This window comes from Paenibacillus intestini (assembly GCF_030803945.1).
Lineage (GTDB): Bacteria > Bacillota > Bacilli > Paenibacillales > Paenibacillaceae > Paenibacillus > Paenibacillus polysaccharolyticus.
Map to the genome: position 1 here is coordinate 1 of NZ_JAURUN010000001.1, position 57,460 is coordinate 57,460.

66 protein-coding genes and 1 other annotated feature (1 of these 67 cut by a window edge) are annotated in these 57,460 nt (G+C 45.9%); of the genes, 62 read left to right on the forward strand and 4 right to left on the reverse strand.

What is annotated here, in order from left to right:
- On the forward strand, positions 1-996 hold a 996-nt coding region (locus J2T16_RS00005), incomplete at its 5' end, for a BclA C-terminal domain-containing protein (RefSeq protein ID WP_499017367.1).
- Positions 997-1,073: 77 nt separating this feature from the next.
- Here J2T16_RS00005 and serA read toward each other — a convergent pair.
- The gene (gene serA, locus J2T16_RS00010; RefSeq protein WP_090917287.1) at positions 1,074-2,669 is read right to left on the reverse strand and encodes a phosphoglycerate dehydrogenase; all 1,596 of its coding nucleotides are present in this window, start codon (positions 2,667-2,669) and stop codon (positions 1,074-1,076) included.
- Positions 2,670-2,872: 203 nt separating this feature from the next.
- Positions 2,873-3,103 (reverse strand) — a binding site (T-box leader).
- A gap of 329 nt (positions 3,104-3,432) precedes the next feature.
- Between serA and J2T16_RS00015 the strand changes: the two genes are divergently transcribed.
- Genes J2T16_RS00015 through J2T16_RS00025 form a run of 3 tightly spaced genes read left to right on the forward strand, consistent with a single transcriptional unit; the run spans position 3,433 to position 5,293 of the window.
- Entirely contained in the window at positions 3,433-4,026 is a 594-nt protein-coding gene (locus tag J2T16_RS00015; RefSeq protein ID WP_090917285.1) for a type II CAAX endopeptidase family protein, read from the forward strand.
- Entirely contained in the window at positions 4,023-4,475 is a 453-nt protein-coding gene (locus J2T16_RS00020; protein ID WP_336120238.1) for a hypothetical protein, read from the forward strand. The genes J2T16_RS00015 and J2T16_RS00020 overlap by 4 nt, the downstream gene beginning before the upstream one ends.
- Before the next feature lie 56 nt (positions 4,476-4,531).
- Positions 4,532-5,293: a metallophosphoesterase gene (locus J2T16_RS00025; RefSeq protein WP_499017884.1), complete on the forward strand. Its 762-nt coding sequence runs from the start codon at positions 4,532-4,534 to the stop codon at positions 5,291-5,293.
- 68 nt (positions 5,294-5,361) lie between these two features.
- Here the strand turns inward: J2T16_RS00025 and J2T16_RS00030 are convergent, their stop codons facing one another.
- Positions 5,362-6,180 (reverse strand): polysaccharide deacetylase family protein, encoded by an 819-nt coding sequence (locus J2T16_RS00030; protein WP_499017372.1) that lies wholly within the window; start codon positions 6,178-6,180, stop codon positions 5,362-5,364.
- 187 nt (positions 6,181-6,367) lie between these two features.
- On the opposite strand from J2T16_RS00030, the gene J2T16_RS00035 reads away from it, so the two are divergent.
- The 23 genes from J2T16_RS00035 to J2T16_RS00145 all read left to right on the forward strand — a co-directional run bounded on the left by J2T16_RS00035 (position 6,368) and on the right by J2T16_RS00145 (position 26,250).
- Positions 6,368-6,718: a hypothetical protein gene (locus tag J2T16_RS00035; RefSeq protein ID WP_499017375.1), complete on the forward strand. Its 351-nt coding sequence runs from the start codon at positions 6,368-6,370 to the stop codon at positions 6,716-6,718.
- 188 nt (positions 6,719-6,906) lie between these two features.
- The gene (locus J2T16_RS00040) at positions 6,907-7,521 is read left to right on the forward strand and encodes a genetic competence negative regulator (protein WP_090917274.1); all 615 of its coding nucleotides are present in this window, start codon (positions 6,907-6,909) and stop codon (positions 7,519-7,521) included.
- Between the two features lie 42 nt (positions 7,522-7,563).
- Complete coding sequence (gene prsW / locus J2T16_RS00045) at positions 7,564-8,250, forward strand: glutamic-type intramembrane protease PrsW (RefSeq protein ID WP_090917272.1); 687 nt, start codon at positions 7,564-7,566, stop codon at positions 8,248-8,250.
- A gap of 120 nt (positions 8,251-8,370) precedes the next feature.
- Complete coding sequence (locus J2T16_RS00050; protein WP_222128618.1) at positions 8,371-8,544, forward strand: hypothetical protein; 174 nt, start codon at positions 8,371-8,373, stop codon at positions 8,542-8,544.
- Between the two features lie 324 nt (positions 8,545-8,868).
- Positions 8,869-10,215, forward strand: coding sequence for a germination protein YpeB (gene ypeB, locus J2T16_RS00055; RefSeq protein WP_090917268.1), 1,347 nt, complete (start codon positions 8,869-8,871; stop codon positions 10,213-10,215).
- 149 nt (positions 10,216-10,364) lie between these two features.
- Positions 10,365-11,018, forward strand: coding sequence for a flagellar brake protein (locus tag J2T16_RS00060; protein ID WP_339831192.1), 654 nt, complete (start codon positions 10,365-10,367; stop codon positions 11,016-11,018).
- A gap of 111 nt (positions 11,019-11,129) precedes the next feature.
- The gene (locus J2T16_RS00065; RefSeq protein WP_499017380.1) at positions 11,130-11,306 is read left to right on the forward strand and encodes a hypothetical protein; all 177 of its coding nucleotides are present in this window, start codon (positions 11,130-11,132) and stop codon (positions 11,304-11,306) included.
- A gap of 103 nt (positions 11,307-11,409) precedes the next feature.
- On the forward strand, positions 11,410-12,114 hold the full coding sequence (gene cmk, locus J2T16_RS00070; RefSeq protein WP_090917262.1) for a (d)CMP kinase: 705 nt from the start codon (positions 11,410-11,412) through the stop codon (positions 12,112-12,114).
- Positions 12,111-12,698 carry a lysophospholipid acyltransferase family protein gene (locus J2T16_RS00075; RefSeq protein WP_145331754.1) on the forward strand — a complete coding sequence of 196 codons (588 nt, stop codon included), beginning with the start codon at positions 12,111-12,113 and terminating at the stop codon, positions 12,696-12,698. Before cmk ends, J2T16_RS00075 begins: the two co-directional genes overlap by 4 nt.
- Positions 12,699-12,834: 136 nt before the next feature.
- Positions 12,835-14,049, forward strand: coding sequence for a 30S ribosomal protein S1 (gene rpsA, locus J2T16_RS00080; protein WP_090917258.1), 1,215 nt, complete (start codon positions 12,835-12,837; stop codon positions 14,047-14,049).
- 194 nt (positions 14,050-14,243) lie between these two features.
- Complete coding sequence (der, locus tag J2T16_RS00085) at positions 14,244-15,566, forward strand: ribosome biogenesis GTPase Der (RefSeq protein ID WP_090917256.1); 1,323 nt, start codon at positions 14,244-14,246, stop codon at positions 15,564-15,566.
- An 11-nt stretch (positions 15,567-15,577) separates the two neighbouring features.
- On the forward strand, positions 15,578-16,201 hold the full coding sequence (gene plsY, locus J2T16_RS00090; protein ID WP_090917254.1) for a glycerol-3-phosphate 1-O-acyltransferase PlsY: 624 nt from the start codon (positions 15,578-15,580) through the stop codon (positions 16,199-16,201).
- Positions 16,194-17,234, forward strand: coding sequence for an NAD(P)H-dependent glycerol-3-phosphate dehydrogenase (locus J2T16_RS00095; RefSeq protein WP_090917252.1), 1,041 nt, complete (start codon positions 16,194-16,196; stop codon positions 17,232-17,234). The genes plsY and J2T16_RS00095 overlap by 8 nt, the downstream gene beginning before the upstream one ends.
- A 114-nt stretch (positions 17,235-17,348) precedes the next feature.
- The gene (locus J2T16_RS00100) at positions 17,349-17,624 is read left to right on the forward strand and encodes a stage VI sporulation protein F (protein WP_090917250.1); all 276 of its coding nucleotides are present in this window, start codon (positions 17,349-17,351) and stop codon (positions 17,622-17,624) included.
- A gap of 170 nt (positions 17,625-17,794) precedes the next feature.
- Positions 17,795-17,974: a DUF2768 family protein gene (locus J2T16_RS00105; protein WP_090917248.1), complete on the forward strand. Its 180-nt coding sequence runs from the start codon at positions 17,795-17,797 to the stop codon at positions 17,972-17,974.
- An 85-nt stretch (positions 17,975-18,059) separates the two neighbouring features.
- Positions 18,060-18,695 carry a hypothetical protein gene (locus J2T16_RS00110; protein ID WP_499017389.1) on the forward strand — a complete coding sequence of 212 codons (636 nt, stop codon included), beginning with the start codon at positions 18,060-18,062 and terminating at the stop codon, positions 18,693-18,695.
- Complete coding sequence (locus J2T16_RS00115; RefSeq protein WP_499017392.1) at positions 18,695-19,048, forward strand: 2Fe-2S iron-sulfur cluster-binding protein; 354 nt, start codon at positions 18,695-18,697, stop codon at positions 19,046-19,048. The genes J2T16_RS00110 and J2T16_RS00115 overlap by 1 nt, the downstream gene beginning before the upstream one ends.
- Before the next feature lie 58 nt (positions 19,049-19,106).
- Entirely contained in the window at positions 19,107-19,916 is an 810-nt protein-coding gene (locus J2T16_RS00120) for a YphF family lipoprotein (protein ID WP_499017395.1), read from the forward strand.
- A 470-nt stretch (positions 19,917-20,386) separates the two neighbouring features.
- On the forward strand, positions 20,387-21,865 hold the full coding sequence (gene spoIVA / locus J2T16_RS00125; protein WP_090917242.1) for a stage IV sporulation protein A: 1,479 nt from the start codon (positions 20,387-20,389) through the stop codon (positions 21,863-21,865).
- Positions 21,866-22,084: 219 nt separating this feature from the next.
- Positions 22,085-23,182, forward strand: coding sequence for a substrate-binding domain-containing protein (locus J2T16_RS00130; RefSeq protein ID WP_154890625.1), 1,098 nt, complete (start codon positions 22,085-22,087; stop codon positions 23,180-23,182).
- A 78-nt stretch (positions 23,183-23,260) separates the two neighbouring features.
- On the forward strand, positions 23,261-24,778 hold the full coding sequence (locus tag J2T16_RS00135; RefSeq protein ID WP_336120229.1) for a sugar ABC transporter ATP-binding protein: 1,518 nt from the start codon (positions 23,261-23,263) through the stop codon (positions 24,776-24,778).
- Positions 24,775-25,761, forward strand: a complete 987-nt coding sequence (locus J2T16_RS00140; RefSeq protein WP_090917234.1) for an ABC transporter permease — start codon at positions 24,775-24,777, stop codon at positions 25,759-25,761. The genes J2T16_RS00135 and J2T16_RS00140 overlap by 4 nt, the downstream gene beginning before the upstream one ends.
- 216 nt (positions 25,762-25,977) lie before the next feature.
- Positions 25,978-26,250: a non-specific DNA-binding protein Hbs gene (locus J2T16_RS00145; RefSeq protein ID WP_090917341.1), complete on the forward strand. Its 273-nt coding sequence runs from the start codon at positions 25,978-25,980 to the stop codon at positions 26,248-26,250.
- Positions 26,251-26,342: 92 nt separating this feature from the next.
- Here J2T16_RS00145 and J2T16_RS00150 read toward each other — a convergent pair whose 3' ends face one another.
- A complete protein-coding gene (locus J2T16_RS00150; RefSeq protein WP_167375654.1) occupies positions 26,343-26,495 on the reverse strand; it encodes a hypothetical protein in 153 nt (50 codons plus the stop codon).
- Between the two features lie 144 nt (positions 26,496-26,639).
- Here J2T16_RS00150 and mtrB point away from each other — a divergent pair, with 144 nt between their 5' ends.
- The 32 genes from mtrB to J2T16_RS00310 all read left to right on the forward strand — a co-directional run bounded on the left by mtrB (position 26,640) and on the right by J2T16_RS00310 (position 54,544).
- Positions 26,640-26,861, forward strand: a complete 222-nt coding sequence (gene mtrB / locus J2T16_RS00155) for a trp RNA-binding attenuation protein MtrB (RefSeq protein ID WP_090917232.1) — start codon at positions 26,640-26,642, stop codon at positions 26,859-26,861.
- 142 nt (positions 26,862-27,003) lie between these two features.
- The gene (locus J2T16_RS00160; protein WP_336120228.1) at positions 27,004-27,549 is read left to right on the forward strand and encodes a hypothetical protein; all 546 of its coding nucleotides are present in this window, start codon (positions 27,004-27,006) and stop codon (positions 27,547-27,549) included.
- Between the two features lie 107 nt (positions 27,550-27,656).
- Complete coding sequence (locus tag J2T16_RS00165; RefSeq protein WP_221788181.1) at positions 27,657-28,520, forward strand: heptaprenyl diphosphate synthase component 1; 864 nt, start codon at positions 27,657-27,659, stop codon at positions 28,518-28,520.
- 15 nt (positions 28,521-28,535) lie between these two features.
- Positions 28,536-29,264 carry a demethylmenaquinone methyltransferase gene (locus tag J2T16_RS00170; RefSeq protein ID WP_221788182.1) on the forward strand — a complete coding sequence of 243 codons (729 nt, stop codon included), beginning with the start codon at positions 28,536-28,538 and terminating at the stop codon, positions 29,262-29,264.
- Positions 29,257-30,123, forward strand: a complete 867-nt coding sequence (locus J2T16_RS00175; RefSeq protein ID WP_090917224.1) for a UbiA-like polyprenyltransferase — start codon at positions 29,257-29,259, stop codon at positions 30,121-30,123. The genes J2T16_RS00170 and J2T16_RS00175 overlap by 8 nt, the downstream gene beginning before the upstream one ends.
- A complete protein-coding gene (locus J2T16_RS00180) occupies positions 30,123-30,743 on the forward strand; it encodes a UbiX family flavin prenyltransferase (RefSeq protein ID WP_186809731.1) in 621 nt (206 codons plus the stop codon). The genes J2T16_RS00175 and J2T16_RS00180 overlap by 1 nt, the downstream gene beginning before the upstream one ends.
- 351 nt (positions 30,744-31,094) lie before the next feature.
- Entirely contained in the window at positions 31,095-32,069 is a 975-nt protein-coding gene (locus tag J2T16_RS00185; RefSeq protein WP_090917219.1) for a polyprenyl synthetase family protein, read from the forward strand.
- A gap of 136 nt (positions 32,070-32,205) precedes the next feature.
- A complete protein-coding gene (gene ndk / locus J2T16_RS00190) occupies positions 32,206-32,649 on the forward strand; it encodes a nucleoside-diphosphate kinase (protein ID WP_154890621.1) in 444 nt (147 codons plus the stop codon).
- Between the two features lie 24 nt (positions 32,650-32,673).
- Entirely contained in the window at positions 32,674-33,465 is a 792-nt protein-coding gene (locus tag J2T16_RS00195) for a CheR family methyltransferase (RefSeq protein ID WP_090917215.1), read from the forward strand.
- A 168-nt stretch (positions 33,466-33,633) separates the two neighbouring features.
- A complete protein-coding gene (aroC, locus tag J2T16_RS00200) occupies positions 33,634-34,803 on the forward strand; it encodes a chorismate synthase (RefSeq protein ID WP_308723390.1) in 1,170 nt (389 codons plus the stop codon).
- Between the two features lies 1 nt (position 34,804).
- A complete protein-coding gene (gene aroB, locus J2T16_RS00205; protein WP_221788185.1) occupies positions 34,805-35,899 on the forward strand; it encodes a 3-dehydroquinate synthase in 1,095 nt (364 codons plus the stop codon).
- Between the two features lie 4 nt (positions 35,900-35,903).
- Positions 35,904-36,272: a chorismate mutase gene (gene aroH, locus J2T16_RS00210; RefSeq protein ID WP_221788187.1), complete on the forward strand. Its 369-nt coding sequence runs from the start codon at positions 35,904-35,906 to the stop codon at positions 36,270-36,272.
- Positions 36,273-36,788: 516 nt separating this feature from the next.
- Entirely contained in the window at positions 36,789-38,357 is a 1,569-nt protein-coding gene (gene trpE / locus J2T16_RS00215) for an anthranilate synthase component I (RefSeq protein ID WP_090917209.1), read from the forward strand.
- Between the two features lie 68 nt (positions 38,358-38,425).
- Positions 38,426-39,466, forward strand: coding sequence for an anthranilate phosphoribosyltransferase (gene trpD, locus J2T16_RS00220; protein WP_154958041.1), 1,041 nt, complete (start codon positions 38,426-38,428; stop codon positions 39,464-39,466).
- Positions 39,456-40,244 carry an indole-3-glycerol phosphate synthase TrpC gene (trpC, locus tag J2T16_RS00225; protein WP_221788189.1) on the forward strand — a complete coding sequence of 263 codons (789 nt, stop codon included), beginning with the start codon at positions 39,456-39,458 and terminating at the stop codon, positions 40,242-40,244. The genes trpD and trpC overlap by 11 nt, the downstream gene beginning before the upstream one ends.
- Before the next feature lie 53 nt (positions 40,245-40,297).
- Complete coding sequence (locus J2T16_RS00230) at positions 40,298-40,981, forward strand: phosphoribosylanthranilate isomerase (RefSeq protein ID WP_423246128.1); 684 nt, start codon at positions 40,298-40,300, stop codon at positions 40,979-40,981.
- Positions 40,978-42,174, forward strand: coding sequence for a tryptophan synthase subunit beta (gene trpB, locus J2T16_RS00235; RefSeq protein WP_499017409.1), 1,197 nt, complete (start codon positions 40,978-40,980; stop codon positions 42,172-42,174). Before J2T16_RS00230 ends, trpB begins: the two co-directional genes overlap by 4 nt.
- Positions 42,174-42,980, forward strand: coding sequence for a tryptophan synthase subunit alpha (trpA, locus tag J2T16_RS00240; RefSeq protein WP_154957576.1), 807 nt, complete (start codon positions 42,174-42,176; stop codon positions 42,978-42,980). The genes trpB and trpA overlap by 1 nt, the downstream gene beginning before the upstream one ends.
- Positions 42,981-43,043: 63 nt before the next feature.
- Positions 43,044-44,144: a histidinol-phosphate transaminase gene (hisC, locus tag J2T16_RS00245; protein ID WP_221788191.1), complete on the forward strand. Its 1,101-nt coding sequence runs from the start codon at positions 43,044-43,046 to the stop codon at positions 44,142-44,144.
- A 26-nt stretch (positions 44,145-44,170) separates the two neighbouring features.
- Positions 44,171-45,265 carry a prephenate dehydrogenase gene (locus J2T16_RS00250; RefSeq protein WP_154890613.1) on the forward strand — a complete coding sequence of 365 codons (1,095 nt, stop codon included), beginning with the start codon at positions 44,171-44,173 and terminating at the stop codon, positions 45,263-45,265.
- Between the two features lie 677 nt (positions 45,266-45,942).
- Positions 45,943-46,536: an RNA polymerase sigma factor gene (locus J2T16_RS00255; RefSeq protein WP_090917194.1), complete on the forward strand. Its 594-nt coding sequence runs from the start codon at positions 45,943-45,945 to the stop codon at positions 46,534-46,536.
- Positions 46,533-47,168, forward strand: coding sequence for an anti-sigma factor family protein (locus tag J2T16_RS00260; RefSeq protein WP_090917192.1), 636 nt, complete (start codon positions 46,533-46,535; stop codon positions 47,166-47,168). The genes J2T16_RS00255 and J2T16_RS00260 overlap by 4 nt, the downstream gene beginning before the upstream one ends.
- Positions 47,169-47,212: 44 nt before the next feature.
- Positions 47,213-47,815 carry a histidine phosphatase family protein gene (locus tag J2T16_RS00265; RefSeq protein ID WP_308723398.1) on the forward strand — a complete coding sequence of 201 codons (603 nt, stop codon included), beginning with the start codon at positions 47,213-47,215 and terminating at the stop codon, positions 47,813-47,815.
- Positions 47,816-48,050: 235 nt separating this feature from the next.
- Positions 48,051-49,169: a hypothetical protein gene (locus J2T16_RS00270; RefSeq protein WP_336120225.1), complete on the forward strand. Its 1,119-nt coding sequence runs from the start codon at positions 48,051-48,053 to the stop codon at positions 49,167-49,169.
- Between the two features lie 44 nt (positions 49,170-49,213).
- Positions 49,214-49,720, forward strand: coding sequence for a gamma carbonic anhydrase family protein (locus J2T16_RS00275; RefSeq protein ID WP_221788195.1), 507 nt, complete (start codon positions 49,214-49,216; stop codon positions 49,718-49,720).
- Positions 49,721-49,743: 23 nt separating this feature from the next.
- On the forward strand, positions 49,744-49,923 hold the full coding sequence (locus J2T16_RS00280) for an IDEAL domain-containing protein (protein ID WP_090917186.1): 180 nt from the start codon (positions 49,744-49,746) through the stop codon (positions 49,921-49,923).
- A gap of 189 nt (positions 49,924-50,112) precedes the next feature.
- Complete coding sequence (locus J2T16_RS00285; protein ID WP_253493393.1) at positions 50,113-50,520, forward strand: DUF2487 family protein; 408 nt, start codon at positions 50,113-50,115, stop codon at positions 50,518-50,520.
- Positions 50,521-50,713: 193 nt separating this feature from the next.
- Positions 50,714-51,256, forward strand: coding sequence for a QcrA and Rieske domain-containing protein (locus J2T16_RS00290; RefSeq protein WP_090917182.1), 543 nt, complete (start codon positions 50,714-50,716; stop codon positions 51,254-51,256).
- A 15-nt stretch (positions 51,257-51,271) separates the two neighbouring features.
- On the forward strand, positions 51,272-51,943 hold the full coding sequence (qcrB, locus tag J2T16_RS00295; RefSeq protein WP_017687726.1) for a menaquinol-cytochrome c reductase cytochrome b subunit: 672 nt from the start codon (positions 51,272-51,274) through the stop codon (positions 51,941-51,943).
- 22 nt (positions 51,944-51,965) lie between these two features.
- Positions 51,966-52,853, forward strand: coding sequence for a menaquinol-cytochrome c reductase cytochrome b/c subunit (locus tag J2T16_RS00300; protein ID WP_154890610.1), 888 nt, complete (start codon positions 51,966-51,968; stop codon positions 52,851-52,853).
- Positions 52,854-52,981: 128 nt separating this feature from the next.
- Positions 52,982-53,608 (forward strand): DUF1405 domain-containing protein, encoded by a 627-nt coding sequence (locus tag J2T16_RS00305; RefSeq protein WP_154957573.1) that lies wholly within the window; start codon positions 52,982-52,984, stop codon positions 53,606-53,608.
- Between the two features lie 66 nt (positions 53,609-53,674).
- Positions 53,675-54,544, forward strand: coding sequence for a sporulation protein YpjB (locus J2T16_RS00310; RefSeq protein WP_221788197.1), 870 nt, complete (start codon positions 53,675-53,677; stop codon positions 54,542-54,544).
- A 143-nt stretch (positions 54,545-54,687) separates the two neighbouring features.
- Here the strand turns inward: J2T16_RS00310 and J2T16_RS00315 are convergent, their stop codons facing one another.
- Positions 54,688-55,557 (reverse strand): YitT family protein, encoded by an 870-nt coding sequence (locus J2T16_RS00315; protein WP_221788198.1) that lies wholly within the window; start codon positions 55,555-55,557, stop codon positions 54,688-54,690.
- Positions 55,558-55,752: 195 nt separating this feature from the next.
- Between J2T16_RS00315 and J2T16_RS00320 the strand changes: the two genes are divergently transcribed.
- The 3 genes from J2T16_RS00320 to dapB all read left to right on the forward strand — a co-directional run.
- Entirely contained in the window at positions 55,753-56,082 is a 330-nt protein-coding gene (locus J2T16_RS00320; protein WP_090917174.1) for a nucleotide pyrophosphohydrolase, read from the forward strand.
- Positions 56,083-56,132: 50 nt separating this feature from the next.
- A complete protein-coding gene (locus J2T16_RS00325) occupies positions 56,133-56,657 on the forward strand; it encodes a tetratricopeptide repeat protein (protein WP_154890606.1) in 525 nt (174 codons plus the stop codon).
- A 100-nt stretch (positions 56,658-56,757) separates the two neighbouring features.
- Positions 56,758-57,460, forward strand: partial view of a 4-hydroxy-tetrahydrodipicolinate reductase gene (gene dapB / locus J2T16_RS00330; RefSeq protein WP_221788199.1) — the 5' portion only. The gene runs 101 nt beyond the window's last position; 703 of the gene's 804 nt are visible here — the first part of the coding sequence; it begins with the start codon at positions 56,758-56,760; its stop codon lies off the right edge, out of view.

Below are 57,460 nucleotides of genomic sequence, written 5' to 3' on the forward strand. Positions count from 1 at the left end.
ACGGGTGCAACAGGAGCCACAGGAGTAACGGGAACAACTGGTGAAACCGGGGTGACCGGAGCGACGGGTATAGCCGGAATAACCGGGGCCACCGGCACAAGCATTACAGGTGCAACAGGAGCCACGGGAGTGACGGGAACGACTGGTGAAACCGGGGTGACTGGTGCAACGGGTATCGTCGGAGTGACTGGAGCAACCGGCGCAAGTATTACGGGTGCAACAGGAGCCACAGGAGTAACGGGAACAACTGGTGAAACCGGGGTGACCGGAGCGACGGGTATAGCCGGAATAACCGGGGCCACCGGTGCAAGCATTACGGGTGCAACAGGAGCCACGGGAGTGACGGGAACGACGGGTGAAACCGGAGTGAGTGGTGCAACGGGTACCGCCGGGGTGACCGGAGCCACCGGTGCAAGCATTACGGGTGCAACAGGAGCCACGGGAGTAACGGGAACGACGGGTGAAACCGGGGTGACTGGTGCAACGGGTATATCCGGAGTCACTGGAGCAACTGGTGCAAGTATTACGGGTGCAACAGGAGCCACCGGCGCAAGTATTACAGGTGCAACAGGAGCCACTGGAGCAACAGGAACTTCGGTAACTGCTAACTCAGCATTTGCTGAGAACATTAACGGTACAATTGTTGTTATTTTGGGCGGTACTCTTATAGCGTTACCAAGCAACCAGAATTTTGGCACGGGTATAACTGTCAACGGTACAAGTGATACCTTTACACTGGCTAATGCCGGTCGCTATTTTATCTCTTATCGAATCAATCTGACTGCTGCGTTGGCAATACAATCTCGCGTGTTGCTTAACGGGACAGCTATTTCGGCGAGCGTGGTGTCGCCAGCACTCTCACTTAATCAATTACAGTCGGAGTTTATTGTTACTGTAACAGCGGGATCTTCAATCCAGCTCCAATTGTTTGGTCTTGCTGGCGCAGCTGTCCTCTCGCCTCCAGGTGCAACATTGACCATTATTCAATTAAGTTAAATCCGAATATGCATTTGTGCAAAAAAAGACGAGATCCTTAGTGGGTCTCGTCTTTTTCAAAGTATTGATGATGCCGTTTAACCGAGCACAATCTCAACAGCTGTATTTAATTCAGGAAGAGATGTAAGCTGAACCAGCACATCTTTTGGCACTTCTTTATCAACGGTGAGGATCATGATCGCAGCACCACCAATAATTTTACGTCCAACCTGCATGGATGCGATGTTTACGTCATTTTGACCAAGCAAAGTACCTACACGTCCAATGATACCCGGTTTATCGTTGTGCGAGATCAAAATTTGATGGCTTTCCGGTGCAATATCTACAGGGAATTTATCAAGACGAACAATCCGTTCGCCGTATCCTGCAAGAAGCGTACCTGCCACGCGGCGTTCTTCAGCATCTTGTGTTGTTACGAGTGTTACGGTAATTAGGTTTGTGAATCCCTTTGTAGCAGAGGTTTGGCTCACAACAACATTGAGATCACGAATTTTGGCCAAGTGCATGGAGTTGACAATATTGGCTTCTCCGCCCAGATGTCTTGCCAGAATGCCTTTCACAATATAACGAGTGAGCGGTGATGTATCTACTTCTGACAGATCACCCGCATAGTCAATGCGAATCTCTTGTACTGCATTTTGAGTGATTTGTGCTGCAAAACTACCTAGCGTTTCACCCAATTTAAAGTATGGTTGCAGTTTGTTCATAACGGTTGGTGCGACAGCTGGCATATTAACCGCATTTTTAAATGGTTCATTGCGAAGTATGTGAAGAACTTGTTCAGATACGTCAATCGCTACGTTCTCCTGAGCCTCTACGGTTGATGCACCCAAGTGAGGTGTAACGATAATGCTTGGATGATTCAGGAATGGATGATCTGCTGCAGGTGGTTCACTTTCAAATACGTCGAATGCTGCTCCAGCAACAATTCCTTCATCAATCGCTTCTACAAGCGCCATTTCGTCAACTACACCGCCGCGTGCACAGTTAATAATACGCATGCCTTTTTTCATGACTTCGAATTGCGGACGGGAAATCATATGACGTGTTTCTGGTGTGAGTGGAGTGTGCACAGTCATAAAATCCGCATTACGGATAATATCATCAACACTTGCCAGCTTGACTTGCAGTTTTTCGGCACGCTCCTCTGTGAGGAACGGGTCATAAGCGAGAATGTCCATTCCGAATGCTTTTGCACGTTTGGCTACTTCGCTACCGATTCTTCCCATACCGAGTACACCGAGTGTTTTATTTCTTAACTCCACACCGAGGAACGTTTTACGATCCCATGTACCTTGAATCGTTTTGGCATATGCCTGCGGAATGTGTCGTGCCAGTGCCATCATCATGGCAAAAGTGTGCTCACAAGTCGTAATGGTATTACCGTCAGGTGCATTAATGACAATGATACCGCGTTGTGTAGCAGGTTCCAGTTCAATATTATCTACGCCAACTCCTGCGCGTCCAATCACTTTAAGATTGGTGCCAGCCGTCATAATACGTTCAGTAACACGGGTCTGGCTACGAACGAGTAGGGCATCATAATCTCCGATAATGGCAACGAGCTCATCTTCACTAAGTCCGGTTTTCTTCTCGACAACGACATCACTTGCATCGACCAGCTGCTGAATTCCCAGATCACTGATTGGATCTGACACTAACACTTTGTACATGGTTTCTTCCTCCTTAGGTTTGTATATCTATAATCGTCAAGGTTTGTTCTCCGGCAGGAGACGTTCCTTAAAACCAAAGTGATTCTTCCCTCCAACAACGCGGTGTCGTAGCAGAGGAGTAGGGTAAACTAACAGGGTGATTCCACAGGATTCTTTTATCAAAAACAATCAAAAAAACTCTCAATCCACATACTGCTTGCGCAATAAGGGACGAGAGTTGTCGTGGTACCACCCTAATTCACCGCCGTTTCGCAACGACAGTCTTAGCGGTCAATGAAGACCGAAGAGGATAACGGGTCTAAACCGATTGCACCTACTCCAATTTCAATGCAATAACTCAGGAGCGCTCAAGATCATCTGCCTGCCACCGATTTACACCAACCATCGGCTCTCTGAAAGACAAAGCAACGTCTTTTTTCCATCATCGTGTTTGACGTAACTAATTTTTCATAATGTATCATGGCTTACATGAGCATGTCAATAGGCTTAAATGTTTTAATTCCTGACGTTGAAGGCTGTAATTTCCAGACCTTTAGAGAGTGTAATCTATCTACTTAGAATTATTTTTATTGAGATTTAAATGCTTTAAACATACTGTTTCGTGAAAGAAAGTTCACTGCATTAATGAAGTAACGTTTTGATGTGATCAACCGGGACTTGGGACAGGTCTTGAACCGGATTGGTTTTTTGGCTATCATTTAGTATACTATCGGATTGGTCAATGAAATTTTTATCAAATAACTTAAGAGGACAGACGCATGCAATGAAAAAAAAGAAATTTCCGAAGTTTAAAATTCAGAAGGCCGAGCCGCAGCAATTAACAGAACGTCTGCTCTTGATCAACCTTTACTTTACCCAAGGGCTAACTTTAATCGTAGGGATCGTATGGATTTTGTTGCAGAAAAGGGATCTATTCGAAGTTCTGGCCTTGCCTGATCATCTTCAGTTTTTATGGTGGGGTCTTGGGCTCGCTGCGATTATGCTAGTCATGGATTTGGTACTGTCCTATGTCATACCTCAGGAAAGTATGGATGATGGTGGCATTAACGAGCTGTTGTTTCGCGGACGTCCAATCTGGCATATTGTATGTATAGCAGCCTTGGTGGCTGTATGTGAGGAGTTGCTTTTCCGCGGCGCAATTCAACATGCAATTGGTCCATACTGGACAAGTATCTTATTTGCAGTTATTCATATTCGTTATCTGCGCCACTGGATTCCTACAGGATGGGTGTTTGTGTCGAGCTATGGATTGGGCTATATTTATTTGCAATCAGGCACATTATGGGCACCGATTCTGTGTCATTTTATCATTGACCTAGTATCTGGATTAGCGATACGTTTTCGGAGGGGATCATGAGTCAGCCATTAAGCAGGGTGAAAACATATGGCAGCCAACGTCAGCGTCGCTCGGACAATAAAGAGAAAACCGGGCGGAACTCAGCTTCACAGACAAGTTTCGTTGCTGAAACGGCAGTTGCTGCCGAAACAGTGGGGCTTCCACCAATTACTTCAATTTCTTTACCAAGATCACAACGTGGGTCGAGTGCATCCGCACTGGAAAGTCCGGTATTACCGGAACGAGCGCCTAGTCGCTCTAAGAAAACGGCAAACCAGAAGGAAAGCTCAGTTACCGAAGCGGGTTCTTTACCCACTCGAACTGAACTTCATCCTTCACGACGTTTGAGATTGAGCAAAAGATTTGTCAATTCACTTATTTTTATTTTCATAATGTTAACCGTTGGTCTGGTATGGTGGGGGATTAAGGGAGCTCCTCCTTTGAACACCTTCCTCCCATTACCGTGGTAATATTAGTCAGTTTATCCTTTCTCACATTAGTGGTAGCTTTATTACTTCTTTTTCATATGTGGCGAGAGGCTCATACAACTGTGATTACAGAGGACGAAGTCGAACTTGTGCATCTACCAGCCTCTTTCAACGGAGCGAGGATTATTTTTTTATCAGATACCCATTCACGATTGTTGAAAACAAAAGAAGTTGAGCAGTTGAAGGGGAAAGCCGATTGGGTACTCATCGGGGGCGATATAGCTGAAGAGGGAATATCCTGGTCGATTGTCAGACAAAATATGAAGCTTTTGTCGAGTTTGGCTCCAACCTATACCGTTTATGGAAATCATGACAAAAAAGCAGGCGTGACTCATTTATCTAGACTTTTGGATGATTCGAGCGTGCAGCTCCTTCAAGATCAGGATGTATACTTGCAAAAAGGAACGGAACACGTCCGATTGGTCGGATTAGATTATCGTTCGAAACAGGCAGAGAAATTGTTGCGAAATACGGAGGATGGCTGCTCCACAATCGTATTAGTTCACGATCCTTTGGAAGTATTGCGGTTAGACATTGATGTAGATCTGATACTGAGTGGACATACCCATGGAGGACAAATCGTTGTTCCATTGTTAGGACCTGTATTGCTAAGTAAGGCTTATCGGGCTGTAAAGAGCGGCTGGTTTTCCTTGAAACGTAGCGATGAAGATATTCGTTCAGGAAAATTGCTTGTAAGCCGGGGATTTGGTACAAACCATCTTCCCTTCAGGTTAGGTTGTCCCGCAGAGATACATCTCATCACTTTACGTGTTCCTGCAACAAACAGCCCTGGTCAATAAGATCAGGGCTGTTTGTTGCACATTACATTTTTCTCGCAGTGGTGCAGTAGCCCTAGCATTGGCATCTATTATCGGGACTGCAATTCGATCGCGCGTGGATCAACAAAGGAATAACCCTTCTTCTCAAGCGATGTTAACAACTCGTCCAGAGCATCGACCGTCCAAGGTAATTCATGCATCAGAATATTACTTCCAGGGTGAAGCTGATCCAGGACATTCTGGATCACTTTGTCTGGTCTGTTTTTAGTGCTCTTATCCCAGTCCAGTGAGCCGTTGGACCATGTCATATACAACATTCCCTCTTCTTTGACGGCATCTTTCAATGCATCATTTCCGGAGCCAAAAGGGGGTCTGAAAAACTGAGGTTTTTCCCCGGTGATGTCTTTCACAATTTGTTGAACGTCGGTGACCTGTTTCTTAGCTTCTGAACTTGACATTTTCTTCAAATCTTCATGATCCCAAGCGTGGTTACCGATGATCTGTTTTCGGTCATGAATCATTTTCAACAACTTCGGTTGACGTTTGACACGGTCTCCATTTACAAAGAATATGGCTTTGGCGTGATGTTTATCCAAAGTATCCAAAAGTGAATTAATCATCTTTTCGTCCTTTGGTCCGTCGTCAAAGGTTAACAAGACCACTTTAGCAGGGCTGGATTCATCATTAGGTTTAATAACATAACTCGAATTCATATGATACGTCTTTTTAACGAGCACTTCCCTTGAGGTTCCGTCCGTGGATGGAATTTTTGGCTTAGTACCGGTTATATTTGTGTCTGTTTTGGGATGAATTTCAGTATCTGTCTCGTTATTTTCAATCTGGGATTCTGCGCTTGGGTTTTCTTCGGTTTTTTTCTCCGTAAGAATGACAGCAGTATCGTCTTTCATATCCTTGGCATCAGATGCAGATTGATTTTGTGCACTGCATGCAGATAGCAATATGCTGGTTATGAGTAACAGCGAGGAAGCGCGTTTCAACATTTTCTCAGCTCACTTTCCTGTATTTATGCGGAATGAGATTGTCTTCTACAGCAAACACTACTTTTGATTTTAACACTTAAAGGAGGTTGGTGTAATGAAGGCGTCATCCTTTTTCTGGGGTATAGTCGTTGGTGTTGCAGCCAGTTCTTGGTTAGCTAAGGGCAGAATGCCCATGTTGTCTTCAGGTTCATCTCGAAACATGGTTGACCAGGCCAAACATAAAATGATGGAAATGACTTTTCCAGGCATGGATAGCTTCAGTAGCAAACCGGATCATCATGGTGAACCGCACAAGTCGGCATCAAAAACCAACAGAGTGATCTCACCAAAAGAAAAAGAAGAAAACATGAATATGCTTAAAGATTTTATTCGGACGAACCCGGATGTTAAACATGAAGTAGAGCAGATTTTAAGTCAAACCAATACATCAGTACCGGGTTTGTAACCCGTAACATCCATTAAGAATCATCCACAGTCTTGATTTGATGTGGATTGATTCTTTTTTTTGTTGATTTTACTGCGTGCATTTATAGGTATAAAATGATAACATAACTACATAGATTTATTTTCAGCACATATTGTTTTGTGCTTCATAATCTGTTATAAGACTTGCTTATAAAGGGGAGATCCTGTATGAAAATAGAACGACTAAGTCACGATAAGATACGGATTTTCCTGACCTTTGACGATCTGAGCGAGCGCGGAATACAAAAAGAAGATATGTGGCAGGAATTACCGAAGGTACATGAACTGTTCACTGAAATGATGGACCAGGCTTATTCTGAACTTGGCTTTGATGCCACAGGTCCGCTGGCTGTTGAAGTATTCGCACTTCCCGCTCAAGGGATGGTTGTCATTGTTACTCGTGGAAAATATGATCCGCAACAATATGGTTCAGGTCATGAAGATGATCTTCCTGAAGAAGTATATGAAATGGAAGTTACACTGGAGCAAAGTGACTCCATCGTATACGCATTTAAGGATTTTGAGGTGCTGATTGAAGCTGCCCATATGTTACGTCAACATGTTACGGATGCGGGGAAACTGTATTCTTATAAAAATAAATGGTTCTTACATTTTGAACCGGATGATGTAGACACCGCCAAACACGCCGCATTGATTGCTTTGCTGGCTGAATTTGGAGAAGGTTCTTCGGTCACTCCAGCTGTTATGGAGGAGTATGGAAAGGTCGTTATTCCTGAACAAGCGATTGATGTCATCTGCACACACTTCAAACGTCAGGATTAAACATCGTTATCATCGCGTCACTATTCAGGGGAGGGAATTTCGGTGCTTTTGTTTTCGCTTCTAGCTGCAGCAGTTGCTCCGGGTCTCGCCTTGTTAACATACTTTTATCTTAAAGACCGGTATGATTATGAACCACTTCACATGGTTCTGAGAGTATTTCTCATGGGGATTCTGATCGTTCTGCCCGTGATGATTATTCAGCGAGGCATGATGTTGTGGCTTGGAGATAGTCCCCTTCTCGAATCCATCGTAATCTCGGGCGGAGTTGAGGAGTTTGTTAAATGGTTTGTGATCTACCACATTATCTATAATCACACCGAATTTGACGAGCCATATGACGGAATTTTATATTCCGTTGCGGTATCATTGGGCTTCGCTACAGTGGAAAATGTGCTGTACGCATTTGCAGGCAATGCCTCCGTATCAGGTATGTTTCTAAGGGCCCTCCTGCCTGTATCAGGTCATGCGATGTTTGCCGTTATTATGGGATATTACATGGGCAAAGCCAAATTCATTGATGATACGAAGAAGAAACGGTGGTATCTCAGTCTGTCTCTGATTCTTCCGTTTTTCTGGCACGCATTGTATGATGTTATTATGAATATGATGGTGAATCACTGGCTGTGGTTCATCGCGCCTCTGATGGCGGGTCTGTGGTATGGAGCAATAGGCAAGATTACACGGGCTAACAACCGTTCTCCTTTTCGCTTCGTGAAACGAGAGGGATGAGATTAAATTATAAAAATACGGACACACTGGTGGACATAAAGCGTTTAAAACGCAGACCCTGGTGTGTCTTTTTTGTGTTCTAGAAAACAAGGGTACGACGATATGAAACGGGGATATCCAATGACAAGAATCAAGATTAAAATTAGATGCAAACAATGTGGTGAACGTTTCACGTTAAGAGGCAAGAAAGAACGTGGGCGCATTGATACTGGGTTTAAACAGTGCCTTTGTGATAACAAGGATCAATTTGACATTGAAGAAGAGGGCATGGCGACGAGCTATATGTTGCACTAGTCGGCTATATGTTCGATTAAAGTGAAGTCAACAAGCCTTACTCAAAAAAGTCTTAGCTTCATTCGTTAAAGGCAAATTTCGTTCCGACTGGAAATCGCATGCATAAGAGGACTTTCTTCGATCCACAATAAAGGCAGTGATCAAGGCGTGTCTTGAAATCCACTGAAGTGCATCTTTTACCACCTTTTCGCTCCCTGCTGCGTCACTTTCCCTTGACGTGCCCCGGCACGCCTGCGGTAAACTTCCTGGCTTGGAACGAAAATTCGGCAAAATCTGCTTCCTCCATTGTTTTCAGACACACCCTAGAAGAAAGGAGAATCTACCGTGTATAAACGATTAAGTTCAGTCATGTTTCCGATATTTGCAGTTCTCCTGATCGGCGCACTCGTGTGGGGTTATCAGGAGAATCAGGAGAAGAATGCGATACTGATCAAGGCGGAAAATCAATATCAGCGTGCATTTCACGACCTATCATTCCATATGGATAAATTACATTCGGAGATTGGGAACACGCTTGCTGTACATTCAAGTTCACAGGGGATGCATCGCAAAGGGTTGATGAATGTGTGGAGGCTTACTAGCGAAGCTCAGAATGAAATTAATCAACTGCCGCTCGGCATGCTTCCCTTCAATGAGACTGAGGAGTTCCTCTCGCGTATCTCGAAATTTGCGTATCAGGCATCCATGCGTGACCTGACAAATGAGCCACTCAGTAAGAAGGAAATGGGTAATTTAAAGACACTGTATCAAAATTCTTCGGAGATTAAAAATAGTCTGAAAGAAGTTCAACAGAAAGTATTAGCTGATCGTTTGCGCTGGATGGATGCTGAAACCGTTATGGCAACTCAGGAGCAGACAAACGATAATTCCATCGTGGACGGTTTCCGGACCGTAAATAAAAAAGTAAAAGACTACCCGGAGCTGGATTGGGGCCCTTCCGTCTCTAATATGTTCACCAAACGCTCTGTGAAGAAGCTTGGCGGAATGCCTGTTTCCAAAGAGCAGATCCAGGAGAAGGCCGCCAAATTCTCGAATGTGGAAAGTGGTAAGATTCAGGTTCAGGAGAACGGCAAAGGGACGGACTGGGAATCGTATACCGCCACCATCCAGCATGCCAGAAACGGGAAACTGATGATGGATTTCACACGCAACGGTGGGAAGCTTATCTCGTACAGTGACACCAGAACGGTTGGAGCTAAAAAAGTGTCCCGTCAAGAGGCAATGAAACAAGCGGATCAGTTTCTTGTCAATAAAGGATATAAGGATATGAAAGCTGTCAACTACGATGAGTTCGGTAATTTGGCGAACCTCACGTATGTGCACAAGCAAGGAGATACGTTGATTTATCCAGAAAAAATGTCTGTACGTGTAGGTCTGGATACGGGGGAAGTCACCGGTTTTCAGGCAAGCGACTATGTATATGAGCATAACGACAAACGTCAGATTCCAAAAGCAAAGCTTACGGCTGATCAGGCTCGCAAAAAACTGAATTCAGATTTCAAAGAAAATTATGTTCGCAAATCGTTGATCGAGAATGAATACAGCAAAGAAGTGCTTTGTTATGAATTCGGGGGACGAATAAACGGTTCGCGTTACCGGATTTACATTAATGCCGATACAGGAATGGAAGAAGCGGTTGAGGAGATTAAGCCAGTGAATGCAACCTCCTAGAAGCGTTTAGCAGAATGTGTATTCTCAAAATTAATCATGCGAAAACAGACCATTTCAATGGTCTGTTTTTTCTTGTTCCATGTGAGAAAGGTCATGGTATAATAGTCCTTGCAGAGACAAAGATAAATACATAAGTGGCGGTGAACCGATTGTTTCCTAAAATAAATGAAGTGTTGTATATCCAGATCGCATCGGCTGACGAAAAAGAGGAACATAAGGAATACAAATCGCGTATCGCAGATACCGATGATGACAGTTTTTTGATTGAAGTTCCGATGCAACAGGGGAACAGTCGTTTAAAAAGACTCTTTTTCGGAGAAGAATTGTCCATATCGTATATGAACGAGAGTGGAGTCCGCCATTATTTTAATACTTACGTAACAGGGTTTGAGGAAGATGTCGTTCGTCTGGTCCGCATTCGAAAACCGCTTCCTGATGAGATTTCCAAAATTCAGCGCCGTAGCTTCCTTCGCGTTCACGCCAGTCTTGAATTGGCGATTCAATGTGAAGACCTTACACGTGCGGTCGTGCTGACTGAAGACATCGGAGGCGGAGGATTGTCCGTATACATCGAGCCTGATGTCAAAGTGCAGGAAGAACAAAAGCTGAAATGCTGGCTATTGGTTCCTTATCGCAATGGGTCAATTGACCATGTTCAATTCGAAGCCGAGGTAGTTCGCATTAAAAAGCTGGAAACGGGCCGTGAGTTAGGTATGCTAAAATTTTCACAGATTACGGATTCAGAACGTCAGAAGGTCATCAAATTTTGTTTTGAACGGCAACTGGATTATCGTATGAAGTAGACGTGTGCAGGCATAAAACAGTACTGTACTGGGCAACGTAAGGCAAAAACGGAGAATGTTGCTATGAACAAACGCTCTGATGCACGGAGAATTGAACATATTTATTGTATGATGTCAAAACGGTCGGAACGAAGAGCATTGCTATTCATTGGCTTGCTCCTGATCCTCGTTATCCTCTGTCAATTGTTACTGCTTGTCCCTGATTTGAAGAAAATAATGACAACGATTGACCGGCTAGAAGGTACCCCGATTCATATGCAAAGTAACAGCAAAGACCAGAATGGCTGATTTGTCTGTTTTTGCATCCATGTGTAGAGTGTGGTATAATTTTCACGATGCAGGCAATGCCTGTTTTTTTATTGAGGTTTATCGTTTGAGGAGGAATGCCCCGTTGGCTAGCCAGAACACATCAGAAGACGGGAAGATGAACGTTGCAATTGACGGACCTGCTGGTGCCGGAAAAAGCACGGTGGCCCGCTTGGTTGCAGAGGAACTCGGATACATTTATGTCGATACAGGCGCAATGTACCGTGCAGTATCCTTGCATATGCTTCGGAAAGATATATCTCCGGAAGATATGACTCAGGTACTTCAGGAAGCTCAAGATTTGGTTATTGATTTACAACCGGATCGGGGTGGACAGAAAGTGTTCTGTAATGGCGAGGATGTTACCTCGGAAATCCGCTCCCGTGAAGTAACGGGAATCGTGTCTCGATATGCGCAAATCGAGGGGCTGCGTACACAATTAGTGGATACTCAGCGGCAAATGGCTTTGCGCAAGGGCGTCGTCATGGATGGGCGCGATATCGGAACGACTGTATTGCCCGATGCGGAAGTGAAAATTTTTATGACTGCCAGTGTGCAGGAGCGCGCACTTCGCCGCTTCAAAGAACTGGAACCATCCGATGGGCTGACGTTGGAGCAACTGGAGCGAGATATTGCAACCCGTGATAAGCTGGATGAGAACAGGGAAGTCTCCCCGCTTCGTTGTGCAGAGGACGCGATTGTCCTGGATACAACGAAGATGAATATCCATGAAGTGGTTGACAAAATCGTATCTTATTGCACAATGGTCAGAGGAGAGAGCGGTCTATGATTTACACCTTTTGCAAGACTGTACTGCGGATCATGTATACCATTCTTTTTCGCCTGGAGGCAGTTGGACGGGAAAATATCCCGAAAGACGGCGGTGTACTTTTATGCTCCAATCATATCAGTAACTTTGATCCGCCAACCGTTGGCATCAAAATTCGCCGTCAAGTGAGATTTATGGCTAAAAGCGAATTGTTTGATGTTCCGGTGCTAGGGCCGATTATCAAGGCTGTCGGTGCCTTCCCTGTAAAGCGAGGAGGCGTCAGCAAAGAATCCATCAAAACCTCACTCAACATTTTGCGTGGTGGTGAAGTGCTTGGCATTTTCCCAGCGGGAAGCCGTCACAATGATGGTGGAATTGGTAAAAAAGGAGCAGCGAGTTTTGCTCTCCGCAGCGGTGCTACTGTAATCCCTACTGCTATTATCGGCAACTACAAGCTTTTTCATAAGATGAAAGTAGTATATGGCGCACCGGTCAATTTGGACGAGTTCAAGGAAGACACTTCCGGAGATGCTTTGGAAAGAGCTACCGAGAAAATCATGTCCAAAATTAACGAAATGGTGAAAACAGGCGAGCCTAGTAAGTAAGGCAGGTCTACTGTGAGTGCATGTTTCCATATTTTTGAGGAATGCTATGTGAAGTGCATTTGCATGAAAGTGTTTTGAACTCTGCCAAGGCAGGTTTGAATATAATGGGGTTTTTGAATTGAGGAGGGTATTTGACATGTCGGAAGAAATGAAAAATCAAGAAGCAACCCAAGATGAGTTGGATCAATTCGTTTCCTTGAAAAAAGGAGATACTGTAAAAGGAACCATCGTCAAATTGGAAGATAACCAAGCTTATGTAAGCATTGGATATAAATATGACGGTGTTATTCCAATTCGTGAACTGTCTTCGCTTCACGTAGACAGCGCGTCTGAAGCAGTAGAAGTTGGACAAGAAGTTGAAGCTAAAGTTCTTAGCATCGACGACGAGAAAGAAAAACTCGTTCTGTCCAAACGTGCGATCGACAGCGAGAACGCTTGGGAGCAATTGCAAAAGCATTTTGAAGACCAAGATGTGTTCGAAGTTGTTGTAGGTGATGTAGTTAAAGGCGGTTTGGTTGCAGACGTGGGCGTTCGTGGATTTATCCCGGCTTCCATGGTTGAGCGTCATTTCGTTGAAGACTTCAGCGACTACAAAGGCCGCACACTACGTGTTAAAGTGAAAGAGATCGATCGTGAGAACAACAAAGTGATCCTTTCCCAAAAAGACGTTCTGGAGCAAGAATTCGAAGCAAACAAAGTTCAAGTAATGGCTGGTTTGCAAGAAGGTCAAGTCATTGAAGGTACAGTTCAACGCTTGACTCAATTCGGTGCTTTCGTTGATGTAGGCGGAGTTGACGGTTTGGTACACGTATCCGAGCTGGCTTGGACTCACGTTGACAAACCATCCGATGTATTGTCCGAAGGCGACAAAGTAAATGTTAAAGTGCTGAAAGTTGATCCTGAAAAAGGTAAAATCAGCCTGAGCATGAAAGCTGTTCAACCAGGTCCTTGGGAAACAGCTGGTGACAAATTCAACACAAGTGATATCGTAACAGGTGTTGTAAAACGTCTGGTTGATTTCGGTGCATTTGTTGAAATCGCTCCTGGTGTTGAGGGTCTTGTGCATATCTCACAAATTTCCCACAAACACATCGGTACTCCACATGAAGTGCTGAAAGAGGGCCAAGAAGTTCAAGTGAAAATCTTGGACATGAACCCTGCTGAACAACGTGTAAGCTTGAGCATCAAAGAAACAGAAGAAGCTCCTGCTCAACCACAAAAATCAGAGCGCCCAGCAAGAAACAACGCTCCACGTGAAGAAATCAACAATCCGAACGTTTCCTTGAACAATCAAGGTATGAGCACTACGCTCGGCGAACTGTTTGGTGACAAACTCAGCAAATTCAAATAAGTTATACATGCATGGTTCTAAGTTATATACTGCATATTTTGCTGAACAATAAAAGCAAGATCGGCGAGCCCCAGCGGGTTCGCCGATTGTTGTTATTGCGAGAAAATCGTTTCGGTTCGTTACGAAACGTTAGCCAAGCCATAGCTTTTTTGCTATGATGAGTAACGTAAGTATGGACAGGAGGAGTGGAATGTATGGCAAGACCAGTTGTGGCAATTGTCGGCCGACCAAACGTGGGTAAATCCACCATTTTCAATCGGATTATCGGCGACAGACTGGCCATTGTGGAAGATAAGCCGGGCATTACCCGTGACCGGATTTATGGAATCGGTGAATGGAACGGAAAAGCATTTAGTATTATTGATACGGGTGGTATCGAAATTGACGGCGAAGACGTCATTATGAAATCCATTCGCATGCAGGCGGAGCTTGCGATTGAAGAAGCAGATGTAATTGTGTTTATGTGTGATGCCAAGGCGGGTATTACGCAATCGGACGAAGAAGTTGCTGAGATGCTTTATCGCTCAGGTAAACCGATCGTGGTAGCCGTGAACAAAGTGGATAACATTGGGCGCAGTGAGCTGATTTATGAGTTTTATGGCTTCGGTTTTGGTGATCCGATCGGGGTATCTGGCAGTCACGGTACGGGAATTGGTGACTTGCTTGATGCGATTGTGGAGAAATTGCCTGAACTTGAGGAAGAGACATACGATGAGGATGTAATTCGTGTAGCTCTGATCGGCCGACCTAATGTGGGTAAATCTTCACTTGTGAACGCCATCCTGGGTGAGGAACGTGTTATTGTGAGTGATGTAGCCGGTACAACACGTGATGCAATTGACACTCCTTTTGAAAAAGACGGGCAACGTTACGTGCTGATTGATACGGCGGGTATGCGGAAGCGCGGTAAAGTATATGAAACGACGGAGAAGTACAGCGTAATGCGTGCGATGCGTGCTATTGAGCGTGCGGACGTTGTTCTGATTGTTATCAACGGTCAAGAAGGCATTATTGAACAGGACAAGCACATTGCCGGTTATGCGTATGAAGCGGGTAAAGCTTCATTGTTCGTGGTAAACAAGTGGGATGTTGTAGAGAAAACGGATAAAACGATGAAGGAATTCGAGACGAAGATTCGGGATCATTTCCTCTTTATGACCTATGCTCCGGTTGTCTTTTTGTCCGCACTGACAAAACAACGCTTACAAAAATTGTTGCCAGTGGTACAGCGTGTAGCAGAACAGCATTCTTTGCGTGTTCAGACACATCTGCTTAATGATGTGGTATCGGATGCTGTAGCCATTAATCCACCGCCAACCGATAAAGGGCGGAGAATGAGAATTAACTATGTGACTCAGGTTGCGGTCAAACCGCCGACTATGGTTATCTTTGTTAACGACCCTGAATTGATGCACTTCTCGTATGAGCGTTACCTGGAGAATAAAATCCGTGCAGCGTTTGATTTTGAAGGCACACCAATTCGCATATTTACTCGGAGGAAGTCCGACGAAGGTTAGGGGAGAAGTTTGTGATTTTATCCATCGCAGCTATTGTACTGAGCTACCTGCTTGGTTCGATCAGTTTTAGTGTTCTTCTTGCAAAAGCAATACGGGGGATTGATATACGTCAACACGGAAGCGGTAATGCCGGGGCAACGAATACGCTGCGTATTCTGGGTAAAGGGCCGGCTATCGCAGTTCTGCTACTTGATGTAATCAAAGGTATTGCTGCAGTATGGATTGGCATATGGTTAAGTAACGGGTCTCCATGGATTGCTGCATTCAGCGGTATTGCTGCCATCGCAGGTCATAACTGGCCCCTTTATTTCAATTTTCGCGGAGGCAAAGGCATTGCTACTGCGATTGGAGTACTGGTAAGCTTGGCTTTCCTGCCTGCGCTTTATGCCGGGATCATCGCCATCCTGTCCATCGTTCTGACACGTTATGTTTCACTCGGTTCTTTAATTTTTGTAGCATTGACTCCTGTCTTCATCTTGATCCTGCCTGGGTATTCAATGAGTATCTTTTGGGGCAGTCTGATTATTTGTCTGTTTGCATTCTGGAGACATCGTACGAATATTGCGAAGCTCGCCAAAGGACAGGAAAATAAATTGGGATCAAAGAACCCTGGAGGGGGGAAACGCGTTGTCTAAAAAAGTTGCCGTACTGGTCGCAGGCAGTTGGGGAACTGCCTTGGCCAGTGTCCTCGCCGCGAACGAACTGGATGTGGTGATGTGGACACGTAGCGAAGAACAAGCAACGGAGATTAATACCCAGCACACGAATACACGTTATCTACCGGGTGCAGAGCTGTCTCCTCGCATTCGCGCAACCAGCGATATGGAAGCTGCGGTTGCAGATGCGGCGGCTGTGTTAATTGTAGCGCCTTCGTCTGCGATGCGTGCGGTTACACATCAGTTTAAACCTTTCTATACACCCGATATGCTGATTATTCATGCAACGAAGGGCTTTGAAACGGAAAGTTTGAAACGGATGTCTACCGTGATCTCTGAAGAGCTTGAATGTGAAGAAGGACAGATTGTTGTATTGTCTGGTCCAAGTCATGCTGAGGAAGTGGTGAAGCGCTGTCCAACCACCGTGGTTGTAGCTTCATTGGATAAAACATCTGCGGAGGCAGTTCAGGGATTGTTTATGAATGCCTATTTTCGTGTGTACACAAACCGGGATATGCTCGGAGTTGAGCTAGCGGGGGCTTTCAAAAATATCATCGCGCTCGGGGCAGGCATGTCGGATGGTCTGCAGTTTGGTGATAATGCCAAGGCGGCGTTGTTAACCCGCGGACTTGCCGAGATTACTCGAATCGGTGTTGAGATGGGAGCTAATCCATTAACGTTTTCTGGACTAGCGGGAATCGGTGACCTCGTTGTCACAGCTACAAGTCAGCACAGTCGGAACTGGAGAGCCGGATCTATGCTGGGGCAGGGACAGAAGCTGGATGATGTGTTGCAGTCCATGGGCATGGTGGTTGAAGGTATTCGAACTACTCAGGCCGCCTATTTTATATCCCAAAAATACGGTGTTCAGATGCCAATTGCGGATCAATTGTACCATGTGTTATTTCAGAATCGGCAGCCACGTGATGCCGTTGAAGCCTTGATGGGACGTGATCCGAAAACGGAGATGGAAGTAATGAAGCTGGAAACTTGGGAGCAATGGCATTCCTGAGTTGATGGTTTAAATATCGTTACAATGGCCTAGTTTAAAATGATGCAGCTTAATCACCTTTTCCCCGGCACACTCATATTATACACATGAGTATTGCCGGAGGAGGGGAGACGAATGGGTAACAACATTTCGAAAGAAGCGCTGAAAGCCATCAACAAAAAGACAGGCAAAACGATCACTGAAGGAGCTGTCAAAAAGCTGGCAAGCACAGTGAAACCAACAACGATGCAGAATGAGGCTCAGTTGCGCCAGTTGATTAAACAAGTATCCGCCATGGCGAAAATACCGGTATCTGAGGATACGGTTCAGGATATTGTGAGTGCAGTCAAGAAAAGTGGGCTGAATCCAAGCAATATGGAATCGTTAATGAAGATGATGATAAAAAAATAATCGTTCGTTGCCTGCTCACGCAGGAATCGGGCATTACGAAAGCAAGCCAGCAGATGCTGGCTTGCTTTTTTGTCTTTTTATAGGAAAAATACGTTCGATTTCATGTTATAATGATTGCAATTGTCACAATTTCGTGATGAATATCGGATTGAAGGGGAGAATGCTGGTTTATGAGCGCAATGGACAAGATGTGGCTGTCATTAGTTGCCATCCTCATTATGGGATTATCTGTATTTTTGATTACATTTGCTCGTGCCAAAACAAAAGGATTCGTGCGGGGGATTCTTTCGATTATTGCCTTTTTAATTATGCTCATCGGATTTTTTGGTGGAATCGCTTCTCTGACCTAAATTCCCTCATGGGAGAGAGAACATCCGCATAAGCGCATCATAAGAACGGACACAATGAAAAGACGGATGGGAGGAGTGTGTAGCTATGGTACCGCATGAAACGGGGAATTGGACTGCGCGATATCCGGAATTACACCAGGCTTTACTGGATACGGCAAAAGCATGGGATCGTCAGCCTTATACCTGGTTACTAGGTGGTAGTTGCGGTTTACTGCTTCAAGGGGTCGAGTTGCAACAAGCACCTCGAGATATAGATGTGTATGCTGATATTGCTGATGCCAAAAAGCTGCATATCTGTGCTCCCGGGAACAAGCTTGATGAGCCTGCAATAGACAAAACGGGGCCTTATGCTTCCCTGCTGAGTCATTACCAGGTGGGCGCATGCTCACTGGAACTGGTAGGCGGTTTTGAAGTATGGGCGCGCGAAAGTTGGTATCGTATCCAGATCGAACATGTGCTAGCTCTTTATGCTTCCGAGACTCAGGTGGACGCATACCGGTTGCGACTAATGCCGCTTGCGCATGAATTGCTTTTTAATCTGCTTCGCGGGCGTGAAGATCGTTATGTGCCCATCGCAACGCGAATTCGTCTAGAGCCTGAGGTTCATCGACCTGCGATGATTGCGTTAAGTCAACATAACATATGGGGATCTCGTTTCAGATCAGAAGTGGAAGAACTGGTCGGGTTTTCTTGGTCGGATCAAGCTGGGGAGGAACGATGATGCAAGAGATGATTACATTTTTACCGATGAACAAATCCATCAAAGTTCAGCCCGGCACAACCCTTTTACAAGCTGCGCGTCGGGCTGGTGTTCGAATATCAACCCGGTGCGATGGCAAAGCGGCATGTCTGATGTGCAAAGTTAACGTGGCGCCGGAGGAGCGGCATGCACTGCTTCCACCTACGGATGCGGAGAGACGGAAGCTCGGACTAATGCTTGACGATGGAACAAGACTCTCGTGTCAGGCGAAAGTATCCGGACAACTGACCGTGCAGGTTCCGGAAGATCCGCTGAAAGCCGCCATAAGGAAACAGCTTGAGCGTCAACAGCAAGATGATGACTGGTTCGCATAATAACAAGAAGTGAAAATCGAATGTCAAGCTATGTTTTGAATGTTTAAGGAGGGTGCGAATGAATAAAAAGAAGAATAAAACTGCGGAAGGAAGACATCCCTTGGATTTGTTACAGCAGATGAAGTGTCTGTCTTTACTTCTTCTGCTCATGCTGACAATGAGTGGTTGCTTGTATCCTTCTCAGAGTAATTCTGATCCCAAAACAGCTTATCGCGAAAGTGTAAACCGTATTCAGAGTGCGATTGAAGCGTTTCAAAAGGACGAGGGCATACTGCCAATTCTGAACGCGGACGCGGATACGCCGAAGTATGAAAAGTTTAGAGTAGACCTGTCTAAATTGAAGCAGCTGGGTTATCTTGATGATATACCTGGAACGGCCTTTGAGAATGGTGGTAGCGCTTACTTTTTGATACAAAATGAGGAAGTGAAACCGACAGTGAAAGTGATGGATCTTCAGACGGTGCAGAAAGTAAATGATGTGCAACGCATGGTGGATCAGTACAAATCTGTACATAATCAACAACTGCCTGCGGGTGAAAAGTTATATCCTGGCTTCCATGCGGTGGATATGAACTTAGCGGCACAGCCGGGATCTCCTTCAATTACGCTAAAAAGTGTATATTCGGGTCAGGAACTGCCTTTTATGATGAATGAACAGGGTACAGTGTTTGTGGATTATGCTTTTGATATTATGCAGGCATTGGAAAAAACAGATGGTTCATCCGATGATGAGCATGCTGTCTCTGATGACCCGGATTTACGTAATCATTTGCTTACACACTCCTATTTCGTACCTGTAAAATCTGTTCCATATATACTGGAGAATAATACACCTGTCGCACAGATCGTTCAAAACCAAAGTAAGTAAGTGAAGAACAGACATATACTATTAAGTAAAAGTACAATTTCAAGGCTCTACAGAATCCCGAAAGAGATATGCCGCGTTCCGTGGTGTGTCTCTTTTTTTTGTGAAAAGAATAGGGTTCAAGATGTGAGAGGTGTCATAAACAGAGAGGGGTTCTCATAAAGTAGATTGAAATAAAGACGCGCAGTCCGGGATCGGAGGATGTTCTTCATGTCACCATCATGAGATGAAAAAACAAAAAAACACGTCATATTGCCGCATACAGGTACATAAGATGATACTAGTCCAATTGCATGTACGAGTTAACGCCGCTCTCGCCGGTTTCATCAGAATGCAACGTTCGGCGGCGGACGACTTCCGGGCACTCACAAAGGCGGCTCTACCGTTGCAGGGATTTCAGTCTTCTGATTGAAAAAACGAAGCGGATGCTCTTTAGCATTTTTCCTTCGGAGTAATTTAAGGAGGGGATTTCATTGGAGAAAGTGGACATTTTTAAGGACATAGCTGAGCGGACCGGAGGGGATATTTATCTCGGGGTTGTCGGCGCAGTCCGGACGGGGAAATCAACATTTATTAAACGATTCATGGAAACGATCGTATTGCCGAACATCGCAAGTGAGGCTGATCGCGCCCGTGCAGTGGATGAACTTCCACAAAGTGCAGCAGGTAAAACGATCATGACAACCGAGCCCAAATTTGTACCGAATAATGCAGTTCAGATCAAAGTGGCTGAAGGACTGGATGTCAATGTACGTTTGGTGGATTGTGTGGGTTACGCCGTGGAAGGCGCAAAGGGATACGAGGATGAAAATGGTCCGCGTATGATCTCCACACCTTGGTTCGAGGAGCCGATTCCATTCCAGGAAGCAGCCGAGATTGGTACCCGAAAAGTCATACAGGAGCACTCCACGCTTGGTGTGGTGGTCACAACAGACGGAACCATTGCCGAAATCGCTCGCAGTTCTTATGTGGAATCAGAAGAACGAGTGATTGCAGAGTTGAAAGAAGTGGGTAAACCGTTCGTTCTGGTCATCAACTCCACCCGGCCTCGTAGTGAAGAAGCGTTGCAACTTCGGAGCGAGCTGGCTGCCAAGTACGATATTCCGGTCATGACGCTAAGTGCTGCGACGATGACGGAAGATGATGTCACTGGTGTACTCCGTGAAGTATTATATGAGTTCCCTGTGCATGAAGTGAATGTGAACCTCCCGAGCTGGGTTATGGTGCTGAATGACACACACTGGCTTCGTAACAACTATGAGAATTCGGTACGGGATACGGTAAAAGATATTCGCAGGTTGCGCGACGTGGATCGGGTCGTGTCACAATTCATGGAATATGAATTTATCGACCGTGCGGGTCTTAGTGGTATGAATATGGGGCAAGGTGTAGCAGAGATAGATCTCTACGCGCCGGATGAGTTATATGACCAGATTCTCGTGGAAGTTGTGGGGATTGAAATCAGGGGCAAGGATCATCTGTTGCAACTGATGCAGGAGTTCTCCCATGCGAAGAGAGAATATGACCGCTTCGCAGAGGCGCTCGAAATGGTCAAAACAACAGGTTATGGTATTGCTGCTCCTTCACTTGCCGAGATGGCGCTGGATGAACCGGAACTGATTCGTCAGGGCACGAAATTCGGCGTTCGCCTGAAAGCGACGGCACCGTCCATCCATATGATTCGGGTCGATGTGGAGTCGGAGTTCGCACCGATTATCGGTACGGAGAAACAGAGCGAGGAACTGGTGAGATATCTGATGCAGGATTTCGAGAACGATCCGATCAAGGTATGGGATTCAGATATGTTTGGTCGCTCTTTACACTCCATTGTGCGTGAAGGCATTCAGGGTAAAATCGCGATGATGCCGGATAATGCAAGATATAAACTGCAAGAGACACTGGGTAGAATCATTAACGAAGGATCAGGCGGATTGATCGCCATCATACTTTAATTGTTCAAAAGACCGTGAGGCTTGATCTCATGGTCTTTTTCTTTGGATTTATTTCTTGAATATGGATGAAATGGATGTGAAAATAATTTATTTTTGAAAAATGTAGTAAGTTTCAGCTTTAAATCACTAAAACCTATTTACATACTGGGGATTAGTCGTTATATTAATAAACAACTATTGTGATTGAAGTCACAGCGAGCGAAACAGGGGGAGAACGAGATGAAGAAAAGAAATTTCAAATGGGTTGGGTTAAGCGTTTTACTCGTATTGGTACTGGCGTTGTCAGCTTGCGGAATTAAAAAAGAACCAGCGGCCTCTTCTGCATCAGGATCAGCAGGTGAAACACCGAAGACGGAAGCCGTTACAGGACCTTTAAGCGGTAAACGGGTTGCGCTAATTATGGAATTTAATACAGGGACATTTTCACAGCAGTATGTACAAGGAGTGAAAGAGGAAATCGCCAAATTCGGCGGTGAACTCACCACCTTTGTTGCAGATAACGATAAAGCCAAAATGGTATCGTTGCTTGACAGTGCAATCAACCAGAAATTTGATGTCATTTTGACAGATCACGGTGACTCGCTCCTGGAACCAGGGGTGAAAAAAGCGGTTGAGCAAAAGATTCCAGTCGTTGTATTTGATGCAGCGATCAGTGTGCCGGGCGCTACGGTGTTGTCACAAGATGACCAGAAGATGGCTGAACTAACACTGGAACAGATGAAAAAGGATATCAATGGTAAAGGTAACATCGTGAAAGTCTGGGTGGCCGGTTTTGCTCCAATGGAACGTCGCCAGATTGCTTACGGAGCATTCTTGAAAGCCAATCCGGAGATCAAAGAAATTGCGACATTTGGTTCTGCTCAGAACCCGGCGCTGGACACGCAAGCCAAAATGGAGGCCATCCTGAAACAATATCCAAAAGGTGAAATTACAGCGGTTTGGGCCGCGTGGGACGAGTTTGCAAAAGGTGCGGCGCGTGCCATTCAGCAAGCAGGGCGTGATGAGATTAAGGTGTATGGAATTGACATGAGTGATGAAGATCTGCAAATGATTCAGGACCCTAAAAATCCTTGGGTTGCTTCCGCGGCTGTAGACCCAACAGACATTGGACGTGTACAAGTTCGATATGCATACCAGAAGTTGCATGGGGACCAAACTGAAGATGCGGTTGTTCTTAATCCGGTGTACGTACAACGCGAGGCTTTGCCTGATAAACAAATCTCCACATCTGAGCTGTCTGAGTACGTAAAAGGCTGGGGAGGCAGTACTCAAGGGATTAAGGACTGGATGAGCGAGTACGGGATCACTGCGAAGTAAGCAGCGTTAGAAGCACGCCGCGAGGCGTGCTTTTTTTTCAGGCGATAACAGGCAATACAGCTGATTGGAGGCAACATCATGAAGGACCCGATATCACTGGATATGGAGCATATCCATAAGCATTTTTCAGGCATACCTGCGCTGAGGGACGTACATTTTTCTGTAAAAGGTGGAGAGATCCATGCCCTCCTTGGAGCGAACGGGGCCGGCAAAAGTACGTTGATGAAAATACTGTCAGGCGCGTACCAACTGGATGAGGGAACGATCCGTCTAAATGGCTATAAACTGGGCCTCCATTCTCCGAGAGAAGCCAAGGCAAGTGGAATTCACTGTGTATATCAGGAAGTGGATGCTGCACTTGTGCCGCAGCTGACGGCTTTCGAGAATATTATGCTAGATCAGTTGGCATCATCGGCTGGAGGATGGTGGAAAAGTCCAAGAACGTTGCAACAACGTGCCAAGGAAGCATTGAAACAGCTCGGGGCAGAACATATATCGATTCACCGTAAAGTGGCCGAGCTGACCCTGGCTGAGAAACAGATGATTTTGCTTGCGCGTATCCTGATTCAGGATGCCAAGGTTATTATTTTCGACGAGCCAACTGCACCTCTGAGTCAAGAGGAGACTGATGCCTTCTTTCGCATTGTACATCTGCTGAAGGAACGCGGGGTAGCCTGCATCTTCATTACCCATCGTCTTGCCGAAGTAACGAGTCACTGTGACCGGGTTACTGTGATGAGGGACGGTCGTCATGTGTTTACCGGTGAAACAAATGGACTGACGATCAATGATCTGGTTACGCAAATGTTAGGCAAACCGTTCGAAGAAGAGTTTCCCAAGACCGAAGCATCTGTGGGAGAGCTGCTGCTGCAAGCCCGAGGTCTTCGGCGGGGGTTGAAGGTGAAAGGGGTGGACCTTGAGGTTCGCCGCGGAGAAGTGCTGGCTGTGGTTGGGCTCGTGGGTGCTGGAAAAACGGAATGCTCTCGTCTGCTGATTGGTGCTGATCGATTGCAGGCAGGCGAGATAAGATTACTCGGACGGAATATCCGTCTGTCTCAACCCGCGGATGCAGCGGCTCTAGGCATTGTATCTGTTCCGGAGGAACGACGTAAACAAGGCATTCTTATTCAGGAAAACGTGGAACGTAATCTGAGCCTGCCTTTGCTTTCCAAGCTTAGTCGACTGGGCTTTGTTAACCGCAAACGTGAGCGTCATCATGCAGATTCACTAGTGGAACAACTCGGCATCAAGACTTCTTCCGTGAAACAGGAAGTGAAGTATTTAAGTGGTGGTAATCAGCAAAAGGTAGCCATAGGAAAATGGTTGCGTACGGATGCAGATGTATTTATTTTTGACGAACCAACAAAAGGTGTGGATATCGGGGCGAAAAGTGACATTTTCCGCATTATCAATGAATTGGCGTTGGCTGGTAAAGCGGTGATCTATTTCACTTGTGAATTGGATGAAGGAATGGGGATCGGAGACCGGATTGCGGTCATGTGTGAAGGGGTTATCGTAAAAGAGTTCCAGCGTGGCGAGACGAACCAAGAACAGCTGCTTTACTATGCAAGCGGTGGACAAGAGGTGGAAGCATGAAGGATAAATCACTCGATTTTGCGTTCCGGTATGGGGCGATTATAGTCATTATAGGCGTTATTGCATTTTTCGGCATAAAACTGCCCTATTTCTTCACGTATAGCAATTTGACAGATATTTTGGGTTCGATCTCGATCGTAACCTTTGTGGCGATTGGTGTAACATTATCTCTCATTGTAGATGGATTTGATCTCTCTGTGGGAGCGACCGTCTCGCTGACAACCGTTGTTACTGCGTCATTAATGATCTGGTATCAACAGCCTCTTGCTGTCGTTATTATCGTACCTCTCGTAATCGGGGCTATCATTGGTCTGCTGAACGCGCTGTTGATTGTAAAACTGCGTATTCCGGATCTGCTTGCAACGCTTGCGACAATGTACATTATCGGAGGTATCCACAAAACCTATGCGCAGGGATATACAATTTACAACCATATGCAGTTCCCGGATGGAAGTAAGGCTGCTGGAGAGATGGACCCGACGTTTCTGTTGATTGGGCAAGGGAAATGGCTGGGGATGCCGATTTCTGTTATCCTGCTGCTTATTGCTGTAATCGGTGTTCATATCTTTTTGACATACACCAAATATGGTAGGCAAATGTATATCACAGGCGGAAATGAGGAGGCGGCAAGGCTCTCTGGGATCAAGGTCAAAAAGGTTCGAACACTTGCTTATGTGGCAGCTGGAATCTTCGCGGCTATTGGAGGAATCATCTATGCGTCCAAAGTGGGATCGGGACAGATTGATGCCGGATCTCCATTGTTAATGGAATCCGTAGCTGCTGTATTTGTTGGTTTTTCTGTTTTTGGCGCCGGGAAGCCGAATGTGATCGGAACCTTCATCGGTTCCGTTCTGATTGGTGTCCTGGTCAATGGATTGACGATGATGAATGTCCAGTATTTTACACATGATATTGTCAAAGGCGGAGTGCTTGTGCTGGCTCTGGCAGTTACATTTTACGTTTTAAACCGTAGCCGCACTTGAAATTGTGTGCTGTCTGTATTAGTATAAAATTTGTTCGGCGTCAGAAACACGCGAGGTTTCAGGCGGCTTTTACCAGAAATGACTGTGGGCCGCAGGCGGAGATGAATGTTCATCGCTCAAAATGGTCAACGTTTTTTTGTGAATGAACGTATATTTCCTTATAAAACGGAAACACAGTATAACATTCAGGACATTGATCCAGGAGGTGAAAAACAAATGAACAAATCAGACTTGATTACACACGTATCCGAGGCTACTGAATTGTCCAAAAAGGATGTAACGAAAGCGGTTGATGCCGTATTCGAAGCGATCTCTGAGGCTCTTCAAAACGGAGACAAAGTACAATTGGTTGGTTTTGGGAACTTCGAAGTTCGCGAGCGCTCTGCACGTAAAGGACGCAACCCGCAAACAGGTGAAGAAATCGAAATTCCTGCGAGCAAAATTCCTGCGTTCAAACCAGGTAAAGCGCTCAAAGACGGAATTAAATAAGATTTCTACATATTCCATATGTCAACGAAAAAAGACCGTGACTTGTTCACGGCCTTTTCTTTTGCCTGTAAACAGGAAATTTTCGTAATCTGTTACTCAACCTCTTTACTTTTTTCCGAAAGTTCCGGTTGCTCACTGTAAGCGATTAGAATCAGATCTTTGCCCGTAACGGCAGACAGATGATGCTCAATCTCCTGTAACTGGTGTACATGCTCATCCTTGAGCACAGCGGGGGTGTACTTCATGCAAACTCTCCTTTCCTGGCTGATCGTTATAGTATGACCCGGGAATTATGGTTTCTTGCGGTATATTCCCTCCAGGACTTGTTGACAAATGAAACAATCTTGATCATCATTAACGCTATGAAATCAGAAAAGGGGACGTGCGGGATGGATCACTCTACGGGCAATGACTTTATCGTAATTAAAGCAGAAGAAAACGGTGTACAGGTGATTGGCTTGACCCGGGGGCAGGACACACGATTTCACCACACGGAGAAGCTGGACAAAGGCGAAGTGATGATTGCCCAATTTACAACACATACTTCAGCCATTAAAATCCGGGGAAAAGCTACGCTGATTACGAAGCATGGAGAGATTGAATCGGAATAGTCTTGAAAGAGTTTGACTAGGTACATTAAAAAGGTTGAATGAGATGAAAATTGCAGGCATAGCCTGCTTTTTTTGATTGTACAATGAGGTATGAGCCTTTACCGGACAGACTACACTAACAGGTAAAGGCAGGGAGGCGCTTATGAAACCGGGAATGATTGTGACTGCGTCCATGCTGTCAACGATTGCGGCAGTCATCGTGCTCGTGGTTTTTCAAAGCTTACATACACGTACATGGGGCGGGGACCGGGCAGAGCCTGTAACCGCTTCTCATCAAACGATCCAGTTGACCAATGATAATCTGGTTGATGTACTGAGTTCACTTCATATGTCTACGCCGATTGCTAGAGTGGAGTGGAAACAGTCTATTTTGACACTTGACCTCAAAGTAAAAGGAACGGATACGAGTTATACTGAAATTTATGAAAATATGGCGGCAGTCGTGGATCTGAGTTTTCGCAGTGTAGACAACGTGGAGCAGGTGCTCCTTCGCGTCATGGCCGAGGATGAATGGGTGCATAGACGTCATCTGTTACTTGCGGCAGATATCAGGCGAGGAGAATGGCCTATGTATGCCATTGACATGCTTCGCACGTGGAAAAGCACGGCATTTTCGGAGGATTTAAAAGACTGGTTCAATCTGATGCAGACGGAACTGTGGAAGAAGCAGTTCGAAATGACCAGTTAGGGGTAATCAAATAGCAGGATTCAGTGCGTGCCGAATAAACATATGCTATAATATATAAGATTGTAGTGCAGAAATGGTTTGACAAAGCAAAGCCTCGGAGGATGAGAATGAATTCATATCGTGTACCCCAACTTGCAAAGAAATATACGGATTACGACATGATTCGACAACATACGGAAATCCCGTCATTTCCGGATAGCCGGGCGCGTCTGTTACAGGTATTTGTGGGCCGAACAGACGAAAAGGGTCATCAGGAACTTTACGCTCTTGCGACCTCGCTCGTTCAGTTGGCTATGGATACGCATGATCGAATCGATACGATTTCCGGTGATCGGGGAGAACAGGAGATGCGTTCACGCCAATTAAATGTTCTCGCTGGAGATTATCTGAGTAGCCGTTTCTATCAGTTGCTTGCTCATGCAGGCAAAATAGAAATGATCGGTAAGCTTAGCGGTGCTGTTTCCGAAGTAAACGCACGTAAGATGACGCTGTATGAACGGATGAAAAAACTTCTCGTTTCGGCTGATGAATATTTGCGTGAAACGGTACAGCTGAGAATGCAGCTGTTTCTTTCATTTACAGACATGATGCCTGTTGAGGATAAGCCGTTATGGAACAGCTTGCTGATGGAGTTCAGCACTTGCGAAACCATCATAGAAGAGATGGATCGGATGCGTGACGAGAAGCGTATGCTTCATAGCTATGCGTTCTGGTATGTGTACGAGAACGGCAATGACGAGGAACGCGGTCATTTGACTCAAATGGAGCTCGAACCACGTATGTGGAGCTCTATGGTGCTGAAACACAGCATAAGCGAGGTGTTGCTGGACAAGCTTCGCGAGTGCACACACCGCATTCAGCTTTTGCTGCAAGATGAGGAAGGTCTTCAAGATATGCATGAGTTCGAGGCAATTCTTGAGCCTTACCTGTCCTATGTGCAGCCTTCACATGCGGCAGTAAGGGAAGATTGAGGGGGAGACAGACGAATGGGTAGCGGAGAGACCAAACCGAAAGAAGAATTTGTCCATTCGGTTTTTCAGAGTATAGCCGGCAAGTATGACGTCATGAATGATATTCTGAGTTTCCGCAGGCATAAAGCTTGGCGTAAATTCACGATGAAAAAGATGAATATGTCCAAAGGAGATACGGGACTGGATTTGTGTTGCGGCACATGCGACTGGACGCTCGCTATGGCACAGGCAAGTGAAACGGGGCACATGCACGGGCTGGATTTCAGTAGCAACATGCTGGAAGTGGGCCAGACGAAAATTGATGCGGTGAACCGTTCAAAACAGATTACGCTCGTTCAAGGGAACGCCATGTCTTTGCCCTTTGAAGACAATACGTTCGATTATGTTACGATTGGATTTGGTTTACGTAACGTGCCTGATCTAAGACAGGTTTTGTCTGAAATGAAACGTGTTGTAAAACCCGGCGGTATGGTGGTTTGTCTGGAATTGTCCAAACCGACTTGGCAGCCGTTTAAAGGCATTTATTATTTTTATTTTGAGCATATGCTGCCAAATATGGCGAAACTGTTTGCCAAACGTTATGAGCAGTATAAATGGCTGCCGGACTCTCTGGCGCTTTTCCCGGGTAGAAAGGAACTGGCAGACATTTTTGTTGAAACTGGATTGCTACAGGTGCAGGCCTACCCTCTAACCGGAGGCATCGCGGCACTGCATATTGGAACCAAGGAGAATCAGAATGTTTAGGAAAATTCGCATCTTTTTAGAAATGATCAAGATTGAACATACGCTTTTTGCTTTACCTTTTGCTTTTATGGGCGCTATTTTGGGATCGATGGTTGTTAACAACACGTTCCCGAGCTGGATGCAGATTATGTGGGTATTACTTGCCATGGTTGGTGCAAGGAGTGCCGCATTTGGTTTGAACCGGATTATTGACCAGGCGATTGACGCAAAAAATCCACGTACGGCGATGAGAGCTATTCCAGCAGGCTTGCTGAAGAATGGCGAGGTTATTATTTTTATCATCATCTCGTTTATTTTATTATTCTGGGCATCATCCAATCTTAATGTATTATCCATGCAGTTGTTGCCGATTGCAGTCTTCATGTTAGTGCTGTATTCGTACACCAAACGGTTCACATGGCTTTGTCACGTCGTACTGGGGATGACCATTGGCCTTGCTCCTTTGGGAGGATGGGTGGCTGTGACAGGTACTATGGATTGGACAGCGATTGTTCTGTACGTTACGATTGTATTCTGGACTGCCGGTTTTGACATTATTTATGCATGTCAGGATCTGGAGTTTGATCAGGGAGAAGGTTTGCATTCCATTCCGTCCCGCTTCGGACTTGTGAAATCATTGCAGATTGCCAAGTTCTTTCATGTCATTACGGCGATTGGTTTCCTTGCCTTGTTACTAATGACCGATCTGAGCTGGTGGTATGGCGCAGGTATGCTGATTACGTATGGTATCCTGCTTTATGAGCACTATATTGTGTCACCTAATGATATGAGCCGTGTACAAACGGCATTCTTTACGATGAATAGTGTACTGAGCCTAGTCGTATTTACGTTTACATTCATTGATCTGGCGGTGAAATAATGATGCAGCAACCGGAGAATAAACGACTTGTTGTCGGAATCACCGGAGCGAGTGGCAGCATATATGGTATCCGATTGATTGAAACGTTGCTTGACCTGGGATATGCCGTTCATTTGGTTATTTCCAATGCTGGCTGGCGTGTACTAAAGGAAGAAATGGACTGGGATGTGACGAACCGGGAGAGCCTGCTCCAAGAAAAATTCGGTCACCGCGGTGGATCGTTAATCTATCATCCTGTTAGTGATATCGGGGCTTCGATTGCCAGCGGTTCTTATCTGGCGGAAGGCATGATTATCATGCCTTGCTCCATGGGCACTCTTTCATCGATTGCAAACGGATCTTCAGACAATCTGATGTCACGCGCGGCAGATGTTATGATGAAAGAAGGCAGGACGTTAATTCTTGTGCCTCGTGAGACGCCTTTGCATGCCATTCACTTGGAAAACATGCTGAAGCTTTCACGTCTTGGTGTGCGAATGATCCCGGCGATGCCTGCCTTTTATTACAAACCTCAGAGCATGGAGGATTTAATTTTATTTTTAGTAGGTAAAGTGCTGGATAGCTTGCGCATACCGCATCAACTGTTTACTAGATGGGGAGAACCGGATGAACGGGGATAATGTAGCCGGGTCGCGCTTTTCTGAATAACCGGATCAGAAAAGTGCGACACATGGACATGATCCCCTGACTCCCGGGGTATCGGTGAGTGCTGATGGCCAGATAAATGTGTCCACAGTCTTGACCCATGCTCCGGCAACTTCTGTACTTTTGGTTGATTCAGATTTGGTCGCAGCGTTTAAATCCCGAATGTCGGTGCTGGCATTCGAATAGGCATCATGATGGACGCTGTAGAAGAACACAAGCAGGAACGGCGAGCCTGGGGCGACGTTTTTGCCTGTAGGCTCGGGCTTGCTGGAAGGGAAGGTAAGCATGGATTTTTGGATTGACAATACGCTGACACGGGTGAACGAATGAAACTATTGGACATTTTCGGATTGTTAAAAAAGGACATGGATTACGTTGAAAAAGAGTTGTATCGTAGCGTAAAAGGCGAACAAAAGTTACTGAGTGAAACTTCGCTTCATCTGCTTAAGGCAGGTGGAAAACGACTGCGGCCTGTTTTTGTGCTTTTAGGTGGCAAATTTGGTACATACGATATCGAGCGTTTGAAGCTCGTAGCCGTTCCACTGGAACTTATTCATTCTGCTTCCCTCGTTCATGATGATGTCATCGATAATGCGGAGACTCGCCGGGGCAAACCCACCGTCAAGTCTAAATGGGACAATCGGATTGCGATGTATACAGGAGACTATATCTATGGCAAAGCGCTAGAGATGACGGCAGGACTTTCTGATCCTGCTATTCACCGCATCCTTGCCAAAGCTATGGTACAGATGTCCATTGGTGAGATGGAACAGATTCGGGACTTTTTTAATACAGGTCAGAGTGTTCGTAACTATCTGTTACGTATTCGTCGCAAAACTGCACTTCTGATTGCAGTGAGCTGTCAGCTTGGAGCGCTCGCTACTCGTGCACCTGAGCACATTTCATCTCTGTTGTATACCTATGGATACAATGTGGGTATGGCTTTTCAGATTCAGGATGATGTTCTGGACCTGGTGGGTACGGAGAAACAACTTGGCAAGCCTCCGGGAAGTGATATGAAACAAGGTAACATCACGCTCCCTGTGCTGTATGCTTTGGAAGAAGAACAGTTACGTGAGCCGTTGCTCAAGGAAATTTCGCGTGTTCATCATGAAGAAGGACGTGCAAGTGCATCGGATGCAATTGGAATGATTCGCCAAAGTCAAGGAATTGCTAAAGCAGAAGCCCTTGCTGACCGATATATGAAGAAAGCGCTCGATGCTCTCGATCAGCTGCCTAATATCAAGACCACTAAAAATCTGCGAGACATTGCTCACTTTGTCGTTAAACGTACACATTAAGCTTGCTTGTGTTGTTTAATGCTCTACACGGATGTGAAAATCCTCATTGGGAGGATTTGGACTTGTATGTTACAATCAAAGGGATTGCGTTTACATAGTGATTAACTTTGAACCGTGAGTGAGGAGTGAACTGGTAATGGATCGTACCTTTTTGATGGTGAAACCGGATGGTGTGCAGCGTGGTTTGATCGGCCGTATTATCAGCCGTCTGGAAGACAAGGGATTTAAGCTGGTAGCAGGAAAACTGGTGCAGATGTCGGAAGAACAGGCGAGGCGCCATTATGCTGAACATGAGGGCAAGCCGTTCTTTGATGATCTGGTTCGTTTTATCACTTCTGGCCCTGTATTTGCCATGGTGTGGGAGGGCGACGATATTGTGACACTTGCACGTATTGTCATTGGTAAAACGAATGTGAAGGAAGCAGCTCCAGGGACAATCCGTGGAGATTTCGCTAGCCATACACCACATAATCTCATTCACGGGGCAGATTCGCCGGAAAGTGCTACTCGTGAAGCTGCTAATTTCTTTAGTTCTGACGAGCTGGTAACCTATGAGAAGAGCATCGCAGGCTGGTTGTAATTATTAGCCAAAGGGTGATGTACGATGCTGGAGCAAGAACAACTAGACCCGGATTATGCCGGATTCATTCGTAAAATTAAAGAGAGCACAGGCATTGATCTTGCTCAGTACAAAGAAGGCCAGATGAAAAGAAGGCTGACCACACTACGTAACAAAAACGGGTTTAATACATTTTCTATCTTTTTTGATGCGATGCAGAAGGAGAAGTCGTTATTTTACGAATTTCTGGATCGCATGACCATTAACGTATCGGAATTTTGGCGCAACCCGAATCGCTGGGAAGTGTTACGTGATGAGATTCTGCCTGAGCTCGTGGGTTCCAAACGCAAGGTCAAGGTATGGAGCGCTGCTTGTTCGACTGGTGAGGAGCCATACACGATTGCCATGATTTTGGATACGCTAGGCATCTTGAAAGAAAGTTCCATTACGGCAAGTGACCTGGATGAAGGTGCACTCGCTAAGGCTAAGGAAGGCCGTTATATGGAACGTTCGCTGAAAGACGTGCCTCCAGAAACGGCGAGTCGATATTTCAAGCAAGACGGTATGATGTATCGTATTGATGAGAAATTAAAAAGCTCGATCAACTTCAAGAAGCAGAATTTGCTGGTTGACCGTTTTGATGATGGATACGATCTGATCGTATGCCGGAATGTCATGATTTATTTTACAGAGGAAGCGAAAAACCTGCTGTATCACAAATTCGCAGCCAGTCTGCGTCCAGGTGGGATGTTGTTCGTAGGCAGCACAGAGCAGATTTTCTCCCCAGGACAATACGGGCTGGAGACGGCAGAGACGTTTTTCTATCGGAAAAAATAAATCAGTGTATAGATCAACCGCCTGAGGTGCATGAAGATGTGCTCAGGCGGTTGTTTGCATAAGAAAAAGAGGCTTTCTTGTCAAAGCTGGTCAGCTATACTATAATAAGCAAAGAAATTATGGGATTTTAGCAATGTGAAGTTTAACAGTTTAAAGGGGGAACGTATTATGAGTTTACGTTATTTAACCGCAGGGGAAACGCACGGACCCCAATTGACCGCAATTATTGAAGGACTGCCAAGTAATTTGAATATTGATTTTGAAGAATTGAACTTCCAGCTTCATCGCCGCCAGAAAGGGTATGGCCGCGGACGCCGGATGCAGATTGAGAAAGACCAAGCTAATTTTGTTGGCGGAATTCGTCATGGATATACGACAGGTGCTCCAGTAGCGCTCGTTGTTCAGAATAATGACTGGAAGCATTGGCAGAATATTATGAACATTGAGCCGATTGAAGGTACTGATGAAGAAAAACGCCGTGTTCATCGCCCACGCCCTGGGCATGCCGACCTTAACGGTGGGTTGAAGTACAATCTCAAAGACTTGCGTAACGTTCTGGAACGCTCCAGTGCGCGTGAGACAACTGTACGTGTAGCATGTGGTGCGATTGCACGACAGTTTCTGGCTGAATTCGGTATTAAAGTGGCTGGAAGGGTTATTCGTATCGGGGAGATTGAAGCACCATACCAGGAGCTTCCGATTGATGAACTGATCGCCGTGACAGAAGCATCTTCAGTTCGTGTGACAGATGCGGAGACAGAGAAGAAAATGGAAGCCTATATCGATCAGATCAAGCAAGAAGGAGATTCCATCGGTGGAATCGTGGAATGTATCGTTGAAGGCGTTCCTGTCGGTCTGGGAAGCTATGTACAATATGATCGCAAGTTGGATGCTCGTATCGCTCAAGGTGTAATGTCGATCAATGCGTTCAAAGGTGTGGAGATCGGTATCGGCTTCGAAGCGGGTACGATTCGCGGCTCTCAGGTACATGATGAGATTCTGTATACGGAGGATCGTGGTTACCACCGTGCAACGAATCGTCTGGGCGGGTTTGAAGGCGGTATGACCAACGGTATGCCGGTTGTGGTACGTGGAGTAATGAAACCTATCCCAACGTTGTACAAGCCGTTGCAAAGCGTAGATATCGATACGAAAGAAGCTTTTTCGGCTCAGGTTGAACGTTCCGATGCTTGTGCGGTTCCGGCAGCTAGCGTTGTTATGGAACATATCGTTGCTTGGGAAATTGCCAAGGCATTCCTGGAGAAATTCGGCGGGGATTCCATGGAGGAGATTCGGGCAAACGTTGCCAGCTACCAAGCACAATTGGAGAATTACTAATATGCGTCAGTTGACAGTACAGCTTGAAGAGCGCTCATATCCTATATTGATTGGCAGCGGCCTGCTGGCTCAAGCTCCGCAATATTTTGAACAATATGGATTGACTAAAAAAAGTCCGCTTCTGATCATTACAGATGATCATGTAGCCCCGATATACTTGCATGGATTAGAGCAAACGTTGCGTGCGGCGGGTTATTCCGTCGTCTCCGCAGTCGTGCCGTCTGGTGAGACTTCGAAATCACTTGCGGTATATCAGGATATGATGACGGTAGCGATTGAAGGCAAACTGGACCGCAGTTCGGCGATTCTCGCTCTTGGGGGAGGCGTTGTGGGCGATCTGGCTGGTTTTGTCGCAGCTACATATATGCGCGGGGTTAAGTTTGTGCAGATCCCAACAACCATTCTTGCTCATGACAGTAGCGTCGGCGGTAAAGTGGCGGTCAATCATCCTCTTGCGAAAAATATGATTGGTGCTTTCCATCAGCCGGAGCTTGTACTGTATGATGTTGACACACTGCAATCGTTGCCGCCAAGAGATGTATCGGCCGGTTTATCCGAGATGCTGAAGCATGGACTGATCCGTGATGAGGCATTTGCTCATTGGTGCGAAGAAAACGCCGAGGCACTGCTTGCGCTTGACCCGGATACACTCGGATATGGTCTGGAACGTGGATGCAGCATCAAAGCCGAGATTGTTTCCAATGATGAACGTGAGAATGGAGAACGTGCACTTCTGAATCTAGGTCATACGATTGGACATGCGATTGAAGCGATTGCTGGATACGGTGAATTTCTGCACGGAGAAGCCATTTCTATCGGTATGGCTGGATCGGCACTACTGGGTGAGAAACTCGGAGCACCAGCAGGGCTGTATGAAGATACTGTTCGTATGTTGCGTTCTCTTCGTCTTCCAGTGACGCTACCTGCACATTTAAGTACGGATGCTTTGATGGAAGCGATGATGCATGATAAGAAATTCCGTGAGGGCCATATGGTCTTTATCGTTCCTGATCGGATTGGATCTGCCAGAATCGTGAAGGATGTGCCGGTTACGGTTGTTCGTGAAGTCATTGAACTGCTTAGGAAGGGAGAATAACAGCATGATTACACGGGGAATTCGCGGGGCGACAACCGTCACCCAGAACAGCGAAGATGAGATTTTGCAAGAAACAGCAGTGTTGCTTCAGGAAATTGTTGACCGGAACAAGATTGTACCGGAAGATATTTGCAGCGTATGGATTACGATGACCGGAGATCTGGATGCAGCTTTTCCGGCAAAAGTGATTCGTCAGTTAGATGGATGGGAGCTTGTGCCTTTGATGTGTGCGCTAGAGGTGCCTGTAAAAGGCGCTTTGGCGAAGTGTATTCGTTTTATGGTGCATGTGAACACAACCAAAGCACAAAATGAAATTCATCACGTGTACTTGAACGGTGCACAAGCGTTACGTCCCGATCTGGCAGGTCGTTAAGTTTTGAATGGCCATGGTTGTCAAACCGGTGAATATGATGTATAGTGAGAAACAGTTGAGTAGAGTTTAGATTGAGCTGAGAGCAGCTGAGTTGAGCCTAGTATATAGCAGAGTCCAGTGTTTGGTAGCCGATGCATCCGAAATCGGTCAACGCATACACGGTACGTCTTGCTAAGGGAGAAGTACAGGAAGAGAGTAGGCGTGTCAGAGGACATCGTTTATTCCCATATATCTAACGAACATTTCACATTATCTATCATCGAGGAATTGAATTGATTTCTCAAGAGATGAAGATGATGCAAACGAAATGTTACGAAGTATATGTTATCTTATAATATCTGAAACATGGATGAACATGGATCAGTTGCCTGTCACTCGCCCTTCGCAAAAGTATAGGGACTTGTTATTTATGGAGCAACATGCTTGAATACAGCTTATAACCAAACCTCTACCTGATGGTAGAGGTTTTTTGTCGTCATAACTTTCTTCTACCTAAATCTGAAAGGACGTGATCTGATGATAACGCCAAACGTTAATCAAGTATTGAAAATGTCAAATGAATATAATCTGATTCCGGTTGTTAAACGGATTTTGGCTGATATGGAGACGCCGATTCGTATCTTCCGCCGTTATGCGGACAATGACCGTGCGTTTTTGCTTGAAAGTGTAGAGGGTGGCATTCAATGGGCTAGATATTCCTTCATCGGTACGGATCCGTTTTTGATGATTTCAGGGAAGAAAGGCCGAATTGTGGTTGAAGAGGCAGGAAAGACTCGTGAACTGCCGGGCAAACCGATCGAAGAACTGAAAGCTTTGCTACGCAAATATCGGAGTCCGAAGATGGATGATCTTCCTCCTTTTACTGGTGGAGCCATTGGATTTTTTGGATATGACCTGTTGCAATATTATGAGAAGCTTCCAGCTCATGCGCTGGATGATCTGAATATGGATGACATACGCTTTATGTTTTGTGATCAAATTGTTGTGTTTGACCATGTGAAGCAGCACATGTTGCTCGTTGGCAATGTACATGTCAAGGATGGGGCAACGGACGAAGAGATTCGTCAGGCGTATGCAGCCACTTCCGAGAAGCTTGAACAAGCGGCAGAGCGTTTGCAGCAGCAAGGACCAGGTGAAAACCTGAACCCGCGTTCGATTCCGGGAGATGTGGAGCTTGGGGACATTCGTTCCAATCTGACAAAAGAACAATTTATCGGCAATGTGGAGCAAGCCAAAGAGTATATCCGTGCAGGAGACATTTTCCAGGTGGTGCTGTCTCAACGTTTTCATATTGATACGGAAATTTCCCCGTTACATGTATATCGCGTACTGCGGACGCTGAACCCATCACCTTATATGTATTATTTGAAAATGGACGATGAGATTATCGTAGGTACCTCACCTGAGGCGCTGGTCAAGGTTGACGGCAATCGCGTAGAAACACGTCCTATCGCAGGCACACGTCCACGAGGAGCGACAGAGGCAGAAGATCGCGCACTTGCGGCAGATTTGCTACAAGATGAGAAGGAGCGCGCAGAGCATCTGATGCTGGTGGATCTGGGAAGAAATGATCTGGGGCGTGTATCCACTTTTGGCAGTGTGAAGTGTGACATGTTCATGGAGATCGAGCGTTACTCTCACGTTATGCATATGGTATCGAACGTTACAGGTGAGTTAAGAGAAGACAAGGATTTCTTCGATGCTTTCCTCTCCTGTCTGCCAGCCGGGACCGTATCTGGTGCGCCGAAGCTGCGTGCGATGGAGATTATTGCAGAATTGGAAAAGGAGGCACGGGGTGCCTACGCAGGAGCGATTGGTTACCTTGGATTCTCCGGAAATATGGATGCATGTATTACCATTCGTACGATCATTTTCAAAAAAGGAAAAGCATATGTACAGGCCGGAGCCGGAATTGTATGGGACTCTGTGCCTGAGAAGGAATATGAAGAGACCGTAAACAAAGCCAAAGCATTGTTAAAGGCCATTCGTACGGCTGAAGCGATGTTTCCGGCAAAAGCTGCAGATCCCAAATTAAGTCTGGCTAACGCTGATTATTTTGTTACACCAACTTCGGCAACAAACTGAGAGAGGAGAGACTGGAAATGAACTTGAATCCAATCATGAGTGACAGTCAGGTGCTACCTGAAGCAGTGATTTCCCGGGAAGAAGGAATGAAACAAGGACTCGCTAAAATTCTCGAAGGCCGTCACCTGGAGCAGGACGAGGCACGTGAACTGATGTATTCGATCATGCGAGGTGAAGCTACTCCGGCTCAAATTGGAGGGTTGCTGATGGCTCTTCGTATGAAGGGGGAAACGGTGGATGAAATCACTGGTTTTGCTCAGGCGATGCGTGGACAAGGTGGACGTATACTGACAGATGGTAGAGGGCTGCTGGATACATGCGGTACAGGCGGATCGGGTATTCATAAATTCAATATCTCTACAGCATCGGCCATTATTGCTTCAGCAGTTTCAGTTCGAGTAGCCAAACATGGCAATCGTTCAGCTTCTGGCAAAGCAGGCAGTGCGGATGTGTTGGAAGCGCTCGGCGTTAATATTCATCTGAATGGAGAGCAGGCCAGACAATGTCTGGATGAGATCGGAATCTGTTTCTGTTTTGCTCAGGTGTATCATCCCTCCATGCGTCATGCGGCGGCTCCGAGAAAAGAGCTGGGTGTGCGCACGATTTTCAATATGCTTGGACCATTAACCAATCCAGCCGGTGCAGACCGCCAATTGCTCGGATTGTATGATCGCTCCCGGACGCCGATGATTGCAGAAGTGCTTAACCGCCTCGGTTTGAAAAGAGCGCTAGTTGTTGCCAGCCATGATGGTCTGGACGAAATCAGTATCTCTGCACCTACACAGGTATCGGAGTTGCGGAACGGGGTAGTGCACACGTATGACATTGACCCACGCGATATGGGGCTGTCTTTGCATCCGCTCGAAGCAGTGCTTGGAGGAGATGCGGCGCAGAATGCCGAAATTATACATCGGATCTTCCAGGGTGAACGCAGTGCTTACCGGGATGTTGTGTTGCTGAATGCAGGGGCATGTATTTATGTATCCGGCCTTGCGGACAGCATTGCAGATGGCGTTAAAATCGCTGCAGAGGCAGTGGACTCGGGTAAAGCGGCCAGTAAGCTTGGACAGTTAATTCATACAACGGAGGCGTACAATCATGTATCTTGATCGAATCGTTGCGACAAAACATAAAGAAGTGCAGGCTCTTGCACAGACGTTTAACATGGATGAAGCTATGAAAAAGATTGAACAATTACCGGCTGCACGCGGGTTTGAACAGGCACTGTCAAGTAGACGCAATCGTAAGCTGGGGCTTATTGCCGAAGTGAAGAAGGCCTCGCCATCCAAAGGGTTAATTCGCCCGGATTTTCATCCGGTAGAGATTGCTTCTGCCTATGAACGTGCGGGTGCTGATTGTATCTCAGTTTTGACGGATGTTTCCTATTTTCAAGGTAGTAACGAGTATTTGCAGGCTATTCATCAGGCTGTGAATATTCCGCTCTTGCGCAAGGACTTTATGATCGATGAGTCACAGATTGCAGAAGCTAGACTTTTGGGAGCAGACGCGATCTTGCTGATTGCCAGCATTCTCACGCCGGTGCAGATTCGTCAGTTTCTAACGTTTGCGAAAAGTCTTGGACTAGATGCTTTAATTGAAGTTCATGACCGGGCAGAACTGGAAACGGTATTAGAGATTCCTGAAGCGACACTTGTTGGTATCAATAACCGAAATTTGAAAAATTTCGAAACCAGTCTGAATACCACGCTCGATCTGATGGGACTGATTCCACCAGGTGTGACGCTCATTAGCGAAAGCGGGATTGACGGTGCGGAATCGACCAAACCCCTGATTGAAGCTGGCGTGCACGGTATTCTCGTTGGAGAGCATCTGATGCGTAAAGACGATGTGGAAGCTGCTGTTTACGATCTGATGGGACCGAAATAATGAATAACCCTATATATGACGATACAGGTGCAGGTTCCCGTAAAGAAGAGAACTTGATGCCAGCGGCCGTAAAAATATGTGGACTTCAGGACGTTGAAGTGCTAAAATCGATGATAAACTTGCCTGTGGACTATATTGGTGTCGTATTTGCCAAGTCCCGACGACAGATTACTCCTGAGAAGGCAGCGGAGTTGAGATCGGTATTGTTTGAATGGTCTTTACATGAACGACCGAAACTTGCTGGTGTATTTGTGAATCCGACGATGCAAGAACTGAAACATGTGATGGAGACAGTGTCTTTGGATGTGATTCAATTGCATGGGCAGGAAAGTGCGGAATTCTGTCAACAAGTGAAAGAGCTCTGGCATGCAGATTTGTTCAAGGTCGTTTCTTTTCCAAAAGACGAAACAGGACAGGATGCGGATTATGCCGCTTTGCAACGGTTAAATGATTACGTGGGATTCGTTGACGCGATCTTGTTGGACACCTTTGATCCATTGTATGGTGGCGGTTCTGGCAAAACATTTGCTTGGGAACGTATTCCTGTATACGCAGAATGGGCTACTGAACGTGGTATTGCCATGTTTGTTGCAGGCGGACTTCAGACGGACAATGTACAACATTTAATTCAAACGTACAGACCTTATGGCGTAGACGTATCAAGTGGCGTGGAGACGGAAGGTCTGAAAGATATATCCAAAATTACAGCATTTGTAGAAAGGGTGAAGCAGGCATGACACACCAATTGCCGGATGAACATGGGCGTTTCGGTCTTTTCGGAGGCCGTTTTGTACCCGAGACACTAATGAACGCTCTGATTGAACTAGAAGAAGCATACAGCCGCTTCTCTGAGGATGAAGAGTTTAACAAGGAATTGAATTATTTGCTCAGTGAATATTCCGGACGAGAAACACCTTTGTATCACGCGGAGCAATTATCACGTCATCTGGGTGGTCCCAAAATTTATTTGAAACGTGAAGATCTGAATCACACAGGTGCACATAAAATCAACAATGCGATTGGACAAGGGCTTCTTGCTAAACGGATGGGAAAAAAGAAAGTCATTGCTGAGACCGGCGCAGGCCAGCACGGGGTTGCGACGGCAACCGTGGCGGCATTGCTTGGACTGGAGTGCAAAGTATTCATGGGTGAAGAAGATACCCAGCGCCAGCAACTAAATGTATTCCGGATGAAATTGCTCGGAGCAGAAGTCATTCCGGTAACGTCCGGCACACGTACATTGAAAGATGCTGGTAACGAAGCGCTTCGTTATTGGGTCAGTAATGTAGAAGATACTTTCTACGTGCTGGGATCTGTTGTCGGACCTCACCCGTATCCAATGATGGTGCGTAACTTCCAGCGCGTGATCGGAGACGAGACACGTCGTCAGATTCAGGAGATTGAAGGACGCCTTCCGGATGTTATTGTAGCGGCTGTTGGCGGCGGAAGTAACGCCATCGGAATGTTCTACCCTTTTATCGGAGATCAGGATGTTAAATTGGTCGGTGTTGAAGCAGCAGGCAAAGGTGTGGATACCGAGTACCATGCGGCAACGATGAGCAAAGGCACACATGGTGTATTCCAGGGCTCGATGAGTTATCTGTTACAAGATGAGTATGGGCAAGTGCAACCTGCACACTCCATCTCAGCAGGTCTGGATTATCCAGGGGTTGGACCAGAACACTCCTATCTTAAAGATATTGAACGGGCTAAATATGTTCCGATTACGGATCAGGAAGCCTTGGATGCTTTGCAATTGTTAAGTCGTACGGAAGGCATTATTCCTGCGCTCGAGTCGGCCCATGCGGTTGCCCAGGTCGTGAAGCTGGCGCCGGAACTGACAGCTGATAATATCATTGTGATCTGTCTGTCTGGGCGCGGGGATAAAGACGTAGAATCCATTATGAAGTATACGGGAGGTAACTTGTAATGAATCTGATGGACCAAACCTTCCAGCAATTAAAAGAACAAAATCGCACGGCACTTATTCCGTTTCTTACCGTTGGTGATCCAGATGTGAACACCACTATTGATATTATCAAGGAGCTTGAACAAGCAGGAGCAGACATTTTGGAGCTTGGTGTTCCGTATTCCGATCCACTCGCAGACGGCCCTGTGATCCAGCGTGCTTCCGAGCGTGCATTGAAAAGCCAAATCACGATTCGTACGGTGATGGAGACGGCGGCTAAAGCTCGTGAAGCCGGTGTGAAATTACCCTTTGTTCTGTTTACGTATTACAATCCGGTGCTGCAAACGGGTCTGGATATTTTCTTTGACGAGTTGATCAAACATGATATCAGCGGCATGATTATTCCGGATTTACCGATCGAAGAGGCTGAGGATATGCGTCGCCGTGCTGATCAGGCCGGTGTTCATCTAGTCCCGCTTGTAGCCCCTACGTCCAATGCTCGTATTGAGCGGATTGTCACTGGCGCGCGCGGATTTATCTATTGTGTCTCATCTCTTGGTGTAACCGGAGAGCGTGCATCCTTTTTTAACGGTGTAGAAAGTTTTATTGAAACGGTAAAAGGTCTGACAGACCTTCCTGTTGCCGTAGGCTTCGGTATCTCGAGTCATGAGCAAGTAGCCCATTTCTCCCGCATCTGTGATGGTGTCGTTGTAGGGAGTGCTATTGTGCGTCAAGTGGAAGAGGCAATCCCGCTACTTGAAAATCCGGATACTCGTGAGGCAGGACTGTTGCAAATTCGCAACTTTGTGGCACAATTAAAAGGATAATCACATAAGTTGAACTTTTTATTTCTACTTTACTCAATTTTTGAGCAACAGGAGGCGGTCGAATTGAAACCGAAATCCCAGATTGTCAATCTGCCTGTGTATAAGCCGGGCAAACCGATTGAAGAAGTTAAACGTGAGCTGGGGCTGGAGCACGTCATCAAGCTGGCCTCCAACGAGAACCCCTACGGCAGTTCTCCCGCTGTACTTGAGGCAATGACAAGAGAATTGGCTAATGTAAGTATTTATCCCGACGGAAGTGCTGCAGAACTGACAGCAGTGCTTGCCAAGCATTTGGGAGTAGAGCGAGACAATTTGATTTTTGGCTGTGGATCGGATGAGATTATTGCGCTGATCACACGGGCGTTCTTTCTTCCTGGAGATGAGACCATTATGGCGGATCAGACCTTCTCCGTATATAAAAGCAATGCGGACATCGAAGGTGCAGTAACGATAGAGGTCCCTTTAAAAAATGGAACTCACGACTTGCCAGCAATGCTGGCGCAAATCAACGATAAGACCAAAGCTGTCTGGGTGTGCAATCCGAATAACCCTACAGGTACGATCATTTCCGAGCAAGAGCTGATTAGCTTTATGGACCGGGTACCGTCGAATGTAATGGTTGTGCTGGACGAGGCTTATTATGAATTTGTAACGGATGAAGCTTATCCGCAAAGCATTTCATTGATCGATCGTTACCCTAACCTGGTTGTTCTGCGGACCTTCTCCAAAATTTATGGCTTGGCATCACTCCGCATAGGCTACGGAATTGCGCGTCCAGAGATTATTGACCTGATTAACCGTGTCCGGGAACCGTTTAACACCTCTCGTTTTGGGCAGGTTGCTGCAATGGCTGGACTTCAGGATCAGGCTTTTGTTCAGGAGTGTTCCAAACGGAATGCTGAAGATCGGGAATGGCTGCAAAATGAATTTTCACGACTGGGTTTGCCTTATTTCCCAAGTCAAGGTAATTTCATTTTGGTTGACGTCAACATGCCATCCGTCGAAGCATTTCAGTCTTTGTTGAAACAAGGTATTATCGTTCGCTCGGGCTTTCACGTCTATCCAACTTACATTCGTGTGTCTGTGGGAACAGCGGAGCAAAATCGTGCTTTTATAGCGGCGCTGGAGAACACACTGGCGGAGAATGTGGCAGCACGCCCTTAATACTGGCGATGAAAGAGTGAGGACCCATGACCATAAAAATTGCAATGATTGGTGTCGGACTCATCGGCGGTTCACTTGCGCTTTGCTTTAAAGGCAAGCCGGGGGTTACCGTCATGGGTTACGCACATTTGGAAGAGTTAAAAGACAAGTACATAGCGAGCGGAGTAGTGGATGCTGCGACGCTCTCTCTGGAAGAAGCGGTGCAGGATGCCGACTTCATTTTTTTGTGTGTGCCTGTTGGTTTGCTTGAATCGTATTTTGAACAACTGTCCAGACTGCCGCTGAAAAAAGGTTGCATCATTACCGATGTTGGGAGTACGAAAGCTTCCATTGCAGCTTGTGCGGAACAGATCCGGTTAAAAGAGGCTTACTTTATCGGAGGACACCCGATGGCAGGATCGGAACGGGCGGGTGTAGACGCAGCGTCAGCTGTATTATTTGAGAACGCCTATTACGTTCTCACCCCTTCCATGCATGTGCCTGAGGAGGCGTATGGCCGCTTATCCGAGCTTTTAGCGTATACTCGTGCTCAGATTGTTCGGGTAGAGCCTCTGTTGCATGATGATATTGTAGGTGCGATCAGTCACCTGCCCCATGTTATTGCTGTTGCTTTGGTGAATCAGGTACGTGAATATAACGAATCTAATCCGCTGTATAAAATGCTGGCAGCAGGTGGTTTTCGGGATATTACGAGGATTGCGTCCAGTGATGCGATTGTCTGGAGGGATATTCTGCTGAGTAACCGTGACGTGCTGCTGGAGTTGCTTAAGGACTGGAATAGTCAAATGTCGTCTTTTACAACGATGTTAGAGCAAAAGAACGGGGAAGGCATTGAGGATGCATTTCGTCAGGCGCGGGAATTCCGCAGTGTATTGCCTGAGAGACGCAAGGGCATGATCTCTCCTTTATTCGATCTGTATACAGATGTGCAGGATGCTCCGGGTATGATCGGTAAAATAGCAACAGAGCTCGGGACAAATGATATCAACTTGAGTAACCTTGAGATTATTGAAAATCGGGTGGACGTGCCGGGGATTATGCGTTTGTCATTCCGTCAGGAAGAGGATATGGAACGAGCGAAGACTCTGCTGGCATCACTAGGTTATCAGGTGTGGATTTAGGTTGACAAAAGAGGGCGAGAGCTCTCTTTTTTTTGTAACCAGTGGGAGAATTATGTTTTTAGACAAAAAAAAGACCGCTTACATAAGCGGCCATTGCTCACGTGGAGCAATACAGTTATTGGATAGGAGTGGAGAGAAACCATACTGTGCTTTTATTATATGTATACGTTTTCATTTTGTCAACACTTTGGACAAATTTATTTGTATAAACTTAGATTTCGAGGAAAAACAGTACAATCAAGGCTTTTAATCTTAGCAAAACCATTCGTGAGGTACGAAAAAAAATGTTGATAGAATGCGCCAAAAAAAATTCCGAAAAAAATATCTCATTTTTGTAACCTTTTTAGAAATGGTCACGTCTATATATGCAAGGCTTTCCAAAATGCTGTATTAGGAAGTCATGACAACGAAATTAATGGCATATAAATGTTAAGTCGGACAAAAGTGGATAGCAATGGATTTGCCAGGATGATGCAGACCGTTGTACAATGTTACTGTTATGTAGAAACGTTGGGGAAATTGCCATTACATAGGGGAATTTGGCGGAAGGGCCGAAAACGGTGCTGGACGCTTTTTTTATGCGGTTGAACCGCAACTTTTTTACGCCTGTTCGGTAATACATGGATAGAGTCGAACGGGGAGAAGCACATGGATGGGCGAGGAGGGGTCGCACTCAAATGACGGATTCCCAGTTGATTCGAGAGATCAAGGAAGGTAACGTTGAGTTATATTCCGAGCTGATGAGTCGTTATCAGCGTAAAATACTGGCTTTCGTATATCATATGTTGAAAAGTTCCAATATGGAGCTGCTTGCGGAAGATCTCTGTTCTGAGACATTCTACAAGGCGTTCCGCAGTTTACACTCTTTCCGTGAGGTGGATGCTTCATTCTCCACTTGGCTGTATACCATTGCTAGAAATACGGTATTGAGTGAGCTTCGTAAGCAGCGTAGTGGGAATGTTCCGCTTGAAGAGAGCGGCGTAGTTCCTGTTGCTCCTATGGAGAACGCTCCTGAGCATGCTGTACTGCGTAGCGAGCGGGTGATGCTGGTTAGAGATGCGATTAACAATCTACCAGAGAAGCAACGTTCTGCGATTATACTCCGTGAGTATGATCAGCTCGACTATCAGGAAATTGCAGGTATTTTGGGGCAGAGCGTTAGTTCTGTTAAATCGCTGTTATTCAGGGCAAGATCAAGCGTAAAAACACAGTTGGAGCCTTATTTCTTCGAGCCGATGTACGAGCCATATGAAGGGATGAAGAACCGATGAATTGCAATGAAGCCCAGGAACTGTTTGCATTGGTCTGGGACTTACCGGAATCTCATCCTCAGCGAATTGCTTTTCAAGCACATCTCGCTGGTTGTGAAGATTGTTCGGAGCAGTTTGAAGTCTGGGAGGAAGCCCAGATGTTGCTGCACAGCATCCCGGTTCCAGTGACAGAGCAACAGGCAGAGAGGGTCAACCGAAACGTAATGGACCGGATTTACGCGGAGTCTCCATGGCTATTACCAGAAGAGGCAAAGGTTAATCGATTCTCTGCGGCAATCCGTAAACATATGTCTTTGTGGATTGCGGCGTTCCTGGCTATTTTTTTATGCAGCTTTCTGTACATGGCGATGTTCAAGCCGGAGGTTTCAGAAGCTGAGAAGTCCAATGTAATTACAACAGGCATCCTTGAGACTGGGGTTGCTGGAAGTACATCTTCATCTTCGGGATTATATAAGTATGACATCCCTGGAGCGAATAAAGGGAGTATCATTGAACCTTTTGTTGTAAGTATGGGACCTGCGTATCCTCAATACTGGATGGCATTGTCTCTGCTTGCCATAGGAATGGCTTTGTTTTCACTTGGACGTATGCATCGATCAACAACTAAACGTAAACAAGGTGTGGGTGCGTAGGTTTCTAACCTGGCGTTCGCTGTGTGGAGAAATGAGGGATGAATGTGCGGATCGGACTTGTTCGTCATGGTCTGACAGATTGGAATGCGGCTGGCCGCATACAGGGGCAGACGGATATTCCTTTGAATGAGGAAGGACGTAAGCAGGCTGAATGCCTTGGTAGACGTCTGCAGTCTGAGGGCTACCAGTGGGATTTTATTGTGACGAGTGGTTTATCAAGGGCGCAGGAAACGGGAAAGATTCTTTCACGGATGCTGGATGTACCTATGCTTGAACCGGACGCACGATTGAAAGAACGAGCATTTGGTCAGGTTGAGGGCCTTACTTCGGATGAACGGGTTGCGCGTTGGGGGAAATCCTGGGATACACTTGATCTGGGGCAAGAGCACATCGAGGATATTCAAGTACGTGCGCTGGCTTTTTTGGACGATTTATGGTCTGCTCACTCGAAAGAAAATGTACTGATTGTAACGCATGGTGCTTTTCTTGCTAACCTGTTAACGGCGTTATATCAGGATAAATACACCGAACGCATTGGCAATCTGTCGCTGACCATTCTGGAGAAAGAACATGAAGATGACTGGACTCCACTCTTATATAATTGCACACAACATCTGTCTATGGATACCGCCAAACAATCTGAGTGATAAGCTCAGGTTGTTTTTTTTATACCATCTACATTTAAGAGATTATACAGGACTGCGGATAAACTCTACTGTTTCTCTTCTGATTGATTGTTTTGAGGCATAAGATGAGATAAAACAAAAAAAATGGCAAGAAGAGGTTTAGATTGTGGAGAATCCGTCAACCATGTTTACAAAACCACACTGTTGAAGGCCAGATCAGCAACCTAAAGCAGTGAACGGGTGAGGCGATGGATCCATGAATCTAGCAGACATGCTGACTTTTGCTGATATTGGCCAGCTTAATCGAATAGCAGACTACTATCAATGTGAATGCAAGCCTAATTCCAAACATGAACTCATCCAGAGCATCCTCACAACATTGGGTAGTAAACCTTTCTTTGAGCAACAGATACGTCAATTGAACCAGGCCGATCAACGGTTTCTGAACAACCTGTTATTTGACCCCCGCCAATTTTATGGCATGGAGGAGCTCATCGCTATAGCCCGTCAATCGATGGACAAAAAGGAGAGTGAGGCAGGCTCGAGTCCGCGTGATCTCATTATTCGCTTTACCAAAAGCGGCTGGCTGTTCAATGGGACTACACAACAGACCAGATATCTCTATCAAGTGCCTAAAGACTTGAAACTGAGGTTCAGAGATGTATTATCTACCCATTTACGAGCAGGTATAGTCAAAACAACAGAACCGGCCATGTATCGAGAAGAATATCATCTGATGGCAGAAGATCTGAAGTTGTTCCTGAAATTTGTGCAACAACATGAGATCGCTGTGAATGCCGAAGGCATGATGTATCGACGCTCACAGCAGCAACTTATGGAGCATCTGCACATCTCTGAGGAACTGATAGGCAAAGCCGGTTGGCGCTTCGGATATGGTCGTTCGTTCAAGGATTATCCGGATCGATTCGCATTGGTGTATGATTATGCGTTTCATCATCGATTGATTCGTGAAGAGCAGGGGTGTCTTAGGCTGACAGGGTCTGGTGAAGAGAAGCTGGGGGCCGAGAAAACAGCCGAAATGATACAGCTGTTTCGGTTTTGGTTAAGACTTTATAAAGGTGCTGTTCCAAATCTGTCCTCGATTGTGTACTGGACAGGCGAATGTGCCGAGAATTGGTCTACAAGGGAATCTCTTTTTCAGCAAATTGGCCCGTTTATCCAGCCGTTCTATTACGACACTGCTGAAGATATCTATGATAAGCGGATCATTAAAATGATGATGCATCTAGGCTTGATTCGTGCAGGTGAGCATGAACAAGGAAGAGTTGTGCAGATGACGGCTTGGGGATTAAAGCTCGCATCATCTTGCCGTTCCGTCTCTGCTGATGTTGCACCTATTGTGTTTGACAAGTGAAGGACAAGTTGCTACAATCACTCCCAAATTAAGGAGTGATACGAATGATAATTCCATACAAAGGTATAAAGCCAGTGCTACACCCTTCCATATATATGGCGGAGGGTTCGAAATTGATAGGTGATCTGCAAATGGACGAAGATTCTACCGTTTGGTTCAATGCAGTTCTGCGGGCCGATTTGGCACCTATTATTATTGGAAAGCGATGCAATATTCAAGATAATGCTGTAGGACATGTAAACACCGACCAACCTCTTATTCTGGGAGATGATGTCTCCATAGGACATGCTGCAATCATTCATGGTTGTACCATCGGAACAGGGGCATTGATCGGTATGGGAGCCATTGTACTCAATGGTGGCGAGATCGGTGAGTACTCACTGATTGGAGCCGGTTCTGTAGTAACTGAAAATAGTAAAATTCCGCCCTATACTCTCGCTTTGGGGACACCTGCCAAAGTGATTCGTGAATTGACTGAAGCCGATCTGCAGCGGATGTCGAGAACTTCACTGGGTTATGTAATCAAAGGAAGAGAATATAGGAGCTCTTAAATCCGTTTTGGAGGTGCATCCTATTGGATAAAATGAAAGTTACGTATGAAGTCATGTTGGGGCTGGCGGCTGAGATGGTTTGGGACGAGGCGCTTCGCAAACAGAAGAGTGAAAAGCTTTATTTGGAAATCGACAAAGCGTTAGCTACCGGAGACGAAGTAGCTTTCCGGAGTCTGACGGATGAACTGAGGACGATCAATTAACGGATCAATATAGAACCATTTAAATGAATAGTGGATAAAAAGGAATGCGCAACCTCGCATTCCTTTTTTTAATATTTTTTTATATAAACTTAAAAATTGAATGAATATCTGGCTTTATAACATATGCTCATATATAATATGGGAATAAAATGGATAGGAAGGGGATATAGGGAATTGAAATTCAGTGAGATGAATCAAGACAGCTGGGCTGAACTGCAACTCTATCTGGATACCTGCCTTGTTCCGTTCACGGCTATGAGCGGCAAACAGTCACCGGTTGAAGCGACTGAAGCGCTGGAACGGCTGAGAGATTTTCTAGATACGGTGGAGATTCCTTTTAAAGGAAGAATTATGACGTACCCAGCCTATCATTACGCAAGTTCACAAATGTCAATGACATTAAATACTTTGTCGACTGAACTCAAAGCTTCTGGATTTAAGTATGTGGTAATTATGTCAGCAGATGGATCATTTGTGGAGATGGACATTCCAGCCGCGGATTTACTTTTGAGTCAAAAGGATCTAGCAGGGCAACTCGAAGAAGGGACAATTGCCCGACATGTCGGGGAATGCATTCGAGACCTATGGAAAAGGTGACATCTTGATGACAAATGTGACAAATTTCCAACAGTTTTTTAACAACGCTTACAATTGAACCTTAAAAATGTGTGACAAATTCTTGACGGTGTTCTAGGGCTACTATATGATTATGTATGTTCTAGTAAGTCGTGGAATTTATGATAATGAAAACGATTGAGAGAGTTGGCTGAAAAAGGGGGTTGGAGACAGTATGAGCAGTGAGCATGACCAGCACGAAGCCTCGATGAAACCGCCAAGCAAATTGGAAATGTCGCGCAGGCAGTTTTTGACGTATACGCTTGGTGGAGCTACAGCCTACATGGCCGCCGGTGCAATTCTTCCTATGGTCCGTTTTGCGGTGGACCCGATTTTGCAACACAAGGGGGAAGGAACCTCTGTCAAAGTGGCTGAGATCAGCAAAATTACAAATGAACCTCAAGAATTTACGTTCGAACTGAAACAACAGGATGGCTGGTATTTGAGTAATGCTTCGTTGGTGGCCTGGATTCGCAAGGACGAGCAAGGGAAAATTTATGCGCTTTCACCCATCTGTAAGCATTTGGGATGTACAGTGGGATGGAACAGTGACAAAAACTACCCGAATGAGTACCATTGCCCATGTCACGGCGCGCACTATGACAAGGAAGGGAAGAATCTTGCCGTAGCCCCGAAACCATTGGATGAATATGTGGTTAAGGAGGAACAAGGCTGGGTTTATCTGGGCGAGATTGTTCCGAACACCCGAGTGAAATAGGAGGCGTGAACGCAGATGTTTAAAAATGTCTATGACTGGATTGACGAGCGTCTTGACATCACGCCAATATGGCGGGACGTTGCGGATCATGAAGTGCCAGAGCATGTAAACCCGGCGCATCACTTTTCCGCATTCGTATACTGTTTTGGCGGATTAACGTTCTTTATTACAGTTATTCAGATTCTGTCAGGCATGTTCCTGACGATGTACTACGTTCCAGATATTATTAATGCGTATGCAAGTGTTGAGTATTTGCAGACGAAAGTAGCTTTTGGTCAGATTGTACGCGGTATGCACCATTGGGGGGCCAGTTTGGTTATCGTCATGATGTTCCTACATACGATGCGTGTATTCTTTACAGGCTCATACAAGGCTCCGCGTGAAATGAACTGGGTTGTCGGCATGTTGATTTTCTTCGTCATGCTCGGTCTCGGTCTGACAGGATATTTGTTGCCTTGGGATAACAAAGCGTATTTTGCAACAAAAGTAACGCTGGAGATTGCCAACACCGTACCTTGGCTTGGACCAATTATCAAAGAATTCCTGCAAGGAGGAACCATCGTTGGTGCACAGACGCTGACACGATTCTTCGCATTGCACGTCTTCTTCCTCCCTGCGGTGCTTCTGGTGCTTCTGGTCGGACACTTTATCATGATCCGCAGACAGGGCATTTCGGGACCACTATAAACCAAAGAAGGGAGGAAACGTAATGGCTCACGGGCACAAGGGCAATGATGAGGAAAAAGTTATCTTTGTCGGTGATTCACGCGTCCGCAAAGGGTCGGGGTTCATTACTCCACCTGATTACACGGCATATCCCGGCAAATCGGAAGCATTTATTCCTAACTTCTTGCTCAAAGAGTGGATGGTCGGGGTTGTTGTTCTGGTCGGCATTCTCGTGTTGACCATCTCGGAACCTGCACCTCTCGGTTATCCGGCTAATCCAAGTGCATCGGTTATCCCGATGCCAGACTGGTACTTTCTTTTCCTGTATCAGTATTTGAAATATCCTTATGCATCTGGAGATTATGTCCTGCTGGGTGTACTGGGTGTCAGCGGTGTCGCATTCGGAGCTCTGCTGCTGGCTCCTTTCCTGGATACGGGGAAAGAGCGTCGTTTCTACAAACGTCCAATTGCTTCTGCTTTAATGTTACTGTCCGTTATCTCGGTATTCTATCTGACAAACGTAGCGTGGACACACTACAAGCACGAGCTTGAAGCGTCAGGACAGAAGCCGGAGCATATTCAGCGGGAGGAAGAGGCTCTGGAGAAACATGAACAGGGCTTGCCTACTTCTAATGCACCGGGACAGCAGCAGGAGGAAGTCGCGATTGTTGACAAGGACGATTCTGCGATGGAAACGTACAAAAAGGCTGGATGTATTGGCTGTCACGCAACCGATATGAAAGGCCAAGGCAACGCACCTTCTCTTCGTGGCGTCGGTGACAAGCACAGTCAAGAAGAGATTGTGACGATTATTAAAGAGGGCTACAATGGAATGCCTCCAATGTATGACCAAGCTATAGCCCAGGGTGTTACCGATGACGAAATCACTCATCTAGCCGAATGGCTTGCGAAACAGAAGGCAGAACAGTAAAATCGAATTAATGAAAAAACCTGATCGTTATGCGGTCAGGTTTTTTTGAAGTCTATTTTGATAATATCTGAAATTCGGTAATCGAGATGAAGTGTCAAGAATGAGTGAAGGAAGAAGGTGCAGTGGTCGTGGCTTTATCGTTTTTTTGGAGCAGGGAGTTTTTAACCAATCGGTATTTCCTGTGGCTTTTGTTCTGGTGTAATGCGCTTGGTACGGTTTACGGGTATATCTGGTATGGTGAACAAATGAAATGGACTCTTGCCCACCAGCCAGTATGGCAGATCGTATTTGTGCCAGATAGCCCAACAGCAAGCTTGTTTTTTACATTAGCGCTGTTGTGGGTACTGTATCCTGTAAAGTCGGCAGTCCTGCAACGAATTGGACATATTATCCAGGCACTCGCTGTAGTTACCTCTGTTAAATATGGCGTATGGGCTGTATCTATCATTTTTGCTGGCTGGTCTCAAGGAGGAGCACAGCATTGGCAGGACTGGATGCTGATCGCTTCCCATAGTGCCATGGCAATTGAAGCACTGATATATGTACGCTTCTTCGGCTTCCGATGGTTGTCATTGATTGTGGCAGGTCTCTGGACACTGTTGAATGATACGATGGATTATACATACGATATTTACCCGTGGTTGCCTGCAACGCTGTACCAATATGTACAGGCTGTTCGTAATTTTACAGTCACGTTGACCATCGTGAGCATTCTTGCGGCTTGGCTTGCATTAAAGCAGGCCAAAAGAGCCTGAGTATACCAGCTTAGCTTGTTCTAACCAGACATCCCTCGCCATACATTGATGATGGGAGGGATGTCCATGAAGAGAACATTCAGGAGTCTAACGGGATGGTTGACGGTATCACTCATGGCTCTGCTGCTTTGGACCAATGCTTCGTACAGGGTATCCGCGCAAAGTGGTGAATTCAAACCAAATGTGAATCAGGAAGTTTCCTCAACTTATACCATTGCACAAATGAATGAAGAGGCTACTGTGCTATATCGCAGGGTGCTTGAAAATAACATGGAGGAAGTACGTGCCAGCGTTACGCGTATCGGGAATAGTCTGGCGCATGTCTCGTTTGAGGGTCAAACCTCTGTTGAGGGAATTCATGCGTTGTCCGAAACGGTGGTAGAAGTCAAGGAGGCTACAGCTAAATTCAAAGGGGATAGACATCTGCTTCAGCAAGTTTCAGCCAAACTCAGACTTGCTACGGACAGTCTGGCCAATCCGGCTAAACCGCTCTGGCTCCAATATTATAAAATTGTGAAGAATGATCTGGATGCGTTATCACTGGCAGTTAATCAGAACAACAGTGCAGCGATTCTGACTAATCGCTTTAGTGTTCTTGAAGAGCACTATGAAACGATCCGTCCAGCGGCGATCATTCGGCTTGAGCCGTATCAGATCGCTCAAATGGATGCTTGGTTATCCCATCTCAAAGGACTGACACATGCAAAGCAGTCTGATCGATCACAGCTCCGTAGCATGACCGAACATGGAGAGGAGTTAGTCAATCAACTGTTTGGACGTGAAAAGGATGAGAGTGCCTTTGTGCCCTATGTACAAGGGCCAGACCGCCGGGCAGCAGGGCTAATAATTAGTTCTGTCATTGTTGCTACGCTGAGTTATGCGGGGTACCGTAAGTATCGTGCCGAGCAACAGGATATTTTTACATATCGCCGCTAGTCATTTTTCCCTATTTATCATGATAGATGTATCATAAAATGATCAACGAAAACCTCTTACCACAAAGACAGCCGATAGACTGACGTTTTGCTGTGGGAAGAGGTTTCTTTTTTTGCATATTTTACTATCGTAAAAATAAAGTCTCAGCTTTCTTTAAAACCTTCCCCATGCACATCGTGTACATCACTGATAATGACAAATGCCCTGGGATCAATGGAACGTACAATCGTTTGTAACCTGCGAAATTCTTGCCTGGAAATAACACAATATGCCATATGCTTTGCTTGTTTCGAGTAAGCGCCGATGGCTGGAATGAGCGTAACGCCGCGATCCATATCTTTGGTGATTTGATCGGCAATCTCGGGAGCATGATCGCTGATGATCATAAATGCACGGGCTGAATAGGCACCTTCCTGAATGAAATCGATAACCTTCGATGCAATAAACACAGCTACGAGTGTATACAGAATTTTTTCCTTGGGAATGTAAATGAGGGAAAGGCCAATGATCACAAAGTCGATACCTAACAGCACTCGTCCCATACTCCACCCATATTTTCGATTCAGGATACGCGCGATAATGTCGGAACCACCTGTCGTACCGCCCCAGCGGAACACGATGCCAAGCCCGGCTCCCAAGGTAACCCCTGCATATAATGCGGCCAAGAGAAGATCATTCTCGGTATGTAACGGTTCAATCCAGCCTTGATGAATCATTTTCTCAAACAGCCACAGAAATAAGGTCAACGCCCCAATCCCGACTCCGGTATAAATCATCTGTCTGCTACCGAGCACTTTAAGCCCAATCAGAAATAACGGAACATTTAAAATAAGAGTGGTAAGGGATGGGGAAACCCCGAAGGCATAGTTAATCAGCACGGTAACCCCGGTAAGTCCGCCCTCCATTAACTGATTGGGGATAATAAAATAAAGAAGCCCAAAGGCGTATAAAGTTGTACCCAACAGTATTGGGAGTACAAGTTTTAGTTGAATCCACGTTTTGGTAGTGCTCATAAGATCCCTCTCTGTACTTGAATTAGAATGAGGAAGTCATCATTCCCATCTTAGTATACCTGTTTCTATAGTCTTTAAAAATGATTATGCCGGACATTAATCATGATTTGTACCGTATGATGGTGGAAGTAAACATCAATAACTGATATTATTAGGAACAAACACGACATCAGAATAGAAGGAGAACCTGCTCTCATGGAGAAAAGTATGGCGGAAATGCAGCGTGAGGTTGACCTCTATATTTCTCAATTTAAAGAGGGATATTTCAGTCCTCTGGCCATGCTGGCCCGGATGTCTGAAGAGGTTGGAGAGCTTGCCCGTGAAGTGAATCACGAGTTCGGAGAGAAACCGAAGAAAGCTTCCGAAGCTGCCAATTCAATTGAACTTGAGCTTGGTGATATTTTATTTATCACTATCTGTTTTGCAAACTCGCTCGGTATTGATCTGGCTGAAGCGCATGACAAAGTTATGCATAAATTTAATACCCGCGACGCAAATCGGTGGACTCCAAAAAACACCGATTAGGCGTAGATTACATATGCTGTACCATCACCCGCACGGGGAGGGTCAGCTTGATGATGAAACCGGAAGATTATATGCAGCAGGCTTACCGCTGTATATTGCAAAATGATTTTGAGCAAGCCATTCGCTGGTTCGAAGCGGCTATTCATGCTCACCCGGAGCATGCCGAGTTATATTATCGCTGTTCCATAACGCACGCCCGAAGCAAACATTTGCTTCCTGCACTCGAATATGCCCGCAAGGCGGTGGAACTATCCGAAGGTGCCGAAGAATATGTGCTTCATCTGCAGACACTTGAAGCGAAGCAACTTACAGTTAGAGCCAAATTACTGCTTGAGCAGGCTGGAACAGAATCAAGCAAGCCATATGTCGAGGCTTCCCAACTTCTTAAAGAAGCCATTAGGCTGGATCCACTGTCTGTGGAGGCACATGTGATGCTGGCTCTTGCTCACAGCGATCTGAACGAATACGAAAGTGCCCTTCAGGTGTTACAGGATGCAATTGTGCTTGATCCGCAGAACGGGCAGTTGTATCAGATGTTACAACAAACGAAGCAACGGTTGAAATCGATGCAGTAATTGATATTCACAGTCGAGTGTTACAATAAATACAGACTGGATGAGATGCATGGGTTAAAACGACTAGATGAACTAACATAGTGAAGGAGATGCAGCCAAGATGAGTGAAGTGATAAGAGTTGCCGTGATCGGAGCGGCTGGACGAATGGGCCGTGAAGTTGTGAAACTGGTACTGCAAGACTCGGATTTGGAGCTTGCTGCCGCTGTCAACCGCTCCGGAGCAGGCACGGATGCAGGAACGCTGGTAGGACTGCCAGAGTGTGGCGTATTGGTAACCGATGATATCGAGATGGCTTTTGCTGAAACCAAACCACAGGTCATGGTTGACTTTACAGTGCCTCAATTTGCTCTTGCTCATACAGAGATTGCTATCCGCCATGGCGTGAGACCCGTCATGGGTGTTACCGGCTTTACGCCGGAGCAGATTGAACAGTTGGACAAGCAATGCCAGGAGAAAGGTATTGGCGGACTGATCGCGCCTAACTTCTCGATTGGAGCCATTCTTATGATGCGTTTTGCAGCACAGGCAGCCAAACATATGCCTAACGTAGAGATCATTGAATACCATGGCGATCAGAAGCTGGATGCACCTTCAGGAACAGCGATCAAAACAGCTGAATTGATTGCAGCCAATCGTGAAGAAATTCGTCAAGGCAATCCGAACGAAGAAGAAACGATTGAGGGTGCACGTGGTGGATATTATAACGGATTCCGCATTCACAGCGTGCGTTTGCCAGGTGTATTCGCACAGCAGGAAGTTGTATTTGGCGATTACGGACAGTCGCTGAAAATTCGTCATGATT

Coding starts and splice junctions, on each gene's coding strand:
- J2T16_RS00135 (WP_336120229.1), top strand. CDS start 23,261: ATGAAGGACCCGATATCACTGGATATGGAGCATATCCATAAGCATTTT.
- trpC (WP_221788189.1), top strand. CDS start 39,456: ATGTATCTTGATCGAATCGTTGCGACAAAACATAAAGAAGTGCAGGCT.
- J2T16_RS00015 (WP_090917285.1), top strand. CDS start 3,433: ATGAAAAAAAAGAAATTTCCGAAGTTTAAAATTCAGAAGGCCGAGCCG.
- J2T16_RS00160 (WP_336120228.1), top strand. CDS start 27,004: ATGAAACCGGGAATGATTGTGACTGCGTCCATGCTGTCAACGATTGCG.
- trpE (WP_090917209.1), top strand. CDS start 36,789: ATGATAACGCCAAACGTTAATCAAGTATTGAAAATGTCAAATGAATAT.
- J2T16_RS00185 (WP_090917219.1), top strand. CDS start 31,095: ATGAAACTATTGGACATTTTCGGATTGTTAAAAAAGGACATGGATTAC.
- J2T16_RS00050 (WP_222128618.1), top strand. CDS start 8,371: ATGACAAGAATCAAGATTAAAATTAGATGCAAACAATGTGGTGAACGT.
- J2T16_RS00140 (WP_090917234.1), top strand. CDS start 24,775: ATGAAGGATAAATCACTCGATTTTGCGTTCCGGTATGGGGCGATTATA.
- J2T16_RS00290 (WP_090917182.1), top strand. CDS start 50,714: ATGAGCAGTGAGCATGACCAGCACGAAGCCTCGATGAAACCGCCAAGC.
- trpB (WP_499017409.1), top strand. CDS start 40,978: ATGACACACCAATTGCCGGATGAACATGGGCGTTTCGGTCTTTTCGGA.
- J2T16_RS00020 (WP_336120238.1), top strand. CDS start 4,023: ATGAGTCAGCCATTAAGCAGGGTGAAAACATATGGCAGCCAACGTCAG.
- J2T16_RS00150 (WP_167375654.1), bottom strand. CDS start 26,495: ATGAAGTACACCCCCGCTGTGCTCAAGGATGAGCATGTACACCAGTTA.
- rpsA (WP_090917258.1), top strand. CDS start 12,835: ATGTCGGAAGAAATGAAAAATCAAGAAGCAACCCAAGATGAGTTGGAT.
- aroC (WP_308723390.1), top strand. CDS start 33,634: ATGAGTTTACGTTATTTAACCGCAGGGGAAACGCACGGACCCCAATTG.
- ndk (WP_154890621.1), top strand. CDS start 32,206: ATGGATCGTACCTTTTTGATGGTGAAACCGGATGGTGTGCAGCGTGGT.
- J2T16_RS00145 (WP_090917341.1), top strand. CDS start 25,978: ATGAACAAATCAGACTTGATTACACACGTATCCGAGGCTACTGAATTG.
- J2T16_RS00105 (WP_090917248.1), top strand. CDS start 17,795: ATGAGCGCAATGGACAAGATGTGGCTGTCATTAGTTGCCATCCTCATT.
- J2T16_RS00100 (WP_090917250.1), top strand. CDS start 17,349: ATGGGTAACAACATTTCGAAAGAAGCGCTGAAAGCCATCAACAAAAAG.
- J2T16_RS00075 (WP_145331754.1), top strand. CDS start 12,111: ATGATTTACACCTTTTGCAAGACTGTACTGCGGATCATGTATACCATT.
- J2T16_RS00110 (WP_499017389.1), top strand. CDS start 18,060: ATGGTACCGCATGAAACGGGGAATTGGACTGCGCGATATCCGGAATTA.
- serA (WP_090917287.1), bottom strand. CDS start 2,669: ATGTACAAAGTGTTAGTGTCAGATCCAATCAGTGATCTGGGAATTCAG.
- J2T16_RS00165 (WP_221788181.1), top strand. CDS start 27,657: ATGAATTCATATCGTGTACCCCAACTTGCAAAGAAATATACGGATTAC.
- J2T16_RS00195 (WP_090917215.1), top strand. CDS start 32,674: ATGCTGGAGCAAGAACAACTAGACCCGGATTATGCCGGATTCATTCGT.
- mtrB (WP_090917232.1), top strand. CDS start 26,640: ATGGATCACTCTACGGGCAATGACTTTATCGTAATTAAAGCAGAAGAA.
- J2T16_RS00285 (WP_253493393.1), top strand. CDS start 50,113: ATGAATCAAGACAGCTGGGCTGAACTGCAACTCTATCTGGATACCTGC.
- J2T16_RS00130 (WP_154890625.1), top strand. CDS start 22,085: ATGAAGAAAAGAAATTTCAAATGGGTTGGGTTAAGCGTTTTACTCGTA.
- J2T16_RS00325 (WP_154890606.1), top strand. CDS start 56,133: ATGATGAAACCGGAAGATTATATGCAGCAGGCTTACCGCTGTATATTG.
- J2T16_RS00120 (WP_499017395.1), top strand. CDS start 19,107: ATGAATAAAAAGAAGAATAAAACTGCGGAAGGAAGACATCCCTTGGAT.
- J2T16_RS00025 (WP_499017884.1), top strand. CDS start 4,532: ATGTGGCGAGAGGCTCATACAACTGTGATTACAGAGGACGAAGTCGAA.
- J2T16_RS00275 (WP_221788195.1), top strand. CDS start 49,214: ATGATAATTCCATACAAAGGTATAAAGCCAGTGCTACACCCTTCCATA.
- J2T16_RS00040 (WP_090917274.1), top strand. CDS start 6,907: ATGAAAATAGAACGACTAAGTCACGATAAGATACGGATTTTCCTGACC.
- aroH (WP_221788187.1), top strand. CDS start 35,904: ATGATTACACGGGGAATTCGCGGGGCGACAACCGTCACCCAGAACAGC.
- qcrB (WP_017687726.1), top strand. CDS start 51,272: ATGTTTAAAAATGTCTATGACTGGATTGACGAGCGTCTTGACATCACG.
- J2T16_RS00315 (WP_221788198.1), bottom strand. CDS start 55,557: ATGAGCACTACCAAAACGTGGATTCAACTAAAACTTGTACTCCCAATA.
- J2T16_RS00270 (WP_336120225.1), top strand. CDS start 48,051: ATGAATCTAGCAGACATGCTGACTTTTGCTGATATTGGCCAGCTTAAT.
- J2T16_RS00115 (WP_499017392.1), top strand. CDS start 18,695: ATGCAAGAGATGATTACATTTTTACCGATGAACAAATCCATCAAAGTT.
- J2T16_RS00035 (WP_499017375.1), top strand. CDS start 6,368: ATGAAGGCGTCATCCTTTTTCTGGGGTATAGTCGTTGGTGTTGCAGCC.
- J2T16_RS00175 (WP_090917224.1), top strand. CDS start 29,257: ATGTTTAGGAAAATTCGCATCTTTTTAGAAATGATCAAGATTGAACAT.
- J2T16_RS00170 (WP_221788182.1), top strand. CDS start 28,536: ATGGGTAGCGGAGAGACCAAACCGAAAGAAGAATTTGTCCATTCGGTT.
- J2T16_RS00250 (WP_154890613.1), top strand. CDS start 44,171: ATGACCATAAAAATTGCAATGATTGGTGTCGGACTCATCGGCGGTTCA.
- J2T16_RS00030 (WP_499017372.1), bottom strand. CDS start 6,180: ATGAAAGACGATACTGCTGTCATTCTTACGGAGAAAAAAACCGAAGAA.
- J2T16_RS00320 (WP_090917174.1), top strand. CDS start 55,753: ATGGAGAAAAGTATGGCGGAAATGCAGCGTGAGGTTGACCTCTATATT.
- trpA (WP_154957576.1), top strand. CDS start 42,174: ATGAATCTGATGGACCAAACCTTCCAGCAATTAAAAGAACAAAATCGC.
- J2T16_RS00310 (WP_221788197.1), top strand. CDS start 53,675: ATGAAGAGAACATTCAGGAGTCTAACGGGATGGTTGACGGTATCACTC.
- J2T16_RS00255 (WP_090917194.1), top strand. CDS start 45,943: ATGACGGATTCCCAGTTGATTCGAGAGATCAAGGAAGGTAACGTTGAG.
- J2T16_RS00065 (WP_499017380.1), top strand. CDS start 11,130: ATGTCAAAACGGTCGGAACGAAGAGCATTGCTATTCATTGGCTTGCTC.
- der (WP_090917256.1), top strand. CDS start 14,244: ATGGCAAGACCAGTTGTGGCAATTGTCGGCCGACCAAACGTGGGTAAA.
- aroB (WP_221788185.1), top strand. CDS start 34,805: ATGCGTCAGTTGACAGTACAGCTTGAAGAGCGCTCATATCCTATATTG.
- J2T16_RS00300 (WP_154890610.1), top strand. CDS start 51,966: ATGGCTCACGGGCACAAGGGCAATGATGAGGAAAAAGTTATCTTTGTC.
- J2T16_RS00180 (WP_186809731.1), top strand. CDS start 30,123: ATGATGCAGCAACCGGAGAATAAACGACTTGTTGTCGGAATCACCGGA.
- J2T16_RS00260 (WP_090917192.1), top strand. CDS start 46,533: ATGAATTGCAATGAAGCCCAGGAACTGTTTGCATTGGTCTGGGACTTA.